Below are 56,614 nucleotides of genomic sequence, written 5' to 3'. Positions count from 1 at the left end.
AGTTCCACTTCGAACAGCAGCGTGGCGTTCGGCGGAATCACGCCGCCGGCGCCGCGTGCGCCGTAGCCCAGGTCAGCCGGGATCACCAGGCGGCGCGTGCCGCCAACCTTCATGCCTTGCACGCCTTCGTCCCAGCCGCGGATCACGTGGCCGGCGCCCAGCGGGAAGACGAACGGATCGTTGCGATCCTTGCTCGAATCGAACTTGCGGCCTGCCTGGCCGTTCTCGTACAGCCAGCCCGTGTAGTGCACGGTCACGTGCGTGCCGGCGGTGGCTTCGGCGCCCGAGCCAACGACGGTGTCTTCGTACTGCAGGCCGGAGGGAGTGGTTTGCATCGCAGTCTTCCTTTTTCTGTGTGGCTGTAAATGTGCGCGGCGGCGGATGTGACTAGCCGTCGGCGCGCTGGAGCACGTCGCGGGTCAGTTGCACGTTATGGTCGTCGTCGCTGACCCAGATGTCGCCGTCCTGGATGGTCACGGACAGGCGCATGGCGCGCTGGGCCATCTGCGCCAGCGCATCCACGGCTTCGGACGGCACATTGTAGACGGTCACGTTGCGCAGCTTGCTGGCCTTGCCGGACATGCCCTTCCACCATTCGCGCGCGCTGGCGCTCTGATAGGTATAGACGGTGACGCGGTCGGCGCGCGCGGCGGCGCGCTTCAGGCGGGCTTCGTCGGGCTGGCCCAGTTCGACCCAGTGCTCGATGTCGCCGGTCAGCGTCTTGTCCCAGAGGTCGGGTTCGTCAGGTTCGTCGAGGCCGCGCGTGAACGCCAGCGTTTCACTGGCTTCGCAGGCAAAGGCGAGCAGTCGCACCATCATGCGCGCGTCGTTTTCGGACGGGTGCTGCGCGATGGTCAGCATGTGACTGCCGTAGTACGGCCGGTCCATGTCCGAGACGGACAGTTCGGCCTTGAAGATCGTTGATTTGAGCGCCATGGAATCGGGAATGCGGCGCGTGCGGGCAACCGTGCCTGGCACGCGAAAGGCCGAATCATACGTGATCCGCGTGCCGGCGCGATGGAAAACCGGCGCCGGTATGTGTGCCGGCGCGCTCCGACGCTCAGGGCTTGCGGTAATCGCCGAGCCAGAAGCGCAGCAGCGCCGATGCCACCACCAGGCCCAGGAAAGCGGCCGCGGCAACCAGCGCCAGGCCGCCGTTGCTGTTGATCTGGCCGGCCAGCGCCGCGCGCGTCAGCAGCACGCCGACCATGCCGGCCAGCAACGGCAGCAGCAGGGCGCCACGGCCGTAGGTCTTGAACGCCCACAGCGGAAAGCGGCGCAGGAAATCGGTGGGGATGCTGCACGCCAGGCAGGCACCAGCAGCAGCCAGCGCCGCCGAAACGACGTCGTTTGGAGAAATCAGGCTCATCTTGACTCGCGTCTGGCCGGTACGCTTAGGCGAAACGCGGCAGGATGGGAATAGGCAAGGCGCTGATTTTACTGAAGATTTTGTCGATAAAGGTGACGCGGGGTCGTCATCGCGCGCCAGCTTCGTGCTTTTGCGCACTACTGTGCCGGGCCAGCCGGCGCTGCTTCGACGGAAATCTGCAAAGTGACGGTATCGCCTACATCGGGCAGAAAGCGCGTCATGCCGAAGGCGCTCCGGGCGAAGGTGGCGTGAAAGTCACCGCCACAGACATCCCGGTGGATGCCGAACAACACGGTCTGCCCGCAACTGAAGCGGTCGGCTTCGAGCCTGAGCGGTTGCGTCACGCCGTGCAGCGTGAACGATCCCTCGATGGCCACCAGCCGCCCCCCGTCCGTCACAAATCGGTTGGCCTGGAATCGGGCGAAGGAAAAATTCTGGCTGTCGAAGAACTGGGCCGACCGCAGCACCCCATCGAGGCTCCGGTTGCCGCTGTCGACCGAATCGGTATCCACGGTGAAGTCGACCGATCCGGCGCCGGTCGCAGGGTCGTAGACGATCCGCCCGTCAATCTTGCCAAAGCGCCCGTGCACGGTCGTGCGATCGAAGTGGCTGACGCCGAAATAGACGCTCGTATGCGTGGGATCGACCGTGTAGTTGGTCGGCGCCGCCTGGGCCGGGACGGCACCCAGCAAGGCGAACACGAGCACCAGCGCGGCGGCCGGGGAACAGCGGTGGGCGGGCATGGCACCCCTTTCAGTGGACAAAGACGGGCAGCAGGAAGATGCCGATGACGGTCAGATAGCCGATGGTCCAGCAGAGCGTGCGCAGCGTGGCGCGGTCGGTCAGGTAGCAGATCGTGTAGAGGATCCTGACGACGATGAACACCATCGACAACTCGTTGATGCGTGCCTGGGGCGCGGCCAGCAGCGTGGCCGTGAACACGGCGGCTGCAAAGAACGGGAAAGCCTCGAAGTGATTGCGGTGCGCCATGTCGGCGCGCCGGGCGCGGCCGCTTTGCCGCTCCAGCCACGCCCGGGGGTCGTGGTTGTCGAAGCCGCCGGCGCGGCTGCCGGCCTTGGCGATGGAGACAGTCAGCACTGGCATCAGGCCTGCCAGCAACACACACCAGAAAGCGATCGGCATGAATACTCCTTGCGTGCTTCGGTGCGAGGGCGGCATTGGCTGCCACCCTCTGAAACGGCTGCGCGGGGCAGGATCGCCCCTGCGCAGAATCAGCCAGCCACTACCTTGATGCGGATGCCGCCGGTGCCGCCCACGCCAACTACCTGGCCGGCGCGGATCTTGGCGGTCTTGCGCGACTCCGTCGCACCATCCACCGAGACCTCGCCTGCGGCAACCAGCGCCTTGCCGGCACCGCCGCTTTCGCAGACACCAGCCACCTTGAGCAGGTCGTTCAGGGCGATGAACTCGCCTTCGAGCGGAAACGTGATGGTCTGCGTCATGTCACTTACCCCAGCTGTCCTTCAGGCCGACCGTGCGATTGAAGACGGGCTTGCCCGGCTTCGAATCGGTACGGTCCGCCACGAAGTAACCATGGCGCTCGAACTGGTAGCGGTCTTCCGCCTTGGCATCGCGCAGGCCCGGTTCCAGATAGGCGGTCACCACCTTCTTGGAATCCGGATTCAGCGCATCGAGGAAGTTCTTGCCGCCGGCATCGGGGTTCGGGTCGTTGAACAGGCGGTCGTACAGGCGAACCTCGGCTTCGCAGGCATGTGCCACGCTGACCCAGTGGATATTGCCCTTGACCTTGACGCTGTCCGCGCCCGGCGTGCCGCTCTTGGTTTCCGGCAGGTAGTTGGCGCGCACGGCGACGACGTTGCCGTCGGCATCCTTGTCCACGCCCGTGCATTCGATCACGTAGCCGTAGCGCAGGCGCACCTTGTTGCCCGGGAACAGGCGGAAGTAGCCCTTCGGCGGGTTCTCGTTGAAGTCCTCGCGCTCGATCCACAGCTCGCGCGACAGCGGGAACACGCGGCGGCCCATGTCGGGCAGCTTCGGGTGCACCGGTGCCGAGCATTCCTCGCTCTGGCCTTCGGGGTAGTTGTCCAGGATCAGCTTGACCGGGTCCAGCACGGCCACGCTGCGCGGTGCCTTGGCATCGAGGTCATCGCGCACGGCGCCTTCCAGCGTGCTCATGTCGATCCAGCTATCGGCCTTGGACACGCCCACGCGGTCGCAGAACAACTGGACCGATTCCGGCGTGTAGCCCCGGCGGCGGATGCCGACGATGGTGGGCATGCGCGGATCGTCCCAGCCGTCCACGCGCTTTTCGTCCACCAGCTGCTTGAGCTTGCGCTTGCTGGTGATCGCGTAGGTCAGGTTCAGGCGCGCGAATTCGTACTGGTGCGGCAGCGGGCTGGCAAAGACGCCGGCATCGCGCAGGTGTTCCAGCACCCAGTCGTAGAGCGGGCGGTTGTTCTCGAATTCGAGCGTGCACAGCGAATGCGTGATGTTCTCGATCGCGTCCGAGATGCAATGCGTGAAGTCGTACATCGGGTAGATGCACCACTTGTCGCCGGTACGGTGGTGATGGGCGTGGCGGATGCGGTAGAGCACCGGGTCGCGCAGCACGATGTTCGGCGCGGTCATGTCGATCTTCGCGCGCAGCACGTGCTCGCCGTCACCGTACTTGCCGTCACGCATGTCGCGGAACAGTTGCAGGTTCTCGGCGACGGTGCGGTCGCGGAACGGCGACGGCTTGCCGGGCTCGCCGAAATTGCCGCGATTGGCGGCGATCTGCTCGGCGCTCTGGCTGTCTACATAGGCCACGCCACGCTCGATCAGCGTTTCGGCAAACTGGTACAGGCGGTCGAAGTAGTCGCTCGCGTAGTACAGGTGCGGTTCAGCGCCGGGCTGCTTGCCGTCCCACGAGAAACCGAGCCAGTGCACCGCGTCGATGATGGAATCGACGTATTCGGTGTCTTCCTTGACCGGATTCGTGTCGTCGAAGCGCAGGTGGCAGCGCCCGGCGTAGTCGCGCGCCAGGCCAAAGTTCACGCAGATGCTCTTGGCGTGGCCAATGTGCAGGTAGCCGTTGGGCTCCGGCGGAAAGCGCGTGATGACGGTCGGCAGCGGCTCGCCCTGCTTGTCCGCGCGGCCGGCGTAGGTGCCGGCGGAAAGGTCCTGGTCGATGATGCTGCGCAGGAAGTTGGAGGCGGCGGGCGTGTCGGTAGGCTTGTTGTCGTGGCTCATGTTGGCGCCGCATCACGTGCGGCCGATAACTGGTGGACCGGTCGAGTCTGGATTGACCCGGCCGCGATCCTGATGTTCCTTGGGGTTTGGGGCGATTTTACCGTGCCTGCGCGGGGACCCGGCGCTAGCTGGCGAATTTACGAATCGTCTCACAGCGCGGCGACCCGAAGTGGTGCAAAATCCACGGCACGGTACCACTTGCCGGACTGGGTGCCGCACAGGGTCTATGCGCCGCTATCGTCGCATGCCGCTCACTTTCCCGCCGCAGGAAAACACGCCATGAATGCCGCCAGTTCCGCCGCAGGTTCGTCCACCGGTTTCACGGATAGCCCCAGCCAACCCCACCAGGCGCCCGCCGACGTGCTGGCCGCGTTGTGGCGCGACGCCGCGATGCCGCCCGAGGCGCTGTCCCGCATTGCCATGACGGGCGCGGATCCCGTCCTGCCGTCGAGTTTTGCCGTCGGCACGGCAGCGCAGGCCAGCCTGGGCGCGTCGGCGCTGGCGGCGGCCGCGCTCTGGGCACAGCGCACAGGCCGCTGGCAGACGGTGTCGGTGGACATGCGCCATGCACTGGCCGAGTTCCGCAGCGAGCGCTACCTGCGCGTCAATGGCGGCCCGGCGCCCGAGCTCTGGGAGAAGATCGCCGGCGTGTATCCGACTGGCGACGGCCGCTGGGTGCGGCTGCATACGAATTTTCCACACCACCGCGACGGCGTGCTGCGCATCCTGAACTGCGCGCATGACAAGGACGCGGTACGGGCTGCTCTGGCGAAATGGAAGGCCGAGGACTTCGAGACGGCCGCGTCGGACGCCGGGATGGTGGTTGCGGCAATGCGGACGTTCGACGAATGGCAGCGGCATCCACAGGCGCAGGCGCTGCACGGCCTGCCGCCGGTGATCATCGAGAAGATCGGCGACGCGCCGCCCCAGCCGTTGCCGGCACTGGCGCCGCATGCCGAGATCAACGTCGATGCCCGGCCGCTGAGCGGCGTCCGGGTGCTCGATTTCACGCGCATCATCGCCGGCCCGGTGGCCGGCCGCACGCTGGCTGCCCATGGCGCCGACGTGTTGCTGGTGACTGCCGCGCACCTGCCGTCCATGCCGTCGCTGGTCATCGACACGGGCCGCGGCAAGCGGTCATGCCAGCTGGACCTGCGCGATCCGGACGACAAGCGCACCGTGCACAAGCTGATCCACGGCGCCGACGTCGTGGTGCAGGGATATCGGCCGAACGGGCTGTCGGATCTGGGCGTTGGCCCGGAAGCGGCGGCGCGGGCCCGGCCCGGCATCGTCTACGTGTCGTTGTCCGCCTATGGCCATGTGGGGCCGTGGTCGGGCAAGCGCGGCTTCGATTCGCTGGTGCAGTCGGCCACTGGCATCAACGCCGACGAGACCGAGGCGGCCGGCAGTGCGGAACCGAGGCCGCTGCCGGCGCAGGTGCTGGACCATGCCAGCGGATACCTGCTGGCGTTCGGGGCGATGGTCGCGCTGCATCGCCGTGCGGTGGAAGGCGGTAGCTGGCACGTGCGCGTATCGCTGGCGCAGGTGGGCCAGTGGCTGCGCAGCCTGGGGCGCGTGCCCGACGGCATGGGCACGCCCGACCAGCACATCGACGAAGTGTCGGATCTGCTTGAAGTGGAGGAGTCGGGCTTCGGCGAACTGACCGTGGTGCGCCACGCGGCGAAGCTGTCGGAGACGCCCGCGCACTGGACGCTGCCGTCGGTGCCGCTGGGCACGCACGCGGCCGAGTGGCTGCCGCGCTGATCTGGCGCTGATGCCGAGTTAGTACAGCGTGGTGCGCTGGCGGTCGGGCAACTCGCGGTCGTAGGCCACGCCGTCAATCGCATCCTGGCTCAGCGTGGCCAGGATGGTGCCGGTGCTCGGCAGGGCATCGCGCGAAATCTGCGCATCGGCCGACCACAGGCCCGAGCGCAGCAGCGCGCGGCCGCACTGGAAGAACACCGATTCGATGTGAACCACGAGCACGGTGGTGGGCGCCTTGCCCTGCACCACGCAGCGCGCGAGAAGGTCGGGGTCGGTGGAAACGGTTGCCGTGCCGCTCACGCGCACTGTCTCGTTGACGCCGGGCACCAGGAACAGCAGGCCCACGCGCGGATCGGCCACGATGTTGCGCAGGCTGTCGATGCGATTGTTGCCGCGCCGGTCGGGCAGCAGCAGTATGCGTTCATCGAGCACCTGCACGAACCCCGGCGCGTCGCCACGCGGCGAACAGTCGCCGCCCTTGTCGTTCATTGTCGACAGCAGGCAGAACGGAGACGCCTCCACGAACGCGCGGTAGTGCGGGTGCAGGTAGTCGACCTCCTTGGCCAGCGAGGCGGCGCCCGGCTCGGCGTAGAGGGTTTCCAGTTCGGCCAGCGTGGCGATAGCGTGCGAAGGCATGAGGCGGCTCACGAAAGAGGACACGATGGGGCGAGGGCGCCAGTATGACGCATCGCCCTGGTGACGACCTAACGGACGGTTAGATCGTCACCGTGCCACGGCCCAGCTCGATGACACGCCCGCCGACGCGGATCTCGCCTTCGGCGGTCACGGCCAGGTCCAGGCGGCAGCGGCGATCGACGAATTCACCCTGGTCGACTTCATACTGGGCCGGCAGCGCGTGCCCGGTGGCCAGCAGCCAGCCGCCCAGGTTGGCGCAGGCCGAGCCCGTGCCGGGGTCCTCGGCTACACCGCCCCCCAGCTTGGTGAAGAAGTAGCGCGCCAGCACCTTGCCCGGCTGCTCCGGATCGAACGCAAATACATAGGCTGTCTTGCGGCCGAGGCTGCTTTGCGGCCAGTGCTCCAGGCGGCTGCTGTCCGGTTGCGCGCGGCGCACGGCGTCGGGCGTCTTCACGGGCACCAGCAACTGGTCCGCGCCGGTATCCACCCAGATCGGCGCGCCAGCCAGATCGTCCGCTTGCAGGCCCAGCAGCGACGCCATCTCGGCATCGGGCACGCCAGCCGGTGTGGTCTTCGCCGCGCCCCGGTGCGGGGCCGTCAGCGTCCAGCGATCGTCGATGGCCGTCACGGGCACCACGCCGGCCTTGAATTCCAGCGTCAGCGCATCGCCGGTCTTTGCCAGGTCGCGCACCACATGCGCGGTGCCCAGCGTGGGATGGCCGGCAAAGCGCATCTCATAGCCCGTCGTGAAGATGCGCACGGCGGCGGTGGCGTTGTCGGACGGGAGAATGAAGGTGGTCTCGGACAGGTTGAACTGCAGGGCCAGGGCCTGCATGGTGACGTCGTCGATGCCGCGCGCATCCTCGAACACGCAAAGCGGGTTGCCGCCGAATGTGGATTCGGCGAAGACGTTGACGATTCGGTATGCGTAGGTGGCCATGGTCGTGCCGCTGGATATGGAAAAGAGGAATGGCCAGTGTACGGATGCGGCACCCGGACGCCATGCACAGTTTCATGCATGTGCGGCAGGACAGTTGCGCTTATCGCTTTTAGTTGGACGGCGATTGGCGAGATCGCTGCTGGCGCCAAGAATTCAGTTTTTTTCTGGACGCTGGCCATGTTGGAACTCAATAACATCCAAACGCTCGTCGCGGCATCACTGGTGCTGCTGGTCGGGCGCAAGCTGCTCAAAGTCACCCCGCCATTACGCACCTTCAATATTCCCGAACCGGTGGTCGGGGGCCTGATCGTGGCGCTGTGCCTGGCGCTGGCCCGCTTCACGGCAGACTTCCAGGTCAATTTCGATACCTCCGCGCAGACGCCGCTGATGTTGGCCTTCTTCGCGTCGTTGGGCTTGAGCGCCAATCTGGCCAGCCTCAAGCAGGGCGGCAAATCGATTGGCATCTTCCTGATCGCGGTGGCCGGCCTGCTGGTGATCCAGAACGGCTTTGGTGTCGGTCTGGCCGGTGCGCTGGGCCTGCATCCGGCCACGGGCCTGCTGGCCGGGTCGATTGCGCTGTCCGGCGGGCACGGAACCAGCGCGGCCTGGGGCACGACCTTCGTGGAACAGTTCGGCATGTCCTACGCCACAGAACTGGGCGTGGCCTGCGCCACGTTCGGCCTGGTGCTGGGCGGGTTGATCGGTGGCCCCGTGGTGCGCTACCTGCTGCGCAACGTGGCCAAGCCCGGTCTCGGGGCCGACGACCAGGTGCTGACCTTCGAGAGTCCGCAGGCCGGGCGCCAGATCACCGCTTCGGCGCTGATCGAAACGCTGGCGCTGATCCTGGTCTGCCTGACCGCGGGCCATGCGCTGTCCGAGATGGCCAAGGGTAGCGCGCTGGCACTGCCGACCTTCGTCTGGGTGCTGTTCGTGGGCGTGATCCTGCGCAACGTGCTCTCCGTCCTTGGCTGGTACACGGTGTTCGACCGCGCGCTGTCGGTGCTTGGCAATGTCAGCCTGTCGATGTTTCTGGCGATGGCGCTGATGAACCTGAAGCTCTGGCAACTGACGTCGCTGGCGCTGCCGATGTTGCTGATCCTGCTGGTGCAGACCGCCGCCATGGCCGCCTTCGCGATCTTCGTGACGTTCCGCGTCATGGGCCGCAACTACGACGCCGCCGTACTGGCGGCTGGTCACTGCGGCTTTGGCCTGGGCGCAACGCCTACCGCCATCGCCAACATGCAGGCCATCACTGACCGCTTCGGTCCGTCGCACCTGGCATTCCTGATCGTGCCGATGGTGGGCGCGTTCTTCATCGACATCGTCAATGCGGTGGTGATCAAGCTGTTCCTGGGCCTGCCGATCTACTGACGGGCGCAGTAAAAAAGGCGCCATGGATTGCTCCATGGCGCCTTACAGGACTTCCTACTTCGAACTGCCTACTTCCTACTGCGGTACGACCTTGATCCGGTACGACACTACTGCGGTACGGCTTCAGCAATTGCCCTGCGGCGCTTCAATCGCCGCAATCCTTTAGAAGCCGACGGCCTGGCCGTCGCGACGGCTGTCGCTGGCGGCCACGTAGCCTTGCTCGGCATCGTCCGACAGGCGCCAGATGAACTGGCCCGAGCCGAAGTCCATGTAGGGGTCTTCCACCGACTTGAGCTTGTGGCCACGGTCCTTGAGACCGGCCACGGTGTTCGGATCCATTGTCCCTTCAACGTCCAGCGTGAAGTCGCGGTTGACCTTCCAGCGCGGCGCGCAGCATGCGGCCTGCGGTTGCTGGTTGTAGTCGAGCATGCGCACCACGGTCTGCAGGTGGCCTTGCGGCTGCATGTCGCCGCCCATCACGCCAAAGCTCATCACAGGAGCGCCATCCTTGGTCAGGAACGCCGGAATGATCGTATGGAACGGACGCTTGCCGGGTTCCACCACGTTGGCCGACTTCGGATCCATCGAGAAGCCCACGCCGCGGTTCTGCAGGCTGATGCCGGTGCCCGGCACCACCACGCCCGAGCCGAAGCCCATGTAGTTCGACTGGATGAACGAGATCATCATGCCGTTCTCGTCGGCGGCGGTCAGGTAGATGGTGCCACCCGTGCGCGGCATGCCGAAGTTGAAGTGCGTGGCGCGCTGCATGTCGATCAGCTTGGCGCGCGACTTCAGGTAGGCGTCGTCCAGCATCTGCTCGGGCGTGACTTCCATGCTGCGTGGATCGGCCACGTAGCGATACAGGTCGGCAAAGGCCAGCTTCATCGCCTCGATCTGCAGGTGCTGCGAATCGACCGAATCCACGGGCAGCGCACCCAGGTCGAACTGGTCCAGGATGCCCAGCGCCATCAGCGCGGCAATGCCCTGGCCGTTCGGCGGAATTTCATGCACGTCGTAGCCACGGTACGACTTGCTGATCGGCTTGACCCATTCCGGACGATAGTTGCGCAGGTCGTCCAGCGACATCGCGGCACCGCACTCCTTGCTGAACGCGGCGATCTTCTCGGCGATCTCGCCTTCGTAGTAGGACCGGCCCTTGGTGGCGCCAATCTTGCGCAGCGTGTCGGCGGCGTCCTTGAACACGAACTTCTCGCCCACGTGCGGGGCGCGGCCATTGGGCATGAACGTGTCGGCAAAGCCCGGCTGGCTCTTCAGGTCCGGCACGGCGGCGGCCCACTTGTGCGCCACCACCGGCGGCACGGCGTAGCCGCGCTCGGCGATCTCGATCGCGGGCTCCATCAGGTCTTCGAACGGCAGCTTGCCAAAGCGCTCGTGCAGCGCCGCCCAGCCGGCGATCACGCCCGGCACGGTCACGGAATCCCAGCCCCGGATCGGACGATTGGCCAGGCCATTGCCGTCGGTGCCGTACTTGTTCTTGAAGTAGTCGGTGCTCCAGGCCGCCGGCGCCACGCCCGACGAATTCAGGCCATGCAGTTCCTTGCCATCCCACAGGATCGCAAAGGCATCGCTGCCCAGACCGCACGACACCGGCTCCACCAGCGTGATCGCTGCGGCGGCGGCAATGGCCGCATCCACGGCATTGCCGCCCTTGAGCAGCATGCGCAGGCCGGCCTGAGCGGCCAGCGGGTGCGAGGTGGACACCACGTTACGCGCGAACAGCGGAATGCGCACGGTGGGGTAGGGGTTGGTCCAGTTGAAGTTCTGCATGGCTGTCTCTTTATCAGTCACTGTTTCGGTATTTCGCCCCTCTCCCACCTACGGGAGAGGGGAGCCAAACCTGAATCAGGCGATCAATCCACCTGAATCTTCCGATCCTTGATCAGTTTGCCCCAGCGCGCGCTGTCTTTCTTGACCATCGCGGCAAACTGGGCCGGCGTGCCGCCAACCGGTTCGGCGCCCAGCTTGGCCAGACGGTCCTTCACGTCCTGCGACTGGATGGCCTTGTTGAACTCGGTGTTGAGGCGGCTCACGATCTCGGGCGGCAGGCCCTTGGGGCCGTAGATGCCGAACCACGTATCGGACTCGAAGCCGGGCAGGCCCGACTCGCTGGCGGTGGGCAGGTCCGGTGCCAGCGGCGAGCGCTTCAGGCTGGTCACAGCCAGTGCCTTGAGCTTGCCGTCCTTCACGTGCGGCATGCCGGACACGATGCTGTCGAACAGTACCTGCACCTTGTTCGAAATCAGGTCGGGCACGGCCAGCGCGGTGCCACGGTACGGGATGTGGGTGATGAACACGCCGGCCTGGGCCTTGAAGGCCTCGGCGGTCAGGTGCACCACGGTGCCGTTGCCGCTCGACGCGTAGTTCAGCTCGCCCGGATGCTTCTTGGCGTAGTCGATCAGTTCCTTGACGTTCTTCACCGGTAACTGGTTCGGCACCACCAGCACGTTGGTGGCCGTGGCTACCTGGCCGATTGGCGTGAAATCGGTCTCGGTGTTGTACGGCAGGTGCGTATTGATGTACGGGCCGATCGAGTGCGTGCTGGTGGTGGCGATCAGGATCGTGTAGCCATCAGGCGCTGCCTTGGCGGCCATATCCGAGCCGATGGCGCCGCCCGCGCCGGGACGGTTGTCCACCACGATCTGCTGGCCCATGTTCTGGCCAACCTTCTGCGCAATCGCGCGCGCCAGCAGGTCGGTGGCGCCGCTGGCCGGAAACGGCACGATCAGGCGGATCGGCTTGCCCGGATAGGTTTCGGCCTGCGACGGCGCGGCAGCAAGGGTCAGGCTCGTGGCAAGGCCAATGCCGGCAAGGCGTAGCCAGTTTTTCATTTTGATACGTCTCCGGAAGCGGATGGGTACAACGGTGGAACTGCGGCAGGAAAGCTCAAATTATTCCGCGCTGGCGTCCATAATGAAAGTTAATATTCCTTGCTTGATTGACAAGAAAATCTTGTGGATCACCGCGTGAGCCACTTTCCTGAAAGCTGCCTGAAAGCTTGCACCAGACATGAGCACGATTCGCTTCCTGAAAACCTTCGTCGCCGTGGCCGAACAGGGGTCATTCGCGGCGGCCGCCGGCCAGGTGGCGCTTACGCAGGCGGCCGTCAGCCTGCAAATGCGCTCGCTGGAGGAAGAACTGCGCCGCGAGTTGTTCGACCGCAGCGGCCGCGTGGCCGTGCTCAATGCCGACGGCCGGGCGCTGTTGCCGCAGGCGCGCCGTCTGCTGTCGCTTTACGACGACATGCGTGTGCCGCTGGCGGGCTCGCAGGACATGGCGGGCGCGGTCGCGGTGGGCGCGGTGGTGTCGGTAATGGGCGGGCTGTCCCATGTGGTGGCCGGCCTCAAGCGGACCTATCCGGCGCTCGATGTCCGGCTGATCGGCGCCAAGTCGTTCGAGCTGGCGGCGATGGTGGAAAGCGGCGAGCTTGATGCCGCGTTCGTGGTGGAGGGGTCGGCGCGCCTGGCCGGCACGCTGCACTGGACGCCGCTCTATGACGAGCCGCTGGTCGCCATTGCGGCGCGCGGCAGCCAGGGCGACGATGCGCGGCAGGCGCTGGCCGCCAATCCGTTCCTGCGCTTCGACCGCAGCCAGCGCACTGGCGCGCTGGTGGAGCGCGCGCTGCGCCGCGCGCACCTTCGCACCAACGAATACCTGGAACTGAACTCGATCGAGGCGCTGGTGGAGCTGGTGCGCCAGGAAGTGGGCGTGACGGTGGTGCCGCTGCTCAAGCGTGCCCGCTGGCGCGACGACAAGGCGCTACGCATCCTGCCATTGCGGGCAGGGGGCGAGCCCACCGTGCGCACCATCGGCATGCTCGAGCGGCGCGACCACGGCCGTGTGCGCGTGACCGAGGCGATTCGCGCGGCCTGCGCGGACCTGTTTGGCGGCTGAGCCCGCGCGGCAAATAAAAAAGGGCGCCACCAGGGCGCCCTTTTTTGTACTGCGTTGTATCGCGATACAGCGTTCTTATTCTTCCTGGAACGCTTCTTCGCGCTTGGACTTGATCGACGGCATCGCCACGATCGCCACCAGGATTGCCGCGGCAACCAGCAGGCCCATCGACAGCGGACGCGTCACGAACACGCTGAAGTCACCACGCGACAGCAGCAGCGAGCGGCGGAAGTTTTCTTCCATCATCGGTCCCAGCACGAAGCCCAGCAGCAGCGGCGCCGGTTCGCACTTGAGCTTGATGAACAGGTAGCCGATCACGCCGAATGCCGCGGTCTGGAACACGTCGAACGTGGTGTTCTGGACCGAGTACACGCCGATGCAGCAGAACGTCAGGATGGCCGGGTACAGGTAGCGGTAAGGCACCTTCAGCAGCTTCACCCAGATACCGATCATCGGCAGGTTCAGGATGATCAGGATCAGGTTGCCGAGCCACATCGAGGCGATCAGGCCCCAGAACAGCGCCGGATTGCTGGTCATCACCTGCGGACCCGGCTGGATGTTGTGGATCGTCATCGCGCCCACCATCAGCGCCATCACGGCGTTAGGCGGAATGCCGAGCGTCAGCAGCGGAATGAACGACGTCTGTGCCGCGGCGTTGTTGGCCGATTCCGGACCTGCCACGCCTTCGATCGCGCCCTTGCCGAACTCATGCGCATACTTCGACGTCTTCTTTTCCAGCGAGTACGCTGCAAACGAAGCCAGTGCCGCACCGCCGCCAGGCAGGATACCCAGCATCGAACCCAGCGCCGTGCCGCGCAGGATAGCCGGAATCATGCGCTTGAAGTCTTCCTTGGTCGGGAACAGGTTCGTCACGTGGTCCGTGAAGGTCTCGCGGGCCTCCTTCTGTTCCAGGTTCGCGATGATTTCCGCGAAACCGAACACACCCATGGCCACCGACACGAAGTTCAGGCCGTCGGTCAGTTCAGGCACGTCGAACGAGAAGCGCGCGGCGCCCGAGTTCACGTCGGTACCGACCAGACCCAGCAGCAGGCCCAGCACGATCATCGAGATGGCCTTGACCAGCGAACCCGATGCCAGCACCACGGCGCCGATCAGGCCCAGGATCATCAGCGAGAAGTACTCGGCGGGGCCGAACTTGAACGCCAGTTCCGACAGCGGAGCCGCGAAAGCGGCCAGGATCAGCGTGGCCACGCAGCCGGCGAAGAACGAACCGAGACCCGCCGTGGCCAGTGCCACGCCGGCACGTCCGCGCCGCGCCATCTGGTAGCCGTCGATGGTGGTCACCACCGACGACGATTCACCGGGCAGGTTCACCAGGATGGCGGTGGTGGAACCACCGTACTGGGCGCCGTAGTAGATACCGGCCAGCATGATCAGCGCGGCCACCGGGGGCAGCGTGTAGGTCACGGGCAGCAGCATTGCGATGGTGGCCAGCGGGCCCAGGCCCGGCAGCACGCCAATCAGCGTACCCAGTACGCAGCCCAGGAAGGCGTACGCGATGTTCTGGAAGGACAGGGCGGTGGAAAAGCCCAGTCCGAGGTTGGCTAACAGTTCCATGAGGCTCGTCTCCTTAGCTTGCCAGGAAGGCCGGCCACACCGGCATCTGCAGGTTGATGCCGTACACGAAGGCACCCATGCTGATCACGACCAGGATGATCGCGTTCAGGATGGCACCCTTCCAGCTGAATTCGTGACTGGCCATCGAGGAAACCAGCACCAGTACCACCACCGACAGCACCATGCCCAGGGGCTTGAGCAGCAGGCCGAACAGCACCACGGCACCCAGGATCCACAGCAGGATCTTCAGGTCCCAGCGGGCCAGATGATCTTCTTCCGCCTTGGAAGACAGCGAACCCCACAGGACCAGCGCGCCCAGAAGGGCGAGCACGATGCCGAGCCAGAACGGGAAGTATCCCGGTCCCATCTTGGCGGCCGTTCCCATGGAATAGCCACGGGCGACGAAGGAAAAGCTCAGACCGACCAGAATGAACATCAGGCCGGAGGCAAAGTCCTTTTGGCTACGTATGCGCAAAATGATTCTCCTCGATATGACTGCTTGAAATCTTCGCGACAAAGGCTCCCAGGTCGCGGCAGGGTGGAAGTTAAAAGCGCATCCTTTCAGCCAGCTTTCATATGTCTGCATAAAGTGGCAACCTCAGGGTATGTCCCTACGCAGACGTCTGAAAGGTTTCGGTAAGTCGTTGACGATGCAAGGAAAAGTGCAGGGAATACGCGGATTGAGGGCGTAGGGGAATGGCCTTGGGCAGGACGGAAACCGACAGACCGGCGGCTTGCGGGCACCTATGATCGAAAGCTGGAGTGAAAGCTTTCGCATGGCCTGACGTCCCCGAAAAAGAACGACATAGAGACGACATAGAAACGACGAGAGGAGAGCCCGCTTGGAAGCGATCGACCACGCCATTCTGATTGGCGCGCTGGTGATGACGCTGGGCATTCTGCTCGGGGTGTTCTCGGCGCGCTTCGGGGTGCCGTTCCTGCTGGTCTTCCTGGGCGTGGGCATGGCCGCCGGCGTGGACGGCCCGGGCGGCATCCGCTTTGCCAATACCTGGCTCAGTTTCCTGGTCGGCAATATCGCGCTGGCCGTGATCCTGCTCGATGGCGGGCTGCGCACGCGCTTTGCCACCTTTCGGGTGGCGCTGCGGCCGTCGCTGTCGCTGGCCACCGTGGGCGTGGCGCTGACCGCCGTGCTGGTGGGATTGTTCGCGACCTGGATGTTCGGCATCGACTGGCGGCTGGGGCTGCTGCTGGGCGCCATCGTGGGCTCCACCGATGCCGCCGCCGTGTTCTCGCTGCTCAACGGCAGCGGCATCCGGCTCAAGGAGCGCGTGGCCAGCGTGCTCGAGATCGAATCGGGCATCAACGACCCGATGGCCATCTTCCTGACGCTGACCCTGATCGAATGGATTGCGGCACCCAACAGCCTGTCGCCCGGGGCGCTGGCGCTGCGGCTGCTGGTGCAGTTCGGGGTGGGCGGTCTGCTCGGCGTAGGCCTGGGCTATTGCATGGCCAACGTCATGGAGCGCGTCAATGTGGCCGAAGGGCTGCAGGCCATCCTGATCTGCTCGGCGGGCTGCATGGTCTGGGCTATCGTCCAGTCGTTTGGCGGCAGCGGATTCCTGGCCATCTACCTGGCCGGGATGATGGTGGGCAACCGCGGCCGGGCCGTGAGCGAGGACGTGCTGCGCGCCATGGACGGCATGGCCTGGCTGGCGCAGTCGGCAATGTTCCTGCTGCTGGGCCTGCTGGTGACGCCGCACCGGATCTGGGATATCGCGCTGCCGGCCTTTGCGCTGGCGGTGTTCCTGATGTGCGTGGCGCGGCCCCTGGCGGTGTTTGTCTCGCTGCTGCCGTTCCGGTTCAGCCCGCGCGAGAAGGGATTCCTGGCCTGGATGGGCTTGCGCGGCGCGGTGCCGATCGTGCTGTCGCTGTTTCCGCTGCTGCAGGGCATGGAGGATTCCGGACTGCTGTTCCGTGTGGCCTTTGCCGTGGTGCTGGCCAGCCTGCTATGCCAGGGCACCACGGTGGCGCTGGCCGCGCGGCTGGCGCGGGTGCTGCGGCCCGCCTATGACGAGCCGTTGTCGCGCGAGCGTCTGCGCGGCGTCGAGGCGCCGGGCATGGAGCTGATGCAGTTCGCGGTGGCCGCCAATTCGCCGATGGAAGACCTGCGCGCCGACCAGGCCGAACTGCCGCCGCGCAGCCGGCTGGTGACGGTGGCGCGCGACGGGGCGCTGGTGCCGCTGGATCAGGTGGTGCTGCGCGCGGGCGATATCGTGACGATCCTGGCGCCAAGTCCGTCGATGCCGCGCCTGTCGCGACTGTTCCTGAAGCCGGCCGCGTCGCCGGCATGGGACCAGGTATCGCACGATTTCCTGCTCGATGGGCAGGCCAGGCTGGCCGAGGTGGCGGCGCTCTATGGCACGCGCCCGCTGGACCCCGAGGAACAGGACCGGACGCTGGAGCAGGCGATGCTGGCGGTGTTTCCGTCGCCGCCTGTGGAGGGCGATGCCGTCGAGATCGCCGGCCTGCGGCTGACCGTGACCCGGATGGAAGGGCCACGCATCATTCAGGTGGGATTGCTGCTGCCGCGCAACGCGGCGGAAGACGCCAGGGACGGCAAGGACCGGCTCTGGCGTCTGCGCGACAAGGCGCGTGGATCGCTCAATCGACCTTCGCGCCGGAGACCTTGACCACCTGGCCGTACTTCTTCAGCTCGCGCTGGATCAGCGCGCCGAACTGCTCGGGCGTGGTGGGAGCCGGCTGTGCGCCGATACGCGCCAGGCGGGCCTTCATGTCGTCGGTCTTCAGGATGGCCACGATGTCGTGGTTGAGTCGGTCGACGATGTCGCGCGGCGTGCCGGCCGGCGCCAGGACGCCAAACCACGTGGAGATGTCGAACCCTTCCAGGCCCAGCCCCTTGCCGGCCTCGGCAATGGTCGGCAGGTCGGGGAACGCCGCCGCGCGGGCGGGCGTGGTCACGGCAAACGCCTTGAGCTTGCCGGCCTTGATGTTGGCCGACGCCGAGGCCAGGTTGTCGAAGATCAGGTCAGTCTGGCCCGACAGCACCGACAACTGCGCCGGGCTGGCGCCGTTGTAAGGGATGTGCACCATGCTGACGTGCGCCATGCTCTTGAACAGCTCGCCCGACAGATGGCCCGCGCTGCCGTTGCCGCCCGACGCGTAGTCGAGCTTGCCCGGATGCTTGCGCGCGTACTCCACCAGGTCGCGCACGTTGTTGATGTGCAGCTCCGCGGCCTTGCCCGGGTGCATCACCAGCACGTTCGGCACATCGGCCACCAGCGTGATCGGCGCAAAGTCCTTGACCGGGTCATAGGGCATCTTCGTGAACAGCGTGGGATTGATTGCGTGCGTGGCCACCGCGCCCATCACGATGGTGTAGCCGTCGGCCGGCTGCTTGGCCACGTAGTCCGCGCCCAGGTTGCCGCCGGCACCGGGCTTGTTCTCGACCACCACGGGCTGGCCCAGGCTGTCGCGCAGTTTCTCGCCAATGGCACGCGCCACGGTGTCCAGCGGGCCGCCGGCGGGGTAGGGCACCACGAAGCGGATCGGCTTGGTCGGCCAGTTGGCGCCGGCGGCCTGGGCCGGCGCGGTCACGGACAGGGCCATGGTGGCCGCCAGGGCGGCCGTGAGCAGGGTCTTCAGCATGTCAATCGTGGAAAGGATGGGAATCTTGGCGGGCTGGCGCGTACGTTGCGCGCCGGCTCCCACGGGTGCGGCGTAGGTCAGCGGATGCCGATGCCGCGCGCCATCATCACGGCGCACAACGGCAGCAGGATCACCAGATGGGCCTCGATCATGACCCAGCGGCGGGCTTTCTTGATCTCGGCCGGCGCGGGAACGAATTCTGGCAAGCGCTTTGCCTGCTTGCGCCATTTGGAGAACATGAACGTGGGTGGCAGCGAGCACAGCGCGATGACCACGAACACGGTCATCTTGGCGTGGAACCACGGGTTGTGGATATAGAAATCCACGCCCTTGGCGCCGTAGAACAGCCGCAGCAGGCCGGTGGCCAGCGTGACCATCGCCGAAATGAAGTAGATCGCGTCGTAGATCGACAGGCGGCGTACGACGGCCGGGGTCATGTCCGGGCGCAGGACCACGGCCTCGGCGGCCATCAGCGTGATCAGGATGAAGATGGCCGTGAAGTGCAGGAACGCGAGCAAGGCGTCGGTCAGCATGCATTCTCCTAGGAATGGAAAAGCGTCATGATCACCGGCCCGGGCGCCCGCCAAAGGCAGGCGCGGTCAATATCTGGTCGGATTCCGACGTCAGACAACACCCTTGGCACGCAGGGCGGCGATGTGTTCGGCACTGTAGCCGAGTGTCTCGCCAAGCACCACATCGGTGTGCTCCCCAAGCAACGGCGGGTGCCGCAGCGCCTCGGGCGGGGTGGCGCTCATCTTCATAGGGCTGCCCACCAGCTTGACCGTGCCGCCCGTGGGGTGGGGCAGGTCCACGCGCAGGCCGCGCGCCACCACCTGTTCGTTGTCAAAGACTTCGTCCAGGGTGTTGATCGGGCCGCACGGCACGCCGGCGCGCTCCAGGTCCAGGATCCACTGCTCGCGCGTGCGCGGCGCCACCATTTCGGCCAGCAGCGGCACCAGGTCGTCGCGGTGCGCCACGCGCTGCGGATTGGTGGCAAAGCGGGGATCGTCGGCCAGCTCGGGGCGGCCGCCGGCGGTGACGAACTTGCGGAACTGGCCGTCGTTGCCAACCGCCACGATGATCCAGCCGTCGGCCGCGTGGAAGGTCTGGTAGGGCACGATGTTCGGGTGGGCATTGCCCCAGCGCCGGGGCGCCTCGCCGCTGGCCAGGTAGTTCGTGTTCATGTTGGCCAGCATCGACACCTGCACGTCCAGCAGTGCCATGTCGATGTACTGGCCTTCGCCGGTGCGGTCACGGTGGGACAGCGCGGCCATCACGGCGATGGTGGCGTACTGGCCCGTCATCAGGTCGGAGATTGCCACGCCGGCCTTTTGCGGGCCACCGCCGGGCAGGTCGTCGCGCTCGCCGGTCAGGCTCATGAAGCCGCCCATGCCCTGGATGATGAAGTCGTAGCCGGGACGCTGGGCGTAGGGGCCGGTCTGGCCGAAGCCGGTGACCGAGCAGTAGATCAGGTCCGGTTTGACGGCCTTGAGCGATTCATAATCCAGGCCATACTTCTTCAGTTGGCCAACCTTGTAGTTTTCCAGCACCACGTCGCTCTGCGCGGCCAGCTCGCGCACCAGTTGCTGGCCTTCGGGCGTGCTGATGTCGCAGGTCACCGAGCGCTTGTTGCGGTTGGCGGCCAGGTAGTAGGCGGCCTCGGCGGTGTCGCGCCCGTCGGGCGTCTTGAGCCAGGGCGGGCCCCAGATGCGGGTGTCGTCACCGGCGCCCGGGCGCTCGATCTTGATCACGTCGGCACCGAAATCGGCAAGATTCTGGGCGCACCAGGGGCCCGCGAGCACGCGGGTAAGGTCGAGAACGCGGAGATGGCTGAGGGCACCCATGGCGGACAAGGCTGGCAGGTCTGAGGAGCCAGCACTCTATCACCGGCGTCCGCGCCGTTGCCCTGGGGCCGGCGCGGGGCCCGGTGTTCCGTGGGCGATAACCGGACAGCTGGCGCCGGCGCGGCGTTGCCCCAACATGGCCGCCTCGCCCCAGTGCCCCGGGGCGGGGCTTCCCCGTATAATCAACGGTTTGCAAATCCAACCTGACTCACCGCGCCCTGCCACGACGCGGGAGGCGCCCGATACAACATGAAAGTCTCCGACATCCGCAGCAAGTTCCTGCAGTTCTACGAGTCGAAGGGCCATACCGTGGTCCGCTCGTCCAGCCTGGTGCCGGCGAACGACCCGACGCTGCTGTTCACCAATTCGGGCATGGTGCAGTTCAAGGACGTGTTCCTGGGCACCGACAAGCGTCCGTACTCGCGCGCCACGTCGTCGCAGCGCTCGGTCCGCGCCGGCGGCAAGCACAACGATCTCGAGAATGTGGGTTACACCGCACGTCACCACACGTTCTTCGAAATGCTGGGCAACTTCTCGTTCGGCGACTACTTCAAGCGCGAAGCCATCCAGTACGCCTGGGAACTGCTGACCAAGGTCTACCAGCTGCCGGCCGAAAAGCTGTGGGTGACGGTGTATGCCGAGGATGACGAGGCGTACGACATCTGGGCCAAGGAAGTGGGCGTGCCGACCGACCGCATCGTGCGCATCGGCGACAACAAGGGCGCGCGCTACGCATCGGACAACTTCTGGCAGATGGCCGACACCGGCCCGTGCGGCCCGTGCTCGGAAATCTTCTACGACCACGGTCCGGAAGTTTGGGGTGGCCCGCCGGGATCGCCGGAAGAAGATGGCGACCGCTACATCGAGATCTGGAACCTGGTGTTCATGCAGTTCAACCGCGACGAGCAGGGCAACATGACGCGCCTGCCCAAGCCGTGCGTGGATACCGGCATGGGTCTGGAGCGCATTGCCGCGGTGCTGCAGCACGTGCACAGCAACTACGAGATCGACCTGTTCCAGGCGCTGATCAAGGCCGCCGCACGTGAAACGAAGTGCGACAACCTGAACCAGAATTCGCTGAAGGTCATTGCCGACCATATCCGCGCCTGCTCGTTCCTGATCGTCGACGGCGTGATCCCGGGCAACGAAGGCCGCGGCTACGTGCTGCGCCGCATCGTGCGCCGCGCCATCCGCCATGGCTACAAGCTGGGCACGAAGACGCCGTTCTTCCACAAGCTCGTGGCTGACCTGGTGGCACAGATGGGCGAGGCCTACCCGGAACTGGCCGACGCCGAAAACCGCGTGATGGAAGTGCTCAAGGCCGAGGAAGAACGCTTCTTCGAGACCATCGAGAACGGCATGTCGATCCTGGACGGCGCCGTGGCCGATCTGAAGACCAAGGGCGGCAAGGTGCTGGATGGCGAACTGGCGTTCAAGCTGCACGACACGTTCGGCTTCCCGCTGGACCTGACGCAGGACGTGGCACGCGAGCAGGAGATCACGGTGGACGAAGCCGCGTTCGACGCCGCGATGACCCGCCAGCGCGAACAGGCCCGCGCCGCAGGCAAGTTCAAGATGGCCGCCGGCCTGGAATACACGGGCGACAAGACCGTGTTCCACGGCTATGACGCGCTGAGCATGGAAGGCGTGCGCGTGACCGCGCTGTACGTCGATGGCGCATCGGTCGACACGATGCAGCCGGGCCAGACCGGCGTGGTCGTGCTCGACAACACGCCGTTCTACGCCGAATCCGGTGGCCAGGCGGGCGACCAGGGCACGCTGGTGGCAGGCCCCGCCGTCTTCACCGTGTCCGACACCACGAAGATCCAGGCCGACGTGTTCGGCCACCAGGGCACGCTGGCCAACGGCGTGCTCAAGGTGGGCGATGCCGTAGCGGCGCAGGTCGACGCGATCCGTCGCGGTCGCACCGTGCGCAACCACTCGGCCACGCACCTGATGCACAAGGCGCTTCGCGAAGTGCTGGGCAGCCACGTGCAGCAGAAGGGTTCGCTGGTCGATGCCGACAAGACGCGCTTCGACTTCTCGCACAACGCGCCGGTGACCGACGACCAGATCCGCCAGATCGAGGAAATCGTCAACGCCGAGATCCTGGCCAACGCGCCCACCGTGGCAGCCGTCATGCCGTTCGACGATGCGGTCAAGAGCGGTGCCATGGCACTGTTCGGCGAGAAGTACGCCGACGACGTGCGCGTGCTGTCGATCGGTACCTCGAAGGAACTCTGCGGCGGCACGCACGTGACGCGCACAGGCGATATCGGCCTGTTCAAGATCGTGGTCGAGGCCGGCGTGGCCGCGGGCATCCGTCGCGTGGAAGCCATCACCGGCGACAACGCGCTGCACTACCTGCAAGCGCTCGATGCACGCCTGAACGAAGCCGCTGCCGCGCTGCGCGCCCAGCCGACCGAGCTGGTGCCGCGTATCGGCCAGGTGCAGGAGCAGGTGCGCACGCTGGAAAAGGAACTCGAAAAGCTCAAGAGCAAGCTGGCGTCGTCGCAAGGCGACGAACTCGTGTCGCAAGCTGTGGACGTCAAGGGCCTGAAGGTGCTGGCTGCCCAGCTCGAAGGCGCCGACGTCAAGACGCTGCGCGAAACGATGGACAAGCTCAAGGACAAGCTGCAGAGCGCCGCCATCGTGCTGGCCGCAGTTGCCGACGGCAAGGTCAGCCTGATCGCCGGCGTGACTGCCGACGCCACGTCGAAGGTGAAGGCCGGTGAACTGGTCAACTTCGTCGCCCAGCAAGTGGGCGGCAAGGGCGGCGGCCGTCCGGACATGGCCCAGGCCGGTGGCACCGACCCGTTGGGTCTGCCGAAGGCCCTGGCCGGCGTGACGGAGTGGGTGTCGGCGAAGGTCTGAGTTCGCTGACTCCATCCGACTGAGTAACAAAAAGCGCCTGCAACAGCAGGCGCTTTTTCTTTGGTGGCCAGGTTTGCTAGTGCCTGATCGTCATGTTGAAAATAGTCCAGATCAACAGGCAAGCCGCCGCAAAGCTGAAGACCTTCAGGATCGCGAACAGGATCCTCCAGTGGCGTGATATGTCATCGAGCGTGTATTTAACGAGTGTTGGCACGTTACCCCCTTAGGTTCTGTTCAAGGTAGTGATGAAAAACGTATTGATACGCAAAGTCATGCAAGGCTGCCGTGATGGCGATCAAGACTGTTTTCCACTTCCCCCCGTCAATGCCGACACGATGTCGATCGGCAATGGAAACACGATTGTCGAGCTCTTGTCGCCCGCGATCTGCGTCAGAGTCTGGAGATAGCGCAGTTGCATGGCCTGGGGTTGGCGGGCGAGCATCTGCGCGGCTTCGAGCAGTTTTTCCGACGCCTGCAGTTCGCCCTCGGCATGGATGATCTTGGCGCGCCGTTCGCGCTCGGCCTCGGCCTGGCGGGCGATAGCGCGGACCATCGACTCGTTGATGTCCACGTGCTTGATTTCCACATTCGACACCTTGATGCCCCAGGCATCGGTCTGTGCGTCGAGCACCTTCTGGATATCGAGATTGAGTTTTTCGCGCTCGGCCAGCATCTCGTCTAGCTCGTGCTTGCCCAGCACCGAGCGCAGCGTGGTCTGCGACAGCTGGCTGGTGGCTTCCAGGAAGTTGGCCACCTGGATGATGGCGCGTTCGGGGTCCACCACGCGGAAATAGACCACCGCATTGACCTTGACCGACACATTGTCGTGCGAGATCACGTCCTGTGGCGGCACATCGAGCACCACGGTGCGCAGGTCCACCCGCACCATCTGCTGGACAGCGGGAATGATCAGCACCAGGCCTGGCCCCTTGACGCGCCAGAAGCGGCCCAGCATGAACACCACGCCACGCTCGTACTCGCGCAGCACGCGGAACGCGGCCACCACCAGCAGTACGAGCAGGAAGATCAGTCCACCGAAGCTGAATCCGAATGCCATGTCGGGCTCCTTGTCGTGTCAGGCGTCTTGCATCGAAGTGACGTCCAGTACCAGGCCGTGACGCCCGGTCACGCGCACGGGCTGGCCGCGTGCCAGCGGGCCGTTGCTGCGGACGCGCCATTGCTCGCCATGCACCATGGCCCAGCCGTTGCCCATATCGTCGGTGTCGATGGCATCGACGGCGTCAACCACCACGCCGACGCTGCCCACCAGCGTGTCCGCGCCGCTGACCACCGGGCGCCGCCGTGCGCGCAGCAGCAGTGCCGACATGCCGAACAGGAACACCGCAGAGAGACCGCACAGCGCGCCGATCAACGATAGCGGCACACCAAAGCCCGGTACGTCGGTATCGATCAGCATCACCGCCCCGAACGCGAACGCCACGATGCCGCCAATGCCCACCGCGCCAAAGGTCGGCAGGAACAGTTCGGCGACCATGCACGCCACGCCGAATGCAATCAGGGCCAGGCCCGCATAGTTGACGGGCAGCATCTGCAACGCGAACAGGCCCAGCAGCAGGCAGATGGCGCCGACGATGCCCGGCACCACCATGCCCGGTGTGGAGAACTCGAAGATCAGGCCGTAGATGCCGATCATCATCAGGATCAGCGCCACGCTGGGGTCCGTGATGACGGCCAGCAGGCGGCTACGCCAGTCGGGTTCCATCCTGACGACGGGCGCCCCGGCCGTGTGCAGGGTGCGCGTGGCGCCAGCTGCCTCGATCTTCTTGCCGTCGAGATGTTTTAGAAGGGCAGGCAGGTCGGGCGCCACGAGGTCCGCTACCTTCTGCGCCACGGCTTCGTCGGCGGACAGGCTGACGGCCTCGCGTACCGCGCGTTCGCCCCATTCGGCATTGCGGTGCCGAAGCTGCGCCAGCCCGCGGATATAGGCAGAGGCATCGTGCATCTGCTTGCGGGTCATCGTGTCCTCGCCCGCGGGTGCGCTGGCGGGGGCCGAGGCTGGCGCAGGGCCGGCCTCAGGCTTGGAGCCACCGATGCCGATTGCCACGGGGCTTGCCGCGCCCAGGTTGGTGCCGGGCGCCATTGCCGCCACATGGCTGGCATAGAGGATGTAAGTGCCGGCGCTGGCAGCCCGGGCGCCGCTGGGATAGACGTAGGTGGCCAGGGGTACCGGCGACGCCAGGATGGCCTGGATGATATCGCGCATCGATTTGTCCAGGCCGCCGGGCGTATCTATTTCGAGCACGATCAACTGCGCCCCCTGCTTGCGCGCCCGCTCGATGCCGCGCACGGCAAAACTGGCACTGGCCGGGCCGATGGCGCCTTGCACGGGAATCACGTACACCGGGGCGGCGGCCGGCGCGGAAGCGGAAGAAGCAGGGGAGGCGGGCTGGGCGGCCGCGCCGGATATTGCCAGCCAGGCCAGGCTCAGGCAGGCCAGCGCAAGCCAGTGCACCCAATGCCTGGTGTGAGGCACGGTGCGGTGCAGCGCAAACGCGTGTGTCATGGCGGAGCGCGGCCCGCCGTGTATGCCGTGACCGCGCCACTTTCAGTGTAGGCGACCGGCCACATCCTGCATGGTGATGCGTGTGGCGTCAGGCCACCGCGCGGGTAGCCTGCACTGCTTCGGTGGCGATGCTCAGCCGGTCGGCCAGGGCGGTCAGCGCGGCGCTGTTCATCGACGGGTGCCACGTCAGAACGGTGGTGACGCGTCCGGTGTCGCCCAGCGGGTGGATGCCAATCGGCGGCAGGTTGCGATAGAGCGCCAGGACCGAGCGCGGGACGATGGCCACGCCAATGCCGGCCGCCGCGCAGGTCACGATGGCGTGATACGAGCCAAGCTGGATCACGCGCTTCATGTCCCGGCCGCGCTGGCCAAACCACTGCTCGAAGCGGGTGCGGTAGTTGCAGCCGGTTTCGAAAGCCAGCAGCGTGGCACGCTCGACATCGTCGGGGGAGCGGATTGGCCGGTGGCTCGTGCTGGAAACAATCACCAGTTCTTCCTCGAACGCCGGCTGGCTCATCAGGTCGGTGTCGCCCAGCGGTTCGGCCACGAAGGCGCAGTCCACCTCGAACCGGCGCACTGCATCCAGCGCCTGGCGCGTAATCAGCGTCACCAGCTCCAGTTCCACGTCGGGCCAGTCCTGGTGATAGGCCGCCAGGATGTTGGGCAGCCGGCTGGCGGCGGTGCTTTCCATCGACGCAATCCGCAACCGGCCTTGCGGACGCGCGGGCTGCACGGCGTGCCGCGCCTCTTCCGACAGTTGCAGGATGCGGCACGCATAGTCGAACAGGGTCTGGCCGGCCGGCGTGAGCACCATGCGCCGGCCGTCGCGCACAAACAGCTCAACGCCCAGCGACTGTTCGAGTTGCCGAATCCGCGTGGTCACGTTCGACTGCACGCGATGCAGCCGCTCGGCGGCGCGTGTGATGCCACCTGCCTCCACCACGGTGCGAAAAATCTCAAGCGCCGACAGGTCCATTGCCATACCTCCTTGAATCAAGATGGATTACATCTCAATTATTCATTTTTCGTGATGGATCATTCGCGCATAGCATAGCCAACAATGTGCGATTGCTCCAGACTTGCCGATGCCCCCCAATCCGATATCCCAAATGCCCCTGGCCGACCTTGATGTTCCAGCCGTACCGACTGCCCGCCAGACGGCCGGGCCCTTGGCCGTGGCGCTGGCCGGACTGGTTTCGCTGGCCCTGGCAATGGGCATCGGCCGCTTCGCCTTTACCCCGTTGCTGCCGATGATGCTGCACGACGGCACGGTGACGCTGGCCGAGGGCAGCGCCCTGGCCACGCTGAACTACATCGGCTACCTGGCGGGTGCCGTGCTCTGCCTGTTCATCCGGCCCGATCCCGTGCGGATGGTGCGCGGCGCGCTGGCGCTGACGGTGATCCTGACGCTGGCGATGGCGCTGCCTGGCGGCATGCCGGCCTGGCTGGCCTGGCGCACGCTGGCCGGTATCGCCAGCGCGCTGGTGATGGTCTATGGCACCGCGTGGTGCATGCAGCGGCTGGCCGAACTCGGGCACCCGACGCTTGGCGGCCTGATGTTCTGCGGCCCGGGCATCGGCATCGTCGTGACCGGTCTCTCGGCGTTTGCCATGGTCGGGGCGCACTGGCAGGCAAACTGGGGCTGGGTGACGTTCACCATCCTCGGTGCGTTGCTGTTGCTGCCGGTGTGGCGTGTCTATGGCTCGCCGGCGCCGGCCCCGCACGGCGCGGCGGCCAGCATGGCGGCGGCAGCCGGGCCGGCCCCAGAGCCCAAGCTCAATCTGGAAACCTGGGCGCTGACGCTGGCGTATGGGCTGGCTGGCTTCGGCTACATCATCACGGCCACATTCCTGCCGGTCATTGCCCGGCACGCCATGCCGGGCAGCGTCTGGGCCGATCTGTTCTGGCCGATCCTCGGTGCCGGCGTGGCAGTGGGCGCGTGGCTGGTGACGCGCGTGGGCATGCATCACGACAATCGCCGCATGATGATGGTCCTGTACACGCTGCAGGCGGTGGGCGTGGCGGTGGCGGCGGTGTGGCCCACCGTGACCGGCTTTGCGCTGAGCAGCCTGCTGGTGGGGTTGCCGTTCACGGCGCTGGTGTCGTTTGCGATGCGCGAGGCCCGGCGCCTGTGGGGCGCGCGGGCGTCCAGGCTGATCGGCCTGATGACCGCTGCGTACGCCATCGGCCAGATTGCCGGGCCGCCGTTGGCCACCGCACTGGTGGCGCGCACCGGCGGCTTTGGCGCGTCGCTGGGCGTGGCGGCGCTGGCGCTGCTTGCCGGGGCGCTGATCTATCTGTGGATGTGGCGCACGATGCCGATGGCCGGACACACGCCGCGCTAGCGACTGCGCTACAGTATCGGCTTTGCCGCTCACTCGACCTGGCCGCACCCGCGCCGGCGCTGCAGGGCGGCGCGAAAGCCAAGCCCCATGTCTTTTGCCTTGCAGCCCGGGCGCGCCGCCGGCCCGGCCCTGCCCATCAGCCCGCAGGAAGCGCGCGTGCGCGTGGATCTGGCCGCCGCCTACCGGCTGGCCGCGCTGGAGCGCTGGGACGACCTGATCTACACCCATATCTCGGCCGTCGTGCCCGGCGAGCCCGATCACTTCCTGATCAATCCCTTCGGCTTCGCGTTCGACGAAATCCGCGCCTCGGACCTGGTCAAGATCAACGGTCGCGGCGAGGTGGTCGGCGAAACCGTGCATCCGGTGAACGTCACAGGCTTTGCACTGCATGCGGCCGTGCACGCGGCGCGCCCTGATGCGCATTGCGTGATGCACCTGCACAACACGGCCGGCATTGCGGTGTCCGCGCAGGCCGACGGCCTGCTGCCGCTGTCGCAGCACGCGTTGCGCTTTCATGGCCGGATGGCCTACCACGACTACGAGGGCCTGGCTTTCACGCCAGCCGAGGGCGCGCGCCTGACGGCGTCGCTGGGCGATCATCCAGCCATGCTGCTGCGCAATCACGGCACACTAACCGTGGGGCGCACCGTGGCGGAGGCCTATGTACTGATGGCCACGCTGATCAAGGCGTGCGAGATCCAGCTTGGTGCCCAGCTTGGCAGCGGCACCGTTCAGCCGCCGCCGGCCATTGCGGACAAGACCTCGCTGCAGCTTTTCGACGATGGCGCGATCGAGGGCGTGATGGAGTGGCCCGCGCTGCTGCGCCGGCTCGACAGAATCGATCCCACCTACAAAGACTGAACAACATCAATACCAAAGACCAAAGGAGTCATGCAATGCCCACGTTTCACGTAGAGATGTTCGAAGGCCGTACTGTTGACCAGAAGCGCAAGTTCGTCGAGGAAATCACGCGCGTCACGTGCGAGACGCTGGGCTGCTCGGCCGGCGCCGTCGACATCATCATCACCGACATCAAGAAAGAGAACTGGGCCACCGGCGGTGAGCTCTGGCTCGACAAGAAGTAATCCAGGGTAAGGCTTGAACCGATGACCTCCGCAGTTTCCACCATGCAGCAGTTCGCCTCCGACAACTACGCGGGCTTTTGCCCGGAATCGCTGAAGTACTTTCTTGAGGCCAACGCCACCGGCCACGAGAAAGCCTACGGCGACGATAGTTGGACGCAAAAGGTGTGCGATCGCATTCGCGACCTGTTCCAGACCGATTGCGAGGTCTTCTTCGTCTTCAACGGCACGGCCGCCAATTCGTTGGCGCTGTCGTCGCTGTGCCAGTCGTACCACTCGGTGATCTGCCACGAGCTGGCGCATATCGAGACGGACGAATGCGGCGCGCCGCAGTTCTTCTCCAACGGCTCGAAGCTGCTGACCGCTGCCGGCGAGAACGGCAAGCTCACGCCCGATGCCGTGGAGCAACTGGTCACGCGCCGCACGGACATTCACTACCCGAAGCCGCGCGTGGTATCGCTGACGCAGGCCACCGAGGTGGGTACGGTCTACACCGTGGACGAAGTGCGCGCCATTGCCGCCATCGCCAAGCGCCGCCAATTGCGCGTGCATATGGATGGCGCGCGTTTTGCCAACGCCGTGGCGTCGCTGGGCGTGCATCCGTCCGAAATCACCTGGCGCGCCGGCGTGGACGTGCTGTGTTTCGGCGGCACCAAGAACGGCTTGCCCGTGGGCGAGGCCGTGGTGTTCTTCGATCGCCGGCTGGCCGAGGATTTTGCGTACCGGGTCAAGCAGGCCGGTCACCTGGCGTCCAAGATGCGTTTCATCTCGGCGCCGTGGCTTGGCATGCTGGAAAACGATGTGTGGCTCAAGAACGGGCGCCATGCCAATGCGATGGCGACGCTGCTGGCGCAGCGCATCGCCGATGTGCCGGGCGTTCGCATCATGTTCCCCACAGACGCCAACGCCGTGTTTGCCGAGCTGCCGCTGCCGGCTATCGAAACGCTGCGCGCCAAGGGCTGGCTGTTCTACACGTTCATTGGCGCGGGCGGCTGCCGGCTGATGTGCGCGTGGGACCTGCAGCCGGAAACGGTCGAGGCGTTCGCCGCCGATATTCGTGCCGCGTGCGGCTGATGGCTAATTTGCCAGACTGCCCACGACGATAACCAGAAAACTCAGGAGCCCCCACGATGCAACCCTATCGATTCTGCCCCCAATGCGGCGCGGAGCTTGAGCACCTGCCGATGTCCGGGCGCTTTCGTCATGCCTGCGTGCAGGACGGCTGCGGCTTCGTACATTGGGACAACCCGCTGCCGGTGCTGGCTGCCGTGGTCGAGTACGAAGGGAAACTGCTGCTGGCGCGCAACGCCGCGTGGCCAGAGAAGATGTTCGCGCTGGTTACCGGATTCATGGAGCGCGACGAAACGCCGGAACTAGGCGTGGCGCGCGAGCTGAAAGAAGAGACCAATCTCGACACGGTGTCGGCGTCGCTGATCGGCGTCTACGAGTTCATGCGCAAGAATGAACTGATCATCGCCTATCACGTACGCGCCGAAGGGGACATCAGGTTGTCGGAGGAACTGGCCGAGTACAAGCTCGTGGCACCGGAGAACATGCGGATCTGGAACGCCGGCACCGGGTTTGCCGTGGCCGACTTCCTCGAGCGCCGAGGCATGCCGGTACGCTTCTTCGACCGCGCCACCGGCGAGGACATCCCGGACCCGCGCCGGCCCACCGACTTTGGCCTGGTCAGCGCTTCGCTACAATACGGCATCAATCAGAAATAGAAGGTGAGAGGAATGGACTTCCAGAAAGAAGTGGATGCACGCGGCCTGAATTGCCCGCTGCCGATCCTGCGGACCAAGAAGGCACTGGCCGATATGGCCAGCGGCGAGGTGCTCAAGGTCCTGGCCACCGACCCCGGCGCCACGCGCGACTTCCAGGCATTCGCCAAGCAGACCGGCAACGAACTGCTTTCGCACGCCGAAGTGGACAAGGTGTTCGTGTTCTTCATGAAGCGCCGCTGAACGAGCACGCACATAAAAAAACCGCCTCACGAAGAGGCGGTTTTTTTATGGCCCGAAGCCAGCGCACTCAGACCATCAGCCGCGCTGTGCCAGGTACGAACTGAATTCGTCGCGGACTTCCGGGTGCTTGAGGGCAAACTCCACGGTGGCCTTCAGGTAGCCGAGCTTGCTGCCGCAGTCGTAGCGCACGCCCTTGTAGCGATAGGCCAGCACCTGCTCCTGGTCCAGCATGGCCTGGATGGCGTCAGTGAGCTGGAACTCGCCGCCGGCGCCCGGCTTGAGCTGGCGGATGTGTTCGAAAATGCGCGGCGTCAGGATGTAGCGGCCCACCACGCCAAGGTTCGACGGGGCATTCTCGGGCGCCGGCTTCTCGATGATGCCGGACATCTTGATCACGCGTTCGTCCCATTCGCGGCCATCGACCACGCCATAGGAACGGCTTTGTTCGGGGGAGATTTCCTCGACGCCCAGCACGGAGCAGTTGTAGTGGTTGTAGATATCCACCATCTGCTTCATCACGGGCTCGTTGCTTTCGCCGTCGAGCAGGTCATCGGCCAGCATCACCGCGAACGGTGCATCGCCAACCAGGCGGGCGGCGCACAGCACTGCATGGCCCAGGCCCAGCGCTTCGGGCTGGCGCACGTAGAAACACTCCACGTCCTTCGGCTTGATGGACCGCACGACATCGAGCAGAGCCTGCTTGTTCTTGGCTTCCAGCTCCATTTCCAGCTCGTAGGCCTTGTCGAAATGATCCTCGATGGCGCGCTTGGAGCGGCCCGTGACAAAGATCATTTCGTTGATGCCCGCGGCGATGGCTTCTTCCACGGCGTACTGGATCAGCGGCTTGTCCACCACTGGCAGCATTTCCTTGGGGCTCGCCTTGGTGGCGGGCAAGAAACGTGTGCCTAGCCCGGCAACGGGAAAGACGGCCTTGGTGACGCGGTTTTCCATTTCAGCTTCCTTTTCAATCCGGTGTAATACCGTGCCGCACGTGGGGAAGGTCGTCTGTCAGGCTCCGTCCGACTTACATCGCCGGACGGGCGAGACCGTCACTTCAGGACGGCAGACGCTGTAGTTGATCCTGCAGCTTGGCCAGCATCTGCTCGAAATCCGACAGACGCTGGGTTTCCTGTGCCACGACGGCCGGAGGAGCCTTGGCAACAAAGCTCTCGTTGGAGAGTTTGCCACGACACTTTCCGATCTCGCCCGCGATCCGCTCAACTTCCTTCGACAGGCGGGCGCGTTCTGCCACCACGTCGATCTCGATCTTGAGCAGCAGGTGATTGTTGCCGACGATGGCCACCGGGGCGCCAGCCCCCTCGCGTTGCAGCTCGGTCTCGTCTTCGAACACCTTGACCTCGGAAAGTTTCGCAAGCGCCTGCACCTGCGCCGCGGCTTCCTTCAGGAACGCGCTGTCGCCGTGCGCATAGAGCGGAATGCGCTGGGCCGGCGAGATGTTCATCTCGCCACGCAGGTTGCGGCAAGCGTCCACCAGAGCCTTCAGTTGCGCAACCCAGGCTTCGGCGGCTTCGTCGATCTTGGCCACGGCCGGCAGCGGATACGGCTGCGTGGCGATGGTTTCGCTGCCGTCGCCCTTGGCGCGGTCGGCCAGGGGAGCCACCTTCTGCCACAGTTCCTCGGTGATGAACGGAATGACCGGGTGGGCCAGGCGCAGCACGGTTTCCAGCACGCGCAGCAGCGTGCGGCGCGTGGCGCGCTGTTGCGCCGGCGTACCGGTCTGAATCTGCACCTTGGCCAGTTCCAGGTACCAGTCGCAGTATTCGTCCCAGACGAATTTGTAGATCGCGCTGGCGATATTGTCGAAGCGGTATTCGTTGAATCCCTTTTCGACTTCGGTTTCCACGCGCTGCAGCAGCGACACGATCCAGCGGTCGGCCTGCGAGAAATGCAGGTAGCCGTCCGGGCCGCAGTCGTCGTTGCACGGGCCCATGCCGCAATCTTGGCCCTCGGTGTTCATCAGCACGAAACGCGTGGCGTTCCAGAGCTTGTTGCAGAAGTTGCGGTAACCCTCGCAGCGGCCCGTATCGAAATTGATGTTGCGGCCCAGCGTGGCCAGCGACGCAAACGTGAAGCGCAGCGCGTCGGCGCCGAAGGCCGGAATGCCGTCCGGGAATTCCTTCTTCGTCTTGGCCTCGATCTTCGGCGCATCCTTCGGACGACGCAGGCCCGTGGTGCGCTTCTTGAGCAGCGGGTCCAGTTCGATCCCGTCGATCAGGTCCACCGGGTCGAGCGTGTTGCCCTCGGACTTGCTCATCTTCTTGCCTTCGGAGTCGCGCACCAGGCCGTGCACGTACACGGTGTGGAACGGCACCTGGCCGGTGAAGTGCTTGGTCATCATGACCATGCGCGCCACCCAGAAGAAGATGATGTCGTAGCCGGTCACCAGCACCGACGACGGCAGGAAGTGCTTGAGCTCCGGCGTTTCCGCGGGCCAGCCCAGCGACGAGAACGGAACCAGCGCGGACGAGAACCACGTGTCCAGCACGTCTTCCTCGCGGCGCAGCGCGCCCGTGCTGCCGGCCGCCTGGGCCTTGGCGAGGGCTTCTTCCTCGGTGCGTGCCACGAACACCTTGCCGGCTTCGTCGTACCAGGCTGGGATCTGATGGCCCCACCACAGTTGGCGGCTGATACACCAGTCCTGGATGTTGGCTAGCCACTGGTTGTAGGTGCTGTTCCAGTTCTCGGGCACGAGCTTGATCTCGCCGCTCTGCACGGCGTCCAGCGCCACGTCGGCGATCGACCGGCCCGGATAGAACGTGCCTTCCGGCGCCGGCTTGCTCATGGCGACGAACCACTGATCGGTCAGCATCGGCTCGATCACGCTGCTGGTGCGCTCGCTGCGCGGCACCATCAGCTTGTGCTTCTTGACCTCGCCCAGCAGGCCCTGCGTCTTCAGGTCGTCGACCATCTGCTTGCGGGCGTCGAAACGGTCCATGCCGGCGTAGGCGGCCGGGGCATCGGCCACGATCTTCGCGTCCAGCGTCAGGATCGACAGTTGGGGCAGGTTATGGCGCTGACCAACGGCGTAGTCGTTGAAGTCGTGGCCCGGGGTCACCTTGACCACGCCGGTGCCGAACTCGCGGTCGACGTATTCGTCGGCAATCACCGGGATCTTGCGATCGGTCAACGGCAGGTGCACGAACTTGCCGATCAGGTGCGCGTAGCGCTCGTCCTCGGGGTGCACCATCACGGCCGTATCGCCCAGCATCGTCTCGGGGCGCGTGGTGGCCACGGTCAGGTGGGTCAGGCCGCGCACGGTGTCGGGCTCGGCCAGCGGGTAGTGGATGTGCCAGAGCGAGCCTTCTTCCTCGACGCTGTCCACTTCCAGGTCGGACACGGCCGTGCCCAGCACCGGATCCCAGTTCACCAGGCGCTTGCCACGGTAGATCAGGCCCTGCTCGTACAGGCGCACGAACACCTCGGTCACGGCCTTCGACATCTCGGGCGACATCGTGAAGTACTCACGCGTCCAGTCGATCGATGCCCCCATGCGGCGCACCTGGCGCGTGATGGTGGAACCCGACTCTTCCTTCCAGGCCCAGACCTTCTCGGTGAACTTCTCGCGGCCCAGGTCATGGCGCGACACGCCCTGCGCCTCGAGCTGGCGTTCCACCACGATCTGCGTGGCGATACCGGCGTGGTCGGTGCCCGGCACCCACAGCGTGTTGGCGCCGCGCATGCGCGCATGGCGCGCCAGGCCGTCCATGATCGTCTGGTTGAACGCGTGGCCCATGTGCAGCGTGCCGGTCACATTGGGCGGCGGCAGCTGGATGGCGAAATCAGGGCGATTCGGGTCGAAAGTGGGCTGGGCGATGCCGCGGCGCTCCCATTCTGGGCCCCATTTCGCCTCGATGGCGGCGGGTTCGAAGCTCTTGGCGAGGGACTGGTCTTCTGCGGTCATGCTCGGATGTCTTGGGATGCGTGGGAGACTGGACAGGGCCCGGGGCCGGCAACGGCGCGCAGGCGCCACGGCGCACGGCCGGGAAAACGTCAAATTATAGGGGAGCCGGCGTGCCGGTGGGCATTTGGGCCCCCAGGCGCCCCCCGGCGGGGTCTCGTGACGGATTCGGGCCGGTGGCCGCCGGTATAATTGCCGGCTAATTTACCGGCCCCGATCCGATGTCCAGCCTGCTTGCCAATCTCAACGCCGAACAACTCGCCGCCGTCACTTTGCCGGATGAACCGGGCCTGATCCTGGCCGGGGCGGGCAGTGGCAAGACCCGCGTGCTGACCACCCGCATCGCCTGGCTGATCCAGAACGGGCGCGTGTCGCCGGCCGGTATCCTGGCCGTGACCTTCACGAACAAGGCCGCCAAGGAAATGCAGACGCGGCTGTCGTCGATGCTGCCCATCAATACGCGCGGCATGTGGATCGGCACGTTCCACGGGCTGTGCAACCGGATGCTGCGGGCGCACTTTCGCGATGCCGGGCTGCCCCAGACCTTTGCCATCCTGGACACCCAGGACCAGCTTTCGGCCCTCAAGCGACTGCTCAAGCAGCTGAACGTCGACGACGAGAAGTACCCGGCCAAGAGCGTGCAGTACTTCATCAACAACGCCAAGGAACAGGGGCTGCGCCCGGCGGACGTCGAGGCCAACGACGATTTCAACCGCCGCTTCGTCGATCTGTACGCGGCCTACGACGAACAGTGCCAGCGCGAAGGTGTGGTCGACTTCGCCGAACTGCTACTGCGCTGCTACGAACTGCTGCGCTACAACGACGCGATCCGCCAGCACTACCAGCACCGCTTCCGCCACGTGCTGGTCGACGAATTCCAGGACACCAACGTGCTGCAGTACCGCTGGCTCAAGCTGCTGGCCGGCTACGGCACGGGCAATACGGCTGCAGTGTTCGCCGTGGGCGACGACGACCAGAGCATCTACGCGTTTCGGGGTGCCAACGTCGGCAACATGCGCGATTTCGAGCAGGAATTCCGTGTTCGGCATCTGATCAAGCTGGAGCAGAACTATCGCTCGCACGGGCATATCCTGGACAGCGCGAACCACCTGATCGCCCACAACGCGCGCCGGCTGGGCAAGAACCTGCGCACCGATGCCGGGCACGGCGAACCGGTGCGCGTGTTCCAGGCTGGCTCCGACGGGCAGGAAGCGTCCTGGATCGTCGAGGAAATCCGCGACCAGATCGCCCAGGGCGTGACGCGCGCGGAAATCGCCATCCTGTACCGCAGCAACGCCCAGTCGCGGGTGATCGAGCACGCGCTGTTCTCGTCCGGCATTCCGTACCGCGTCTATGGCGGCCTGCGCTTCTTCGAGCGTCTGGAAGTCAAGCACGCGCTGGCCTACCTGCAACTGATCGAGAATCCGCGCAACGATGCCGCGTTTGGCCGGGTGGTGAACTTCCCGACGCGCGGCATCGGCGCCAAGACGCTGGAAAACCTGCAGGACGCAGCGCGCCAGTACAACTGCTCGCTGGCCGAGGCCGTGCCTTACGTGGCCGGCAAGGGCGGTAGCTCGCTGGCCGCTTTCGTGCGCCTGATCGAGCAGATGCGCGCCGAAACCAGCCGCATGACGCTGCCGCAGACCGTCGAGTACGTGACCAATACCAGCGGACTGATCACGCACTACCAGGCCGACAAGGAAGGCCAGGACCGCATCGAGAACTTGCAGGAACTGGTGACGGCGGCGCAGGCCTTCGTCATGGAAGACGGCTACGGCCTCGACGCGCTGGCACGCGTGCTGCCGGTGGGGCGCGACGCCGTGCCGGCGCTGGCGCAGGGCGACCAGGACCAGCAGGTGCTGGACCCGGAGCAGCTTCCGGTGGTGATGACCCCGTTGGTGGCCTTCCTGACCCACGCGTCGCTGGAAGCGGGCGACAACCAGGCGCAGGCGGGGCAGGACGCGGTGCAGATGATGACCGTCCACGCCGCCAAGGGCCTGGAATTCAATGCGGTGTTCATCACCGGGCTGGAAGAGGGCCTGTTCCCGCACGAGAACAGCGCCATGGAGGCCGATGGCCTGGAGGAAGAACGCCGGCTGATGTATGTGGCCATCACGCGTGCCCGCGAGCGGCTGTACCTGTCTTTCGCCCAGAGCCGCGTGCTGCATGGCCAGATGCGCTACCACGTGCGTTCGCGCTTCTTCGAGGAACTGCCCGAAGAAGCGCTGAAGTGGATCACGCCGCTAGGCGGCCAGTCATCGTATGGCAACCAGGGCGTGACGCGCCAGGAGCGCGACAGCGCCTGGGGCCGCGACTGGTTCAAGCGCGCCGAGGACGTGCCGTACACGGGCAGCAAGCCCACCGGCGGCATGGATACGGGAAAGAAGAGCTACGCGGAAGAAAAGCGCGCGGCGGCCACGGGCTTCCGTGTGGGGCAGAACGTGTTCCACACGAAGTTCGGCGAAGGGAAGATCAAGGCGCTGGAAGGCGAGGGTGCCGATGCGCGCGCCAATATCGATTTCAAGCGCCACGGCGTCAAGTGGCTGGCCCTGGCGGTAGCGAAGCTGGACCCGATCGACTGAAGGGCGGATGCCCAGGCGACGCCCGGCTCCCGCAACGGGAAGGCCGGGCGCGAACGACTTTACGAACGACTTCAGGCTTGCGCCGTGCCGTCGGCCGCCTCACCAGGCGGCACGATATTGAAGCAGCCACGATACGTGGCATAGAACGAGCAGTACAGCACCGCCAGCATCAGCAGCGAATACGGCGTCACCAGGAACGACAGCACGGCCTGGGCACCCAGCGCCGAGAACACCGTCTCCAGGAACAGCGGCACTGCCACCAGCAGCACGGCAAACAGCAGCGCGTACGTGAAGAACGCGCCACGGTTGCGCCAGCAGGCGGTCCAGCTGAAGAACAGCGCCTTGACCGGCGGCACCTGATGCCATGCCGCCAGCAACGGCGCGAACCAGAACAGCATCGCCACCGGGGTGTAGAGCAGGGCGCCAATCAGCAGCGCGAAGTAGAGCTGCCGGATTGCCTCGGGCGACGGATCCTCGCCTCTCAGCACGAACGGCGCCACCGCGCCGATATCGACCACGGTCGTGGCGATCAGGCTCAGCGTGAAGACCAGCGCCGCATAGATGCCGCCCAACACCAGCAGATGGCGCGACGCCTGCTTGCCATTGGCCCGGAACCCGGCCAGCAGAATGGTGGGCAGTACGCGCTTGTTCTGGATGACTTCGCGGCACGCCGTCATCACGCCCACGTTCAGTCCGGGCGTGAAGACCAGCAGCGCGATGATGCCGAACAGCGGCACGAAGATCGCCAGCTGGGCGGCGATCAGGTAGATGAACAGCAGCATCAGGAACGCAAGCGGATTCTTGCGGAACAGCCAGATGCCCTGGCGCAGCCAGACGTAGCCTTCCTTGGCGGAAACTTCCAGTAGTTGCATGGCGAATCAGATCCAGGGCAGCGCCGCGCCAGCGTCGATGCGCCGGCGCAGGATGCGTTCGAAGTGGGTCGGATCGTGCGGTTGAAGCATGTCGGCCTCGCGCGGCAGGTAGAAATCCCACAGGCGCGACACCCAGAAACGCAGGGCACCCGCACGCAGCATGTCCTGCCAGTGAGCCGCCTCCACCGAGGTCAGCGGCCGCACCGCGTGATAGGCGCGCAGCATGGCTTGCGCGCGAACGGGGTCGAGCACGCCGGTCGACAGGTCGATGCACCAGTCGTTGACCGTCACGGCCAGGTCGAACAGCCACTTGTCGTTGCCGGCGAAGTAGAAGTCGAAAAACCCGCCCAGACGGTGGTGGCCGTCGGCCGATTCGAACAGCACGTTGTCACGGAACAGGTCGCAATGGCACGGGCCACTCTGCAGCGCTGCATAGTCGGCGCTGCCGAAGAACGCGGTCTGGTGCGCAATCTCGTCGGTCAGCAGCTGTCGCTGCGCGGCGTCCAGGAACGGCGTGATCTCGGGCGCGGTCTGCTGCCACCAGGCCAGGCTGCGCAGGTTCGGCTGCTGGCGCGGATAGTCCTGCCCAGCCATGTGCATGCGGGCCAGCATCGCGCCCACTTCGGCGCAGTGCCCGGCTTCTGGCGACAGTTGCGATGCACCGGGCAGGCGCGTGACGATGGTGGCCGGCTTGCCTTTCAGCTCGCGCAGGATCTCGCCGTCGCGGGCGGGCATGGGCGCCGGCACACTGATGCCATGGCGTGCCAGGTGGTCCATCAGGTGCAGGTAGTACGGCAATTGATCGAAGCGAAGCCGCTCGAAGATCGTCAGCACGTATTCACGCGTGACGCCGTCCTGCTCCATGGTCAGAAAGAAATTGCTGTTCTCGATGCCCGAGGCAATGCCGCGCAGCGCGCGCACTTCGCCAAGGTCGTAATCAAGCAGCCAGCGGGCGATCTCGTCCTGCGAGACCGTGGTAAATACGGCCATACTGTCAAATTGGTACGGAGTCGGGGGACGGCGGGCCGGAACCGTGAGGTCGACCAGGTTCCGCCGCCGCGGCATTGCTGCCGGAGGGCCGGCGCGATTCTCGCCAGGCGGGTTGCACCCGGCGCGGATCGTGGGTCAGAAAGGCGTAAGACTAACAGGTCGGCCGCCGGGGCCGGTCAGAACTTCAGGTTTACCGACGGCACGCGGTTCACGTCATGGTCGCGAATCCGGGGCGAGCTGTCCTCGGGCTTGCTCATTTCATACTTCGTGCCAAAGCCCGACTGCACCTGGATCTCGGTGGCGCGGCCCTTGTCACGGTACTCGGTGACCTGGGTGCCGTCGCGCTCGCGCAACTGGAAGCTCGGTTCGCGCGGCTGGTTCAGTTGGCTCTTGACGGCGGGTGCAATCGGTTGGTTGTTGATTTTATTGAGTTCCTGCTGCGTCAGCGCATTGCTGGTCTCTTCTGCCAGGGCGGGACGGGCGGCCGACAGGGCCAGCACGGCGGCAGCAAGCGCGAGCAGATAGCCGGGGCGGCCGATGGCAGCATGCAGATCGGCCAGCCTGGCACCCGGTTGCGAAGGGGAAGTCATTTGAGGCTCCTGAGCGCGGGGGCAGATGGGCCCCACGACGCGGATTTGGCCTGCACGCATCCGGTGGCACCGGTCGCGGCAGGCAGACAGGCTTCCATTCTAGCAATTCCTGTCGTTTCCGGGCCGCTCTCGTGCCCTTGCGTCCACCTGCCGCACGTGCCGCGCGGCAGGCGCATACGCCACTTAATGACTTACAGGTAGAACATTTCTTCCTTGGGCGGAATCGGATTGTCGCCGCCGCGCTTCTCGTAGTATTCGTAGACGGCTTCGAGCACTTCCTGCGGCTCGTCCACGATCTTCATCAGGTCCAGGTCGTGCTCGGCGATCAGGCCCATCGGCAGCAGCGTGAAGCGGAACCAGTCGAGCAGGCCCTTCCAGAATCGGCTGCCATACATCACCACCGGTACCGAACGCGACTTGCCGGTCTGCACCAGCGTCAGCACCTCGGCCAGTTCGTCGAGCGTGCCGAAGCCGCCCGGCATGACGATGAATGCGTCCGAGTTCTTCACGAACGTGACCTTGCGCGTGAAGAAATGGCGGAAGCGCATGGCGATGTCCTGGTACGGATTGCCCTGCTGTTCGTGCGGCAGTTCGATGTTCAGGCCCACGCTGGCGGACTTGCCCGCATGCGCGCCCTTGTTGGCGGCTTCCATGATGCCGGGGCCGCCGCCGGAGATGACCGCGAAGCCGGCGTCCGAGAACAGGCGCGCGATTTCGATGGTCTTCTGGTAGTAGGGCGAGTCCTCGCGCAGGCGTGCGCTGCCGTAGATCGACACGGCCGGGCGGATCTCCGAGAGGTACTCGGTCGCCTCGATGAACTCTGCCATAATCGTGAACATTTGCCACGAGGCGCGTGCCTTCTTGGCCGTGGCGCGGTCTTCATCGGCCAGCGCACGCAGGCTCGGAATCATCTTGCGCGGATTCGCGCGAGCCGCTGCTGCACGGGCGGCGGCTTCCTGTTCGTCGGGGCTTGCGCCGGCGGCTGCGGCATCGGCCTTTGCGGCGATGGCGGCGGCGTGTGCCGAGGCCTGGCCGGGCGGGGGATTCACCGAGTTACCTGAGATGTCGGAAACATCCGTATCGGCGAGGGGCGCGGAATCTGCGCCGCCAGTGGGGGCACCAGTCAATTTAGAGTCCATGGGAATGTCGGATAGTCCAAAAACACTCTTGCTCGTCGATGGATCGAGCTATCTGTATCGCGCGTATCACGCGCTGCCGGACCTGAGGAATGGCGAAGGTCTGCCCACAGGGGCAATCTACGGCATGATCAACATGTTGCGCAAGCTACGCAACGATTACCCGGCACAGTATATCGCCTGCGTATTCGACGCCAAGGGCAAGACCTTCCGCGATACGTTATATCCCGCATACAAGGAACATCGCCCGTCGATGCCCGAGGACCTGGCCCGGCAGATCGAGCCAATCCATGAGGCCGTGCGCGCGCTGGGCTGGCCGATCGTGGTGGTGGAAGGCGTGGAAGCCGACGACGTGATCGGCACGCTGGCCTGCGAGGCGACCCGCCAGGGCGTGCGTACCGTGGTATCCACGGGCGACAAGGACCTGGCGCAACTGGTCAACGACAGCGTCACGCTGGTCAACACGATGAGCGGCGAGATCCTGGACCCGCCGGGCGTGGTAGCCAAGTTCGGCGTGCCGCCCGAGCGCATCGTCGACTACCTGTCGCTGATCGGTGACGCGGTGGACAACGTGCCCGGCGTGCCAAAGGTGGGTCCCAAGACCGCCGTGAAATGGCTGACCGAATACGGCACGCTCGACAGCATCATGACCGGTGCCAGCGGCATCAAGGGCGTGGTGGGCGAGAACCTGCGCAATACGCTGGACTGGCTGCCGCGCGCCCGCGAACTGGTGACCGTCAAGACCGACTGCGAACTCGACGCCGTGGCGGACTTCCAGTCGCTGCATGGCCTGGATGAGGACAAGGAACAGCTGATCGCGTTCTTCCAGCGCTACGGCTTCAAGACGTGGCTGCGCGAGGCCACCGGCGAGGCGCTGCCCAACGCGCGCGCCGCCGCCGCGCGCGCCACGCCCAAGGACGCGCAGGGCGGATTGTTCGATGCCGAACCTGCGCCGTCGGCAGACCAGCCCGCCGCCGACGTGCCGCCGGCCGAGATCCGCTACGAAACCGTGATCACCGAAGCCGCGCTCGACGCATGGCTGAAGAAGCTGCTCGACGCGCCGATCGTCGCGGTCGATACGGAAACGACGTCGCTCGATCCGATGATGGCGGAACTGGTGGGCATCTCGGTGTCGGTTGAGCCCGGTGAGGCGGCCTACATTCCCGTGGCGCACCGCGGCCCCGACGTGGCCGGTGCCGAAAACCACGGGCAGTTGTCGCGCGAATACGTGCTGGACACGCTGCGCGCGTGGCTGGAAGACCCGTCGCGCCCGAAGCTCGGCCAGCATCTGAAGTACGACGCCCACGTGTTCATGAACCACGGCATCACGCTGCGCGGCATTGCGCATGACACGATGCTGGAAAGCTACGTGCTGGCGTCGTACCGCAACCATGGCATGGACAGCCTGGCCGAGCGACTGCTGAACCTGAAGACGATCACCTACGAAGAGGTCTGCGGCAAGGGTGCCAGCCAGATCGGCTTCGACCAGATCGACCTGCAGCGCGCCACCGAGTATGCCGCCGAAGACGCCGACGTCACGCTGCGCCTGCATCGCAAGATGCTGCCGCAACTGGAAGCGGCCGAAGGCCTGAACTACGTGTACGGCCAGATCGAGATCCCGGTCTCGGTGGTGCTGCAGAAGATCGAGCGCAACGGCGTGCTGATCGATGCCGACAAGCTTGCCGCGCAGAGCACCGACCTGGGCCAGCGCATGATGGAAGCCGAGCGCGCCGCGCACGAGGCCGCCGGCCAGCCGTTCAACCTCGGGTCGCCAAAGCAGATCGGCGAGATCCTGTTCAACCAGATGAAGCTGCCGGTGGTAAAGAAGACGGCCAGCGGCGCGCCGTCCACCGACGAGGAAGTGCTGCAGAAACTGGCCGAGGACTATCCGCTGCCCAAGCTGCTGCTCGATTACCGGGGCCTGTCGAAGCTCAAGTCGACCTACACCGACAAGCTGCCGAAGATGGTCAACCCGAAGACCGGCCGCGTGCACACCAGCTACGGGCAGGCCACCGCGGTGACCGGCCGGCTGGCATCCACGGAGCCGAACCTGCAGAACATTCCGGTGCGCACCGAGGAAGGCCGCCGCATCCGCGAGGCGTTCATCGCGGGCCCGGGCAATGTGATCGTGTCGGCCGACTATTCGCAGATCGAACTGCGCATCATGGCGCATATCTCGGGCGACGATAACCTGCTGCGCGCCTTCGCCAATGGCGAGGACATCCACCGTGCCACGGCTGGCGAGATCTTTGGCGTGGAGCGCGAGGCCGTGACGAGCGAGCAGCGCCGCTACGCAAAAGTGATCAACTTCGGGCTGATCTACGGCATGAGCGCGTTTGGCCTGGCCAGCAACCTCGGCATCGAGCGCGAGGCGGCCAAGCACTATATCGACCGCTATTTCATGCGTTATCCGGGCGTGGCCAACTACATGGAGGAAACGCGCCAGCGCGCGCGTGACCAGGGCTATGTGGAAACCGTGTTCGGTCGCCGGCTCTGGCTGCCCGACATCCGCGGCGGCAATGGCCCGCGTCGCCAGGCCGCCGAGCGTGCCGCCATCAACGCGCCGATGCAGGGTACGGCGGCGGACCTGATCAAGCTGTCGATGATCGCCGTACAGGACTGGATCGAAGGCGACAAGCTGGGGTCGCGCCAGATCATGCAGGTGCACGATGAGCTGGTGCTCGAAGTGCCACAGGCCGAGTTCGAGCTGGTGAAGGTGAAGCTGCCTGAACTGATGTGCGGCGTTGCGACGCTCAATGTGCCGCTGGTGGCCGAAGTGGGCAGCGGCACGAACTGGGAAGAAGCGCACTGAGAACCGCCTTGCGTTGATGTCTCCCACGCAATGCCGATGTATGCAAAGAAGTACTGTCTGAATCGACCGCTGAACGCTTGCCAGTCGTGCTGCTCTGCAGCACACTGGCAGCAATCGAGTTGTGTTTGGCAGTACCAGCCCCATACAGAACATCGGCCTCGCGGTGACGAGACCACAACAGAAAGACGCCGCAGAGGCCTGCACCGGTTTTCAAATTGAAAACATCGGGTAGACCATGAGCAACGCACAAGGCAGAGAGGAAAGCGCCCCCACTCCCATCGACACCATCCCGGCCGAGACGCAGATCAGCGCGGCAACGCGGCCATCGAACCAGATCCACAGCATCATCGTGGTCGGCGGCGGCGCCGGCGGGCTTGAGCTCGTCACGAGGCTTGGCGACAAGCTGGGCAAGTCGCGCCGCGCGCAGGTCACGCTGGTCGACCGCCTGCCCACGCACATCTGGAAACCGCTGCTGCATGAAGTGGCTGCCGGCAGCATGGATCCCAACACCCACCAGCTCGAATATGCCGCGCAGGCACGCTGGCACCATTTCGACTTCCAGCAGGGCGAACTGACCGGCATCGATCGCGCACGCAAGACGATCAGCGTGGCGGCCTGCCTGGACCAGGACGGTACCGAGCTGTTGCCGGCGCGCGAGCTGCCGTACGACACGCTGGTGCTGGCCATCGGTTGCGTCACGCACTTCTTCAACGTACCGGGCGCGGCCGAGAACGCCATCGCGCTCGACACCGTCGATCAGGCCGAGCGCTTCCGCCGCAGGCTGATCGCAGCCTGCGTGCGCGCGCAGAACGGCAAGGGCCGCATTGGCGCCGACGGCCGGCCGCAGGTGGATGTGGCCATCATCGGCGCGGGCGCCACGGGTGTGGAACTGTCGGCCGAGTTGCGCAACACCGCGCATGTGCTCAATGCCTATGGGCTGCACCAGCTCGATCCGCGCCGCGACGTCCGTATCCATGTGATCGAAGCCGGCCCGCGCATCCTGCCGGCGCTGTCCGAGCGGGTATCCGCCGAAACCACCAAGCTGCTGCGCAAGCTGGATGTCGACGTGTTCACGTCGGAGCGCGTGACCGAGGTCACCGGCGATGCGGTGCTGACGGCCAGCGGCAAGCGCATCGATGCGGACCTGACCGTGTGGGCCGCCGGTATCACTGCGCCGGGCGTGCTGCGCACACTGGGGCTGCCGGTCAGCAAGATGGGGCAGCTTATGGTGGGCCCCACGCTGCAGACCGAGACCGATCCGGACATCTTCGCGTTCGGTGACTGCGCCGCCGCGCCGTGGGTGGAAAAGCAGACCACCGTACCGCCGCGCGCCCAGGCCGCGCACCAGCAGGCCACCTTCCTGTACGACGCCCTGCGGGCGCGGCTCGACGGCAAGCCGCTGCCGAAGTTTGGCTTCAAGGACTTTGGCTCGCTGGTGTCGCTGGGGCACTTCAGCGCGGTGGGCAGCCTGATGGGCGGCCTGATCGGGGGCTCGATGTTCATCGAAGGGCTGATGGCGCGCTTCATGTACACGTCGCTGTACCGCATGCACGTGCTGGCGCTGCATGGCGCCGTGGGCATGGGGCTTGATACGGTGACGCACTGGCTGCGCAGCAAGACCAGCCCGCGCGTGAAGCTGCACTGAGGCGGCCGGCAGGGCGGATGGCGGGGCAGGGGCCGGCGGCGCGTGCGTTGCCGGCCATGTTTGCTTAGAATCGACGGCGCCGCGCCGGCATCACTTGGGTGGCGGCGCCCCCACCGATGCCCAGGAGACCCTGCATGCTCAAGCCCGAAGTCGAAAGCCTCGTTCCCGGTCAGTCGTTCGACCGCCGCAGTTTCGTCAAGACCGCGCTGGGTTCCGCCTTCGCGGCCGCGGTGCTGCCCGTCACCGCCCAGACCATCAAGACCGACTTCAAGGGCCTGACCGCCGGCGAAGTCACCGTGCCGTCGAACGGCTTCAACATGCCGGTGTATCGCGCCCAGCCCGAAGGCAAGAAAGACCTGCCCGTCGTGCTGGTGATCAGCGAGATCTTCGGGGTGCACGAGCACATCGCCGACGTATGTCGCCGATTCGCCAAGCTGGGTTACCTGGCCATCGCCCCCGAGCTGTTCGCGCGCCAGGGCGATCCGGCCAGCTACGGCACGATCCAGGAATTGCAGGCCAATATCATCCAGAAGGTGCCGGACGCCCAGGTCATGGGTGATCTCGACGCTTGCGTAGCCTGGGCTGCCAGCAATGGCGGCGACGTGAATCGCCTGGCGATCACCGGCTTTTGCTGGGGTGGCCGCATCACGTGGCTCTACACCGCGCACAGCAAGCGCGTGAAGGCTGCGGTCGCTTGGTACGGCCAGCTGGTGGGCCAGCCCAATGCGCTGAAGCCGAAGAATCCCGTTGATATCGTCGGCGACCTGCACGCTCCGGTACTGGGGCTGTACGGCGGCAAGGACACCGGCATCACCCAGGGACACGTGGCCCAGATGAAGGCCGCGCTGGCCGAATCGGCGAATCCGAATGCCAAGGCTTCGACGTTCGTGGTCTATCCCGAGGCCGGACACGCGTTCAACGCCGACTATCGCGCCAGCTATGTGGAAGCGGCGGCCAAGGACGGCTGGCAGCGCTGCCTGGCATGGTTCAAGGAACACAAGGTAGCGTGACCGGGCGCCGCGATTAGCCCTTGCGTCCGCGCGGGTGATTGCCAAGCGGGCGCCGACGTACGTACAATGCGGGCTTCGCGTTTTTGCAACCATGTTGCGTTAGTTCGCGGATGCAGTAGTCGGCGACGACTGCCCGGCGGTCGGGCGGGGGCCGATCCGGGAGTTCATCATCCATTCCACGCTTCTGTACATCCTGCTGGCGGCGACGATATCTGGCGTCGGCAGTATCCTCGGCGCGGCGCTGCTGTCGCTGACCGTGGCTTCGCGCGTGGTGGAGCGCATGGTGAGTTTCTCGGTGGGTGTGCTGCTGGCCACCGCCTTGCTGCATTCGCTGCCCGAGGCGTTCGAGTCCGGCGCCGATCCACGCGCACTGTTCGGCACGCTGCTGGCGGGGCTGCTGGGCTTCTTCCTGCTGGAAAAGATCTCGCTGTTGCGCCATTCCCATCACCACGAGGGGGATGGGCATCACCACCATCACGGCCACGACCGCGAGGAAGCAGGCCGCAGCGGCCTGACCATCCTGGTGGGCGACACCTTCCATAACTTCGCCGACGGCATCGTCATTGCCGCTGCGTTCCTGGCGGATCCCCATATCGGTATCGTCACCGCGCTGGCCATCGCCGCGCACGAGATTCCGCAGGAGGTGGGCGATTTCATCGTGCTGCTTAACGCGGGATTCTCGAAGGCGCGCGCCTTCGCGTTCAACCTGCTGTCGAGCCTGGCCGCCATCCTGGGCGGCATCGTGGGCTACTTCCTGCTGGACCAGCTCACGGCGTGGATTCCCTACGTGCTGGTGATCGCGTCGAGCAGCTTCGTCTACATCGCCGTCAGCGACCTGATGCCGCAGATGCAGCGCCGGCCCCGTCTGAAGGAGTCGGCGGTGCAGGTGGTACTGGTGGCGGCGGGTATCGCGGCGATCGTCTTCATCACCAATGGCGTGCACGAGCAGCACGCGCATGGCCACAAGAAGGCAAACACGGAAGCGGCGTCGAACTGACGCCGTTTTTTTTGCCTACTGGGGATAGCTTACTGGGCGCTGCCGGTGGCCACGGGCCGCTTCGGGTCCGCGCACCATTCGCTCCACGATCCCGGGTACAGCGCCGCATCGGACAGTCCGGCAACTTCCATGGCCAGCAGGTTGTGGCAGGCCGTGACACCGGAGCCGCACTGCATGACCGTGTCGGCGGCCGGCTTGCCGGCAAAGACCTGGCCAAACTCCGCGCGAAGCTGGTCGGCGGGCTTGAAGCGTCCGTCCGCGGCCAGGTTGTCCTTGAAGAAGCGATTGGCGGCGCCGGGGATGTGGCCGCCCACGGGGTCGAGCGTTTCGTTTTCGCCGCGGAAGCGGTCCGCCGCGCGTGCATCGACCACCAGCAACGCCTGGCGATCGAGGTTTTCCACCAGCGATGCCGCGTCGACGGTGCGCACCAGCGACTCCCGGCGCGTCAGGTTGCCTTCCGTTTCCGGGTCGGGCGTGGTGCCCGGCTCCAGTTGCTGTCCGGCTGCCAGCCACGCCGCCTTGCCGCCATCAAGCACGGCCACGGCACCGTGGCCGACCCAGCGTGCCAGCCACCAGAGCCGCGCGGCGTACATGCTGCCCTGCGCGTCGTAGGCCACCACCAGTGAATCTTCGTCGACGCCGAGCGCGCGCAGCCGGGCCACGAACAGGTCGGCATCGGGCAGCGGATGGCGGCCGTTGAAGCCGGTCTTCGGGCCAGACAGCTCGTTATCCAGATGCACGTAGAACGCACCGGGAATATGGGCTTGCTGGTACATCTCCCGGCCGGCGGCGGGGTTGGTCAGGTCGAACGAGCAGTCGATCACGATGACCGGCTTGCCCTGGCTGCGCAGTGCGTTGAGTTCGTTGGCGGTGATCAGCGGTGATGGCATGAAGAACCTGTCTCGCGTTGGGTTGAGCTATCGAGGCCCAATCGTACACCGCCGCCGCCTCACACTTCGGGATGCACCTCGGCCTCGGGCGACTTCACCGGCGTGGCCGGCGTGGGATGCTTGTCCGTATCGCGGGCGCGCGTGAGCGTGGTGGCGATGCCGCTGGCCACGATCAGCGCCATGCCCAGCCACGAGATCCAGTTGAGGCGGTCGTCCCAGACCATCATGCCCCACAGGCTGGAGAACACGATGCCCGCGTACTGCAGGTTGGCGGTAAGCAGCGTGTTGCCGCGCTTGTAGGCGCGCGTCATCGACGTCTGCCCCAGCGTGGCCAGGATGCCGATGGCCAGCAGCAGCCCGGCGCCGTGCCAGGTATGGGTACTGACGCCGGAGATGAGCATCCAGACCAGCCCGCAGACCAGCCCCACGGCCGAGAAATAGAACACGATGCGGCCCTCGGGCTCGCCGAGCTGGCCCAGCTGGCGCACTTCCACATAGGCCAGCGCCGTGAACACGCCCGACACCAGGCCGATCATGCCGCCGGCCAGTTGGTCCTTGCCCACCGACGGCTGCAGCAGGCAGATCACGCCCGCGAACGACAGCAGGATCGCGCCAATCAGTTTCTTGTCCGCCGCTCCGGCCGTGCCGGCCAGCGCCGCGCTGGCGCCCAGGATCAGCGCGATCCAGACCGGCGACATGTAGTTCAGCGTCATGGCCGTGGCCAGCGGCAGCAGCGTGATCGACGTGAACCAGAGCAGCAGGGCGGTCACGCCAAAGATGCTGCGCTTGATATGCGTGACCATGTGCGGCGTGCGCACCGAGATACCCTGCGACGACAGCATGATCCACATGATCGTCACGCCGATCAGGCTGCGGTAGAAGACGATTTCGCCCGTGGTGTATAGCTCCGACGCCAGTTTGACACCCACCCCCATCAGCGAAAACGAGAAGGCGGCAAACAACATCCAGAGCGATTGCATGGCGAAACCGGGAAAGAAGGTAGGAGGGGGGCGAAAAATCGTTGATTCGGCAACGATTAGGGGATTCTATCAGTGCGCCGACCGCCGCTCCAATGCAAAACGGACCGTTTTCACGGTCCGTTTCGTGTTGTCCACAGTTTGGGGGCGATCAGCGCACCCAGTTGCGTACGTTCAGCGCTTGCTGTAGTTCATGGCGCGCCGGTACCACTCGTGGAAGTGCTGCATGCCGTCTTCCATCGGCGACTGGTACGGGCCGGTTTCGCTGATGCCGCGTTTCAGCAGCGCCAGCCGGCCGGCGTCCATGCGCTCGGCAATCTCGTCGTCCTCGATGCACGTCTCCATATAGGCGGCGCGCTCGGCCTCGACGAACTCGCGCTCGAACAGCACGATTTCCTCGGGGTAGTAGAACTCCACGACATTGCGGGTCCTGCGCGGTCCCAACGGGTGCAGCGTCGAGATGCACAGCACATTCGGGTACCACTCCACCATGATGTTGGGGTAGTAGGTCAGCCAGATCGCGCCGTGCTTGGGCAGCTTGCCGTTGTTGAAGCGCAACACCTGCTCATGCCACTTCTCGTACGTCTGGCTGCCGGGGCGCTGCAGGCCCTTGTGCAGGCCGACGGTCTGCACGCTGTACTGCTCGCCGAATTCCCACTTGAGGTCATCGCACGACACGAAGCTGCCCAGGCCGGGATGGAAGGGCACGACGTGGTAGTCCTCCAGATAGACCTCGATGAAGGTCTTCCAGTTGTAGTCGCACTCGTGCACTTCCACGTGGTCGAGCATGTAGCCGTCGAAGTTCAGGTCTTCGGCCACGCCCATGCGCGACAGGTCTGCACGCACGTCGCGCTCGCCCTCGAACAGCATGCCGTTCCAGTTCTGCAGCGGCGACCGGTTCAGGCGCACGCACGGCTGCTCCGCGAAATGCGGCGCGCCCAGCAGTTCACCCTGCAGGTCGTAGGTCCAGCGGTGCAACGGGCAGACGATGTTCTTGGCGTTGCCGCGGCCGTTCATCATGATGGCCTGGCGGTGGCGGCAGACGTTGGACAGCAGTTCGATGCCGTCCGGATTGCGCACCAGCATGCGGCCTTCGTCTTCGGCGGCCAATGTCTGGAAATCGCCTGACTCCGGCACCATCAGCGAATGGCCGACGTAGCCCGGGCCCTGCCGGAACAACTGTTCGAGTTCTTGTTGATGCAGCGCCTCGTCAAAGTAGACGTCGACGGGCAACTGCGAATCAGCCGGCGCAAGCTTGAGCGCGGTGCTGAGATTGGACATTATCCCCACTCCCTATGAACAGGCGAAAGCAGTGAACAACCCAACCATCGAAATATGAATCGATTTGGGAAACCGTGTCAGACGATCAGGAACCATGCCGGTTCCCCCGACCTGGAGGCGGACCTGAAGGGTGGGGAGGTGCGTCGTGAACGCAACGGTCTGGAACTCGCTGACGAGCCGGGGATTGTACCCGAGCCGAAAAATTAAGGGCCTGATTTTTTTGGCTTTTTGGCGAAAAAGTCGACCCGGGTCGTCACGGAGGTGCCCCTTCGGGCGCATTCCGAAAGACGACCCGGGCGCACACGTCACTTCCCTGTCAAAAGCCGGTGGTAAGTGGCGCATGCGGCGGGCGCTATCCGGCAAGTGGATAACACTGTTCAGCGGCCCGGCCCTGGTTTGGCGTAAAATCGCGAATTCCCCTGAACAAGGCCTGCCATGCCAAAAACGACGACCGCCCCGGTCCAGTCCGAAGATACCTCGGCCGCCAGCGCGCCGCCGGTATCGTACGAAGCCGCAATGGCCGAGCTGGAAACACTGGTGGCGAGCATGGAAAGCGGCGAACTGCCGCTGGAAGCGTCGCTGGCCGCGTACCGTCGCGGCGCCGAACTCGTCCGCTACTGCCAGCAAAGCCTGGAACGGGTGGCACAGCAGGTCAAGGTACTAGAAGGTGACGCGCTGAAGCCCCTGGGCGGCGACACCCGTTCCGACAACAACAGCAACAGCGCAGATTTCGAATGAGCGATTTCGCTACCTGGATGCGGGCGCAAGGCGCCCGGACCGAGGCTGCCCTGGACGCGGCACTGCCGTCCACGGACACAATTCCACACACCTTGCACGAGGCCATGCGCTATGCTGTCCTCGGCGGCGGCAAGCGGGTTCGCCCGTTGCTGGTTCATGCCGCTGGAGAGGTGGCGGGTGCTGCACCCGAGGCCTGCGACGCCGCGGCCTGTGCGGTTGAAATGATTCACGCCTATTCGCTGGTCCACGACGACATGCCCTGCATGGACGACGACGACCTGCGCCGCGGCCGTCCCACGGTCCACAAGGCCTATGACGAGGCCACGGCGCTGCTGGTTGGCGATGCCCTGCAGACCCAGGCGTTCATCGTGCTGGCGGGAATGCCGGCGCTGGGCGCCGATGCGCGCCTGAAGCTGGTGGCCGAGCTGGCCATGGCATCGGGCTCGGTCGGCATGTGCGGCGGCCAGGCGATCGACCTGCAGAACGTGGGCCTGGCCATGACCCGCGATGCGCTGGAAGGCATGCACCGCATGAAGACCGGTGCGCTGCTGCGCGCCAGCGTGCGGATGGGAGCGTTGTGCGGAAACATCGACCCGGCCGGCCTGGAGGCGCTTGATCGATATGCGGCCGCCGTGGGATTGGCATTCCAGGTGGTCGACGATATTCTCGACGTTACTGCCGATACGGCAACGCTCGGCAAGACCGCCGGGAAGGATGCCGCCAACGACAAGCCGACCTATGTGTCGCTGCTTGGTCTGGATGCCGCACGCGAGCTGGCCTCCCAGCTGCGCACCGACGCCCACGAGGCGCTGGCGGGATTTGGCGCACGCGCCGGCCGGCTGGCCGAACTGGCCGACCTGATCGTGCTGCGCTCGAACTGAACTGAAAGCCGGACGCACAGAATCCGGCAGCCGAACGGACAACATGACCTACACGCTGCTCAATAACATCGACGACCCTGCGGACCTGCGCAAGCTGGACCGTCGCCAGCTCGGCACGCTTGCCGACGAACTTCGCGCCTATGTGCTGGAATCGGTCTCGCAAACCGGCGGTCACCTGTCGTCGAACCTTGGCACGGTGGAACTGACCATCGCCCTGCACTATGTGTTCGACACGCCCAATGACCGCGTGGTCTGGGACGTGGGTCACCAGAGCTACCCCCACAAGATCCTGACCGGCCGCCGCGACCGCATGTCGACGCTGCGCCAGTTCGGAGGTATCTCCGGCTTCCCGCGTCGCTCGGAGAGCGAATACGACACGTTTGGCACCGCGCACTCGTCCACCTCGATCTCGGCCGCGCTGGGCATGGCCCTGGGCGCCCGCACGATGGGCCACAAGCGCGTTGGCATTGCCGTGATCGGCGATGGCGCGATGACGGCCGGCATGGCGTTCGAAGCCATGAACAACGCCGGTGTCTACAAGGACCTGCCGATGCTGGTGGTGCTGAACGACAACGACATGTCGATCTCGCCGCCGGTGGGCATGCTGAACAAGCACCTGGCCCGCCTGATGTCCGGCCAGTTCTACGCGGCCACCAAGAAGGGCATCGAGAAGGTACTGTCGGTGGCGCCGCCGGTGCTGGAATTCGCCAAGCGCCTGGAAGAACATGCCAAGGGCATGGTCGTGCCGGCCACGCTGTTCGAGGAATTCGGCTTCGACTACATTGGCCCGATCGACGGCCATGACCTCGAGTCGCTGGTGCCGACGCTGCAGAACATCCGCCAGCGCGCGCTGGAAGGCCACGGCCCGCAGTTCCTGCACGTGGTCACCAAGAAGGGCCAGGGCTACAAGCTGGCCGAGGCCGACCCGATCCTGTACCACGGCCCGGGCAAGTTCAATCCGGCCGAAGGTATCCGCCCGTCGGCCAAGCCGGCGCGCAAGACCTACACGCAGGTGTTTGGCGAATGGCTGTGCGACATGGCCGCCGCCGACAAGCGACTGGTCGCCGTGACGCCGGCCATGCGCGAAGGCTCGGGCATGGTCGAGTTCGAGAAGCGCTTCCCGGACCGTTACTACGACGTGGGCATTGCCGAGCAGCACGCGGTGACGTTTGCCGGCGGCCTGGCCTGCGAGGGCCTGAAGCCGGTGGTCGCGATCTATTCGACGTTCCTGCAACGCGGCTATGACCAGCTGATCCACGACGTGGCGCTGCAGAACCTGCCGGTGGTGTTCGCACTGGATCGTGCCGGCCTGGTGGGCGCCGATGGTGCCACGCACGCTGGCGCGTACGACATCCCGTTCCTGCGCTGCATTCCGAACATGATGGTGATGACGCCGGCCGACGAGCAGGAATGCCGTCAGTTGCTGACCACTGCTCACCAGCAGGATTGCCCGACCGCCGTGCGCTACCCGCGCGGCGCCGGCGTGGGCGTGGCCACCGAGGCTGCGCTGACCGCGCTGCCGGTGGGCAAGGGCGAGATCCGTCGCGAAGGCCAGGCACGTGCCGGCCAGCGCGTGGCGATCCTGGCGTTTGGCTCGATGCTGCATCCGTCGCTGACGGCTGCGGAATCGCTGGACGCCACGGTGGCCAACATGCGCTTCGTGAAGCCGCTCGACGTGGAGCTGGTGAAGCAGCTCGCCGCCAACCACGACTACCTGGTGACGGTGGAAGAGGGCGCGACGATGGGTGGCGCCGGTAGCGCCGTGCTGGAAGCGCTGTCCGAAGCCGGCATCGAGATCCCGACGCTGGTACTGGGCCTGCCCGACAAGTTCATCGACCATGGCGATCCGGCGTACCTGCTGTCGCTGAGCGGCCTGGATGCGGCCGGCATCGAACGCTCGGTGCGCGAGCGCTTCAACCTGACCGGGCAACCGGTGAAGGTGGCAACGCGCGTGGCCTGATGGCCAGCGCCTGCGGGCGACACGAAAAACCGGCGCGGCAATCCCGCGCCGGTTTTGTTTTCAGCGTCCGCGATCGGCAGGAACTCGCATCGGCCGGGCAATATCCGCAGGAAATATGCGGATGTTGGTCGGGGCGCGGCAGCCCTTGCCAATATTGCGTAGAATCGCCAGTCTCATTTTTGTGTTCGCAGCTGCGGGCCGGCGCTCCATGAGCTTTTCGCCGGAACCCGTCGTTTCACACTCGTTGCGCGGCGTGGAGAAATCCTGCGAAAACGTCGCGACCGTAAGGATGGGCGTCATGCCTGGCGCCGTCCTGGAGGAAACCGTAGATGAATGACATCAATCCCGCCTTCGTCATGCCCGACGTCCAGTCGAGCGTCGATACCCGCCAGATCGTGATCCAGCGCGTGGGCGTCAAGGGCGTGCGATATCCGCTGACCCTGCGCACGCCTGCCGGCAACATTGGCACGGTCGGCACGTTCAACCTGGACGTGCGCCTGCCGGCGGACCAGAAGGGCACCCACATGTCGCGCTTCGTGGCGCTGCTGGAAGACAACCGTGAGCCGCTGGACCTGGCTGGCTTCCGCGCGCTGCTCGACGACATGCTCGTGCGGCTGGAAGCCGATGCGGGACGCATCGAAGTCAAGTTCCCGTATTTCATCAGCAAGACCGCGCCGGTGTCTGGCGTGCAGTCGCTGCTGGACTACGAGGTGACGCTGGCCGGCGAAAAGCGCGATGGCCAGACGCGTCTGTTCCTGACGGCGCTGGTGCCCGTGACCAGCCTGTGCCCGTGCTCGAAGAAGATTTCGCAGTACGGCGCCCATAACCAGCGCTCGCACATCACGATGCAGGTGGAACTGGCTGGTGACCTGGACGTGGAAGCGCTGGTCCGCATGGCCGAGGAAGAGGCGTCGTGCGAACTGTGGGGCCTGCTCAAGCGCCCCGACGAGAAGTTCGTCACCGAACGCGCCTACGAGAATCCGAAGTTCGTGGAAGACCTGGTGCGCGACATCGCAATGCGCCTCAACGCGGACGACCGCATCGTGGCCTACACGCTGGAAGCCGAGAACTTCGAGTCGATCCACAATCACAGCGCATATGCGGTGATTGAACGGGACAAGCGGGTAGCCTAAAACCCGCCTTGGGTTTGCTCCCCTCTCCCGCTTCGCGGGAGAGGGGCTGGGGGTGAGGGCAGGGGCTATCAAGACGCGATAGACGCTGATTGAACCGCTGCGCCCTCACCCCCAACCCCTCTCCCACCTTGTGGGAGAGGGAGCCACACCGCAAGAATCAAACCACCACCGTCACCGCCGGCACCCCTGCCGCTACCTCCACCACCTGCACACTCGCCGTCGCCGGTTGCGCCGGTGCCACGCCGTCCACCAGCGTCTTGAGCTTGTGGAAACTGCAGCTCAGCTTCGACGCCGTCAGCGTCACCACCGCATATCCTTGCGCGTCGGTGTTCACATACTTGAGCCACGGATTGAACGTCTTCAGCGTGCTGTTGAAGGTGTTCACCATCGCGCCGCTGCCGTCGGTCGTATAGACCAGCGCCTTCGCGTCGGCAAACGCCGGGTCGCTGTCCACCACGCTCTTGAAATAGCTCTGGAACGAATTGCTCGACAGGCCGGCGGTCACCAGATCGACCATCACCGGAACGGGCGTCGTTGCGTCGTAGTCGTCCATCACCGGGCCGGCAAAGAACGCGTGGATGTCGCCCGTCAGCGCCACCACGTTGCCGATGCTGTGTGACTTCAGGAAGGCCATCATGGCCTTGCGCTCGGCGTTGTAGCCGTCCCACTGGTCGGCGTTCAGGATGAACTGGTCGATCAGCATCTCGGGCGGCAGCGCGGCAGTCAGTGCCGCGACGAGGCCGTCGATCTGCGCGCCCGGCACCATCAGCCCGGCCAGGTAGTTGCGCAGCGACGTGAAGTCCGGAGCGCTGTAGGTGCCGCCCGCCTTCGCCACCGTCAGGTCCGAGCCAATCGCCAGGATCAGGTCGTTCCTGAACGGCGCCAGCGTGGGCGCGGCTATGATCAGGGCGTCGGCCATCAGCGATGCCACGGCTGCGGCGCCATCGATCTGCATGCGCAGCAGCGACACCTCGTTGCCCCACAGCTTCCACGTCGTCGTGGCGTTGCCCATCTGCTGCTGCCACCAGTTGCGCTGCGTGTCGCCAAGGATCGACACCGGCGTCAGCGCGCCGGCTGCGCCGGTCATCTTCAGCGCCTCGGTGCTGGCCAGCGTGGTCTTGGGCACGAAGTAGCGGCTGCCGATCTCGCTGCCGG

The 56,614-nt window shown here is 65.5% G+C and carries 50 protein-coding genes (2 of these 50 only partly in view); 20 read left to right on the top strand and 30 right to left on the bottom strand.

The genetic code is table 11. From position 1 onward, the window contains the following. From MFF62_RS19050 to MFF62_RS19020, 7 genes are all read right to left on the bottom strand, one after another. Positions 1–335 carry the 5' portion of an FKBP-type peptidyl-prolyl cis-trans isomerase gene (locus MFF62_RS19050; RefSeq protein ID WP_238264681.1) on the bottom strand. It extends 13 nt beyond the left edge of the window, so the window shows 335 of its 348 coding nt (coding positions 1–335); the start codon lies at positions 333–335; the stop codon falls past the left edge of the window. A gap of 52 nt (positions 336–387) precedes the next feature. Next, on the bottom strand, positions 388–936 hold the full coding sequence (locus MFF62_RS19045) for a YaeQ family protein (protein WP_238264680.1): 549 nt from the start codon (positions 934–936) through the stop codon (positions 388–390). Positions 937–1,060: 124 nt separating this feature from the next. Then, on the bottom strand, positions 1,061–1,369 hold the full coding sequence (locus MFF62_RS19040) for a hypothetical protein (RefSeq protein WP_238264679.1): 309 nt from the start codon (positions 1,367–1,369) through the stop codon (positions 1,061–1,063). A gap of 137 nt (positions 1,370–1,506) precedes the next feature. Continuing rightward, entirely contained in the window at positions 1,507–2,112 is a 606-nt protein-coding gene (locus tag MFF62_RS19035; protein WP_238264678.1) for a YceI family protein, read from the bottom strand. Positions 2,113–2,122: 10 nt separating this feature from the next. Next, positions 2,123–2,512 (bottom strand): MAPEG family protein, encoded by a 390-nt coding sequence (locus MFF62_RS19030; RefSeq protein WP_238264677.1) that lies wholly within the window; start codon positions 2,510–2,512, stop codon positions 2,123–2,125. Between the two features lie 89 nt (positions 2,513–2,601). After that, the gene (locus tag MFF62_RS19025) at positions 2,602–2,832 is read right to left on the bottom strand and encodes an RNA-binding S4 domain-containing protein (RefSeq protein ID WP_238264676.1); all 231 of its coding nucleotides are present in this window, start codon (positions 2,830–2,832) and stop codon (positions 2,602–2,604) included. Between the two features lies 1 nt (position 2,833). Further along, positions 2,834–4,582, bottom strand: coding sequence for a glutamine--tRNA ligase/YqeY domain fusion protein (locus tag MFF62_RS19020; protein WP_238264675.1), 1,749 nt, complete (start codon positions 4,580–4,582; stop codon positions 2,834–2,836). A 279-nt stretch (positions 4,583–4,861) separates the two neighbouring features. Here MFF62_RS19020 and MFF62_RS19015 point away from each other — a divergent pair, with 279 nt between their 5' ends. Then, complete coding sequence (locus MFF62_RS19015) at positions 4,862–6,346, top strand: CoA transferase (protein ID WP_404990783.1); 1,485 nt, start codon at positions 4,862–4,864, stop codon at positions 6,344–6,346. A gap of 18 nt (positions 6,347–6,364) precedes the next feature. Here the strand turns inward: MFF62_RS19015 and MFF62_RS19010 are convergent, their stop codons facing one another. Both MFF62_RS19010 and MFF62_RS19005 read right to left on the bottom strand, forming a co-directional pair. Then, positions 6,365–6,982, bottom strand: coding sequence for a pyridoxamine 5'-phosphate oxidase family protein (locus tag MFF62_RS19010; protein ID WP_238264674.1), 618 nt, complete (start codon positions 6,980–6,982; stop codon positions 6,365–6,367). Positions 6,983–7,061: 79 nt separating this feature from the next. Further along, entirely contained in the window at positions 7,062–7,922 is an 861-nt protein-coding gene (locus tag MFF62_RS19005) for a PhzF family phenazine biosynthesis protein (RefSeq protein ID WP_238264673.1), read from the bottom strand. Between the two features lie 177 nt (positions 7,923–8,099). On the opposite strand from MFF62_RS19005, the gene gltS reads away from it, so the two are divergent. Further along, positions 8,100–9,293 carry a sodium/glutamate symporter gene (gene gltS, locus MFF62_RS19000; protein WP_238264672.1) on the top strand — a complete coding sequence of 398 codons (1,194 nt, stop codon included), beginning with the start codon at positions 8,100–8,102 and terminating at the stop codon, positions 9,291–9,293. Between the two features lie 162 nt (positions 9,294–9,455). Here gltS and ggt read toward each other — a convergent pair whose 3' ends face one another. Together ggt and MFF62_RS18990 are read right to left on the bottom strand one after the other, a co-directional pair. Further along, positions 9,456–11,081, bottom strand: coding sequence for a gamma-glutamyltransferase (gene ggt / locus MFF62_RS18995; RefSeq protein WP_238264671.1), 1,626 nt, complete (start codon positions 11,079–11,081; stop codon positions 9,456–9,458). An 83-nt stretch (positions 11,082–11,164) separates the two neighbouring features. After that, positions 11,165–12,142, bottom strand: coding sequence for a Bug family tripartite tricarboxylate transporter substrate binding protein (locus MFF62_RS18990; protein WP_238264670.1), 978 nt, complete (start codon positions 12,140–12,142; stop codon positions 11,165–11,167). Positions 12,143–12,320: 178 nt separating this feature from the next. On the opposite strand from MFF62_RS18990, the gene MFF62_RS18985 reads away from it, so the two are divergent. Next, positions 12,321–13,205 (top strand): LysR substrate-binding domain-containing protein, encoded by an 885-nt coding sequence (locus MFF62_RS18985; protein ID WP_238264669.1) that lies wholly within the window; start codon positions 12,321–12,323, stop codon positions 13,203–13,205. A 75-nt stretch (positions 13,206–13,280) separates the two neighbouring features. On the opposite strand, the gene MFF62_RS18980 is transcribed toward MFF62_RS18985, so the two are convergent. Both MFF62_RS18980 and MFF62_RS18975 read right to left on the bottom strand, forming a co-directional pair. Further along, positions 13,281–14,783: a tripartite tricarboxylate transporter permease gene (locus MFF62_RS18980; RefSeq protein WP_238264668.1), complete on the bottom strand. Its 1,503-nt coding sequence runs from the start codon at positions 14,781–14,783 to the stop codon at positions 13,281–13,283. Positions 14,784–14,796: 13 nt separating this feature from the next. After that, the gene (locus MFF62_RS18975; protein ID WP_238264667.1) at positions 14,797–15,258 is read right to left on the bottom strand and encodes a tripartite tricarboxylate transporter TctB family protein; all 462 of its coding nucleotides are present in this window, start codon (positions 15,256–15,258) and stop codon (positions 14,797–14,799) included. A gap of 367 nt (positions 15,259–15,625) precedes the next feature. On the opposite strand from MFF62_RS18975, the gene MFF62_RS18970 reads away from it, so the two are divergent. Then, complete coding sequence (locus tag MFF62_RS18970) at positions 15,626–17,434, top strand: potassium/proton antiporter (RefSeq protein WP_238264666.1); 1,809 nt, start codon at positions 15,626–15,628, stop codon at positions 17,432–17,434. On the opposite strand, the gene MFF62_RS18965 is transcribed toward MFF62_RS18970, so the two are convergent. From MFF62_RS18965 to MFF62_RS18955, 3 genes are all read right to left on the bottom strand, one after another. Continuing rightward, complete coding sequence (locus tag MFF62_RS18965) at positions 17,406–18,410, bottom strand: Bug family tripartite tricarboxylate transporter substrate binding protein (RefSeq protein WP_238264760.1); 1,005 nt, start codon at positions 18,408–18,410, stop codon at positions 17,406–17,408. The two genes, MFF62_RS18970 and MFF62_RS18965, sit on opposite strands and share 29 nt — an antisense overlap. A 77-nt stretch (positions 18,411–18,487) precedes the next feature. Continuing rightward, a complete protein-coding gene (locus tag MFF62_RS18960) occupies positions 18,488–18,943 on the bottom strand; it encodes a DUF2214 family protein (protein WP_238264665.1) in 456 nt (151 codons plus the stop codon). 90 nt (positions 18,944–19,033) lie between these two features. Next, a complete protein-coding gene (locus tag MFF62_RS18955) occupies positions 19,034–20,254 on the bottom strand; it encodes a CaiB/BaiF CoA transferase family protein (RefSeq protein WP_238264664.1) in 1,221 nt (406 codons plus the stop codon). Between the two features lie 249 nt (positions 20,255–20,503). On the opposite strand from MFF62_RS18955, the gene alaS reads away from it, so the two are divergent. Next, the gene (alaS, locus tag MFF62_RS18950; protein ID WP_238264663.1) at positions 20,504–23,128 is read left to right on the top strand and encodes an alanine--tRNA ligase; all 2,625 of its coding nucleotides are present in this window, start codon (positions 20,504–20,506) and stop codon (positions 23,126–23,128) included. 295 nt (positions 23,129–23,423) lie between these two features. On the opposite strand, the gene MFF62_RS18945 is transcribed toward alaS, so the two are convergent. From MFF62_RS18945 to MFF62_RS18935, 3 genes are all read right to left on the bottom strand, one after another. Continuing rightward, positions 23,424–24,185, bottom strand: coding sequence for a slipin family protein (locus MFF62_RS18945; protein ID WP_238264662.1), 762 nt, complete (start codon positions 24,183–24,185; stop codon positions 23,424–23,426). 18 nt (positions 24,186–24,203) lie between these two features. Then, positions 24,204–25,652, bottom strand: a complete 1,449-nt coding sequence (locus tag MFF62_RS18940) for an NfeD family protein (RefSeq protein WP_238264661.1) — start codon at positions 25,650–25,652, stop codon at positions 24,204–24,206. An 88-nt stretch (positions 25,653–25,740) separates the two neighbouring features. Continuing rightward, positions 25,741–26,628 carry a LysR family transcriptional regulator gene (locus tag MFF62_RS18935; protein WP_238264759.1) on the bottom strand — a complete coding sequence of 296 codons (888 nt, stop codon included), beginning with the start codon at positions 26,626–26,628 and terminating at the stop codon, positions 25,741–25,743. A gap of 133 nt (positions 26,629–26,761) precedes the next feature. On the opposite strand from MFF62_RS18935, the gene MFF62_RS18930 reads away from it, so the two are divergent. The 6 genes from MFF62_RS18930 to MFF62_RS18905 all read left to right on the top strand — a co-directional run bounded on the left by MFF62_RS18930 (position 26,762) and on the right by MFF62_RS18905 (position 31,046). Next, complete coding sequence (locus tag MFF62_RS18930; protein WP_238264660.1) at positions 26,762–27,997, top strand: YbfB/YjiJ family MFS transporter; 1,236 nt, start codon at positions 26,762–26,764, stop codon at positions 27,995–27,997. Positions 27,998–28,084: 87 nt separating this feature from the next. Further along, entirely contained in the window at positions 28,085–28,858 is a 774-nt protein-coding gene (locus MFF62_RS18925) for a class II aldolase/adducin family protein (protein WP_238264659.1), read from the top strand. Between the two features lie 35 nt (positions 28,859–28,893). After that, complete coding sequence (locus MFF62_RS18920; protein WP_238264658.1) at positions 28,894–29,082, top strand: 4-oxalocrotonate tautomerase; 189 nt, start codon at positions 28,894–28,896, stop codon at positions 29,080–29,082. A gap of 42 nt (positions 29,083–29,124) precedes the next feature. Beyond that, complete coding sequence (locus MFF62_RS18915; RefSeq protein WP_238264758.1) at positions 29,125–30,153, top strand: threonine aldolase family protein; 1,029 nt, start codon at positions 29,125–29,127, stop codon at positions 30,151–30,153. Positions 30,154–30,209: 56 nt separating this feature from the next. Beyond that, positions 30,210–30,806: an NUDIX domain-containing protein gene (locus tag MFF62_RS18910; RefSeq protein WP_238264657.1), complete on the top strand. Its 597-nt coding sequence runs from the start codon at positions 30,210–30,212 to the stop codon at positions 30,804–30,806. A gap of 12 nt (positions 30,807–30,818) precedes the next feature. Then, positions 30,819–31,046 carry a sulfurtransferase TusA family protein gene (locus MFF62_RS18905; protein WP_238264656.1) on the top strand — a complete coding sequence of 76 codons (228 nt, stop codon included), beginning with the start codon at positions 30,819–30,821 and terminating at the stop codon, positions 31,044–31,046. Between the two features lie 75 nt (positions 31,047–31,121). Here MFF62_RS18905 and galU read toward each other — a convergent pair whose 3' ends face one another. Together galU and MFF62_RS18895 are read right to left on the bottom strand one after the other, a co-directional pair. Next, a complete protein-coding gene (gene galU / locus MFF62_RS18900) occupies positions 31,122–31,997 on the bottom strand; it encodes a UTP--glucose-1-phosphate uridylyltransferase GalU (protein WP_238264655.1) in 876 nt (291 codons plus the stop codon). A 103-nt stretch (positions 31,998–32,100) separates the two neighbouring features. Then, the gene (locus MFF62_RS18895; RefSeq protein WP_238264654.1) at positions 32,101–34,968 is read right to left on the bottom strand and encodes a valine--tRNA ligase; all 2,868 of its coding nucleotides are present in this window, start codon (positions 34,966–34,968) and stop codon (positions 32,101–32,103) included. 218 nt (positions 34,969–35,186) lie between these two features. Here MFF62_RS18895 and MFF62_RS18890 point away from each other — a divergent pair, with 218 nt between their 5' ends. Then, complete coding sequence (locus tag MFF62_RS18890) at positions 35,187–37,547, top strand: UvrD-helicase domain-containing protein (protein WP_238264653.1); 2,361 nt, start codon at positions 35,187–35,189, stop codon at positions 37,545–37,547. Between the two features lie 71 nt (positions 37,548–37,618). Here MFF62_RS18890 and MFF62_RS18885 read toward each other — a convergent pair whose 3' ends face one another. From MFF62_RS18885 to MFF62_RS18870, 4 genes are all read right to left on the bottom strand, one after another. Then, positions 37,619–38,419, bottom strand: a complete 801-nt coding sequence (locus MFF62_RS18885) for a BPSS1780 family membrane protein (RefSeq protein ID WP_238264652.1) — start codon at positions 38,417–38,419, stop codon at positions 37,619–37,621. A gap of 6 nt (positions 38,420–38,425) precedes the next feature. Then, positions 38,426–39,409 carry a homoserine kinase gene (locus tag MFF62_RS18880; RefSeq protein ID WP_238264651.1) on the bottom strand — a complete coding sequence of 328 codons (984 nt, stop codon included), beginning with the start codon at positions 39,407–39,409 and terminating at the stop codon, positions 38,426–38,428. Positions 39,410–39,585: 176 nt separating this feature from the next. Next, a complete protein-coding gene (locus MFF62_RS18875; RefSeq protein WP_238264650.1) occupies positions 39,586–39,999 on the bottom strand; it encodes a DUF2782 domain-containing protein in 414 nt (137 codons plus the stop codon). A gap of 191 nt (positions 40,000–40,190) precedes the next feature. Then, positions 40,191–41,138, bottom strand: a complete 948-nt coding sequence (locus MFF62_RS18870) for an LOG family protein (protein ID WP_238264649.1) — start codon at positions 41,136–41,138, stop codon at positions 40,191–40,193. 4 nt (positions 41,139–41,142) lie between these two features. On the opposite strand from MFF62_RS18870, the gene polA reads away from it, so the two are divergent. The 4 genes from polA (at position 41,143) to MFF62_RS18850 (ending at position 47,599) form a co-directional block, all read left to right on the top strand. Next, the gene (gene polA / locus MFF62_RS18865; protein WP_238264648.1) at positions 41,143–43,947 is read left to right on the top strand and encodes a DNA polymerase I; all 2,805 of its coding nucleotides are present in this window, start codon (positions 41,143–41,145) and stop codon (positions 43,945–43,947) included. A 235-nt stretch (positions 43,948–44,182) separates the two neighbouring features. After that, positions 44,183–45,592: an NAD(P)/FAD-dependent oxidoreductase gene (locus MFF62_RS18860; RefSeq protein ID WP_238264647.1), complete on the top strand. Its 1,410-nt coding sequence runs from the start codon at positions 44,183–44,185 to the stop codon at positions 45,590–45,592. A gap of 134 nt (positions 45,593–45,726) precedes the next feature. Further along, entirely contained in the window at positions 45,727–46,602 is an 876-nt protein-coding gene (locus MFF62_RS18855) for a dienelactone hydrolase family protein (RefSeq protein ID WP_238264646.1), read from the top strand. A gap of 184 nt (positions 46,603–46,786) precedes the next feature. Continuing rightward, entirely contained in the window at positions 46,787–47,599 is an 813-nt protein-coding gene (locus tag MFF62_RS18850) for a ZIP family metal transporter (RefSeq protein WP_238264757.1), read from the top strand. A gap of 29 nt (positions 47,600–47,628) precedes the next feature. Here the strand turns inward: MFF62_RS18850 and MFF62_RS18845 are convergent, their stop codons facing one another. The 3 genes from MFF62_RS18845 to MFF62_RS18835 all read right to left on the bottom strand — a co-directional run bounded on the left by MFF62_RS18845 (position 47,629) and on the right by MFF62_RS18835 (position 50,747). Then, positions 47,629–48,489 (bottom strand): sulfurtransferase, encoded by an 861-nt coding sequence (locus tag MFF62_RS18845; RefSeq protein ID WP_238264645.1) that lies wholly within the window; start codon positions 48,487–48,489, stop codon positions 47,629–47,631. Between the two features lie 59 nt (positions 48,490–48,548). Further along, positions 48,549–49,469, bottom strand: coding sequence for a DMT family transporter (locus MFF62_RS18840; protein WP_238264644.1), 921 nt, complete (start codon positions 49,467–49,469; stop codon positions 48,549–48,551). A 171-nt stretch (positions 49,470–49,640) separates the two neighbouring features. Then, the gene (locus MFF62_RS18835) at positions 49,641–50,747 is read right to left on the bottom strand and encodes an aromatic ring-hydroxylating oxygenase subunit alpha (protein WP_238264643.1); all 1,107 of its coding nucleotides are present in this window, start codon (positions 50,745–50,747) and stop codon (positions 49,641–49,643) included. A gap of 435 nt (positions 50,748–51,182) precedes the next feature. Between MFF62_RS18835 and MFF62_RS18830 the strand changes: the two genes are divergently transcribed. The 3 genes from MFF62_RS18830 to dxs are packed head-to-tail and all read left to right on the top strand — an operon-like array spanning position 51,183 to position 54,326. Then, on the top strand, positions 51,183–51,485 hold the full coding sequence (locus tag MFF62_RS18830; protein ID WP_238264642.1) for an exodeoxyribonuclease VII small subunit: 303 nt from the start codon (positions 51,183–51,185) through the stop codon (positions 51,483–51,485). Beyond that, on the top strand, positions 51,482–52,366 hold the full coding sequence (locus MFF62_RS18825) for a polyprenyl synthetase family protein (protein ID WP_238264641.1): 885 nt from the start codon (positions 51,482–51,484) through the stop codon (positions 52,364–52,366). The genes MFF62_RS18830 and MFF62_RS18825 overlap by 4 nt, the downstream gene beginning before the upstream one ends. A gap of 43 nt (positions 52,367–52,409) precedes the next feature. Then, on the top strand, positions 52,410–54,326 hold the full coding sequence (gene dxs / locus MFF62_RS18820) for a 1-deoxy-D-xylulose-5-phosphate synthase (RefSeq protein WP_238264640.1): 1,917 nt from the start codon (positions 52,410–52,412) through the stop codon (positions 54,324–54,326). Between the two features lie 60 nt (positions 54,327–54,386). On the opposite strand, the gene MFF62_RS18815 is transcribed toward dxs, so the two are convergent. After that, positions 54,387–54,626, bottom strand: a complete 240-nt coding sequence (locus MFF62_RS18815) for a hypothetical protein (protein ID WP_238264639.1) — start codon at positions 54,624–54,626, stop codon at positions 54,387–54,389. A gap of 29 nt (positions 54,627–54,655) precedes the next feature. Here MFF62_RS18815 and folE2 point away from each other — a divergent pair, with 29 nt between their 5' ends. Then, positions 54,656–55,459, top strand: a complete 804-nt coding sequence (gene folE2, locus MFF62_RS18810) for a GTP cyclohydrolase FolE2 (protein ID WP_238264638.1) — start codon at positions 54,656–54,658, stop codon at positions 55,457–55,459. Positions 55,460–55,616: 157 nt separating this feature from the next. Here the strand turns inward: folE2 and MFF62_RS18805 are convergent, their stop codons facing one another. Then, positions 55,617–56,614: the end of an alkaline phosphatase D family protein gene (locus MFF62_RS18805; protein WP_238264637.1), read on the bottom strand. 1,024 nt of this gene lie beyond the right edge of the window; 998 of the gene's 2,022 nt are visible here — the last part of the coding sequence; its start codon lies beyond the right edge, outside the window; the stop codon is at positions 55,617–55,619.

Source organism: Cupriavidus pauculus (genome assembly GCF_022179805.1).
GTDB classification, from domain to species: domain Bacteria; phylum Pseudomonadota; class Gammaproteobacteria; order Burkholderiales; family Burkholderiaceae; genus Cupriavidus; species Cupriavidus pauculus_E.
This window is presented reverse-complemented; position numbering and strand designations above follow the sequence as displayed.

Coding starts and splice junctions, on each gene's coding strand:
- MFF62_RS19045 (WP_238264680.1), bottom strand. CDS start 936: ATGGCGCTCAAATCAACGATCTTCAAGGCCGAACTGTCCGTCTCGGAC.
- MFF62_RS19040 (WP_238264679.1), bottom strand. CDS start 1,369: ATGAGCCTGATTTCTCCAAACGACGTCGTTTCGGCGGCGCTGGCTGCT.
- MFF62_RS19035 (WP_238264678.1), bottom strand. CDS start 2,112: ATGCCCGCCCACCGCTGTTCCCCGGCCGCCGCGCTGGTGCTCGTGTTC.
- MFF62_RS19030 (WP_238264677.1), bottom strand. CDS start 2,512: ATGCCGATCGCTTTCTGGTGTGTGTTGCTGGCAGGCCTGATGCCAGTG.
- MFF62_RS19025 (WP_238264676.1), bottom strand. CDS start 2,832: ATGACGCAGACCATCACGTTTCCGCTCGAAGGCGAGTTCATCGCCCTG.
- MFF62_RS19020 (WP_238264675.1), bottom strand. CDS start 4,582: ATGAGCCACGACAACAAGCCTACCGACACGCCCGCCGCCTCCAACTTC.
- MFF62_RS19015 (WP_404990783.1), top strand. CDS start 4,862: ATGAATGCCGCCAGTTCCGCCGCAGGTTCGTCCACCGGTTTCACGGAT.
- MFF62_RS19010 (WP_238264674.1), bottom strand. CDS start 6,982: ATGCCTTCGCACGCTATCGCCACGCTGGCCGAACTGGAAACCCTCTAC.
- MFF62_RS19005 (WP_238264673.1), bottom strand. CDS start 7,922: ATGGCCACCTACGCATACCGAATCGTCAACGTCTTCGCCGAATCCACA.
- gltS (WP_238264672.1), top strand. CDS start 8,100: ATGTTGGAACTCAATAACATCCAAACGCTCGTCGCGGCATCACTGGTG.
- ggt (WP_238264671.1), bottom strand. CDS start 11,081: ATGCAGAACTTCAACTGGACCAACCCCTACCCCACCGTGCGCATTCCG.
- MFF62_RS18990 (WP_238264670.1), bottom strand. CDS start 12,142: ATGAAAAACTGGCTACGCCTTGCCGGCATTGGCCTTGCCACGAGCCTG.
- MFF62_RS18985 (WP_238264669.1), top strand. CDS start 12,321: ATGAGCACGATTCGCTTCCTGAAAACCTTCGTCGCCGTGGCCGAACAG.
- MFF62_RS18980 (WP_238264668.1), bottom strand. CDS start 14,783: ATGGAACTGTTAGCCAACCTCGGACTGGGCTTTTCCACCGCCCTGTCC.
- MFF62_RS18965 (WP_238264760.1), bottom strand. CDS start 18,410: ATGCTGAAGACCCTGCTCACGGCCGCCCTGGCGGCCACCATGGCCCTG.
- MFF62_RS18960 (WP_238264665.1), bottom strand. CDS start 18,943: ATGCTGACCGACGCCTTGCTCGCGTTCCTGCACTTCACGGCCATCTTC.
- MFF62_RS18955 (WP_238264664.1), bottom strand. CDS start 20,254: ATGGGTGCCCTCAGCCATCTCCGCGTTCTCGACCTTACCCGCGTGCTC.
- alaS (WP_238264663.1), top strand. CDS start 20,504: ATGAAAGTCTCCGACATCCGCAGCAAGTTCCTGCAGTTCTACGAGTCG.
- MFF62_RS18945 (WP_238264662.1), bottom strand. CDS start 24,185: ATGGCATTCGGATTCAGCTTCGGTGGACTGATCTTCCTGCTCGTACTG.
- MFF62_RS18940 (WP_238264661.1), bottom strand. CDS start 25,652: ATGACACACGCGTTTGCGCTGCACCGCACCGTGCCTCACACCAGGCAT.
- MFF62_RS18935 (WP_238264759.1), bottom strand. CDS start 26,628: ATGGACCTGTCGGCGCTTGAGATTTTTCGCACCGTGGTGGAGGCAGGT.
- MFF62_RS18930 (WP_238264660.1), top strand. CDS start 26,762: ATGCCCCTGGCCGACCTTGATGTTCCAGCCGTACCGACTGCCCGCCAG.
- MFF62_RS18925 (WP_238264659.1), top strand. CDS start 28,085: ATGTCTTTTGCCTTGCAGCCCGGGCGCGCCGCCGGCCCGGCCCTGCCC.
- MFF62_RS18920 (WP_238264658.1), top strand. CDS start 28,894: ATGCCCACGTTTCACGTAGAGATGTTCGAAGGCCGTACTGTTGACCAG.
- MFF62_RS18915 (WP_238264758.1), top strand. CDS start 29,125: ATGCAGCAGTTCGCCTCCGACAACTACGCGGGCTTTTGCCCGGAATCG.
- MFF62_RS18910 (WP_238264657.1), top strand. CDS start 30,210: ATGCAACCCTATCGATTCTGCCCCCAATGCGGCGCGGAGCTTGAGCAC.
- MFF62_RS18905 (WP_238264656.1), top strand. CDS start 30,819: ATGGACTTCCAGAAAGAAGTGGATGCACGCGGCCTGAATTGCCCGCTG.
- galU (WP_238264655.1), bottom strand. CDS start 31,997: ATGGAAAACCGCGTCACCAAGGCCGTCTTTCCCGTTGCCGGGCTAGGC.
- MFF62_RS18895 (WP_238264654.1), bottom strand. CDS start 34,968: ATGACCGCAGAAGACCAGTCCCTCGCCAAGAGCTTCGAACCCGCCGCC.
- MFF62_RS18890 (WP_238264653.1), top strand. CDS start 35,187: ATGTCCAGCCTGCTTGCCAATCTCAACGCCGAACAACTCGCCGCCGTC.
- MFF62_RS18885 (WP_238264652.1), bottom strand. CDS start 38,419: ATGCAACTACTGGAAGTTTCCGCCAAGGAAGGCTACGTCTGGCTGCGC.
- MFF62_RS18880 (WP_238264651.1), bottom strand. CDS start 39,409: ATGGCCGTATTTACCACGGTCTCGCAGGACGAGATCGCCCGCTGGCTG.
- MFF62_RS18875 (WP_238264650.1), bottom strand. CDS start 39,999: ATGACTTCCCCTTCGCAACCGGGTGCCAGGCTGGCCGATCTGCATGCT.
- MFF62_RS18870 (WP_238264649.1), bottom strand. CDS start 41,138: ATGGACTCTAAATTGACTGGTGCCCCCACTGGCGGCGCAGATTCCGCG.
- polA (WP_238264648.1), top strand. CDS start 41,143: ATGTCGGATAGTCCAAAAACACTCTTGCTCGTCGATGGATCGAGCTAT.
- MFF62_RS18860 (WP_238264647.1), top strand. CDS start 44,183: ATGAGCAACGCACAAGGCAGAGAGGAAAGCGCCCCCACTCCCATCGAC.
- MFF62_RS18855 (WP_238264646.1), top strand. CDS start 45,727: ATGCTCAAGCCCGAAGTCGAAAGCCTCGTTCCCGGTCAGTCGTTCGAC.
- MFF62_RS18845 (WP_238264645.1), bottom strand. CDS start 48,489: ATGCCATCACCGCTGATCACCGCCAACGAACTCAACGCACTGCGCAGC.
- MFF62_RS18840 (WP_238264644.1), bottom strand. CDS start 49,469: ATGCAATCGCTCTGGATGTTGTTTGCCGCCTTCTCGTTTTCGCTGATG.
- MFF62_RS18835 (WP_238264643.1), bottom strand. CDS start 50,747: ATGTCCAATCTCAGCACCGCGCTCAAGCTTGCGCCGGCTGATTCGCAG.
- MFF62_RS18830 (WP_238264642.1), top strand. CDS start 51,183: ATGCCAAAAACGACGACCGCCCCGGTCCAGTCCGAAGATACCTCGGCC.
- MFF62_RS18825 (WP_238264641.1), top strand. CDS start 51,482: ATGAGCGATTTCGCTACCTGGATGCGGGCGCAAGGCGCCCGGACCGAG.
- dxs (WP_238264640.1), top strand. CDS start 52,410: ATGACCTACACGCTGCTCAATAACATCGACGACCCTGCGGACCTGCGC.
- MFF62_RS18815 (WP_238264639.1), bottom strand. CDS start 54,626: ATGACGCCCATCCTTACGGTCGCGACGTTTTCGCAGGATTTCTCCACG.
- folE2 (WP_238264638.1), top strand. CDS start 54,656: ATGAATGACATCAATCCCGCCTTCGTCATGCCCGACGTCCAGTCGAGC.